The sequence below is a fragment of the Rhizobacter sp. P2_D12 genome, assembly GCF_056404395.1.
This window is the reverse complement of the sequence record NZ_JBFUEB010000053.1, coordinates 1-44,207: the sequence shown is the minus strand read 5'-3', so window position 1 is coordinate 44,207 and position 44,207 is coordinate 1. Positions and strand designations below refer to the sequence as shown.

52 protein-coding genes are annotated in these 44,207 nt (G+C 70.0%); 28 read left to right on the top strand and 24 right to left on the bottom strand.

Annotation, left to right across the window (positions count from 1 at the left end):
* The 3 genes from AC1DYN_RS18310 to AC1DYN_RS18300 all read left to right on the top strand — a co-directional run.
* Positions 1 to 632, top strand: a 632-nt coding sequence (locus AC1DYN_RS18310) for an anti-sigma factor family protein (protein ID WP_477962113.1), incomplete at its 5' end; no start/stop codon positions are given.
* A 38-nt stretch (positions 633 to 670) separates the two neighbouring features.
* Positions 671 to 2,272, top strand: a complete 1,602-nt coding sequence (locus tag AC1DYN_RS18305; protein ID WP_477962111.1) for an AmpG family muropeptide MFS transporter — start codon at positions 671 to 673, stop codon at positions 2,270 to 2,272.
* 50 nt (positions 2,273 to 2,322) lie between these two features.
* Positions 2,323 to 3,210, top strand: a complete 888-nt coding sequence (locus AC1DYN_RS18300; protein ID WP_477962109.1) for a M48 family metallopeptidase — start codon at positions 2,323 to 2,325, stop codon at positions 3,208 to 3,210.
* Positions 3,211 to 3,228: 18 nt separating this feature from the next.
* On the opposite strand, the gene AC1DYN_RS18295 is transcribed toward AC1DYN_RS18300, so the two are convergent.
* The 5 genes from AC1DYN_RS18295 to AC1DYN_RS18275 all read right to left on the bottom strand — a co-directional run bounded on the left by AC1DYN_RS18295 (position 3,229) and on the right by AC1DYN_RS18275 (position 7,056).
* Positions 3,229 to 3,879, bottom strand: coding sequence for a Crp/Fnr family transcriptional regulator (locus AC1DYN_RS18295; protein WP_477962107.1), 651 nt, complete (start codon positions 3,877 to 3,879; stop codon positions 3,229 to 3,231).
* Between the two features lie 68 nt (positions 3,880 to 3,947).
* Positions 3,948 to 4,655, bottom strand: a complete 708-nt coding sequence (locus tag AC1DYN_RS18290; RefSeq protein ID WP_477962105.1) for a helix-turn-helix transcriptional regulator — start codon at positions 4,653 to 4,655, stop codon at positions 3,948 to 3,950.
* Positions 4,656 to 4,761: 106 nt separating this feature from the next.
* A complete protein-coding gene (locus AC1DYN_RS18285; RefSeq protein WP_477962103.1) occupies positions 4,762 to 5,433 on the bottom strand; it encodes an alpha/beta hydrolase in 672 nt (223 codons plus the stop codon).
* A gap of 28 nt (positions 5,434 to 5,461) precedes the next feature.
* Entirely contained in the window at positions 5,462 to 6,133 is a 672-nt protein-coding gene (locus tag AC1DYN_RS18280; protein ID WP_477962101.1) for a hypothetical protein, read from the bottom strand.
* A gap of 137 nt (positions 6,134 to 6,270) precedes the next feature.
* Positions 6,271 to 7,056: an exodeoxyribonuclease III gene (locus tag AC1DYN_RS18275; RefSeq protein ID WP_477962099.1), complete on the bottom strand. Its 786-nt coding sequence runs from the start codon at positions 7,054 to 7,056 to the stop codon at positions 6,271 to 6,273.
* 12 nt (positions 7,057 to 7,068) lie between these two features.
* On the opposite strand from AC1DYN_RS18275, the gene pyrE reads away from it, so the two are divergent.
* Positions 7,069 to 7,740 (top strand): orotate phosphoribosyltransferase, encoded by a 672-nt coding sequence (gene pyrE, locus AC1DYN_RS18270; protein ID WP_477962097.1) that lies wholly within the window; start codon positions 7,069 to 7,071, stop codon positions 7,738 to 7,740.
* 21 nt (positions 7,741 to 7,761) lie between these two features.
* Complete coding sequence (locus tag AC1DYN_RS18265) at positions 7,762 to 8,436, top strand: DUF4124 domain-containing protein (RefSeq protein WP_477962095.1); 675 nt, start codon at positions 7,762 to 7,764, stop codon at positions 8,434 to 8,436.
* Between the two features lie 163 nt (positions 8,437 to 8,599).
* Here the strand turns inward: AC1DYN_RS18265 and gatB are convergent, their stop codons facing one another.
* The 3 genes from gatB to gatC are packed head-to-tail and all read right to left on the bottom strand — an operon-like array spanning position 8,600 to position 11,834.
* Positions 8,600 to 10,048 carry an Asp-tRNA(Asn)/Glu-tRNA(Gln) amidotransferase subunit GatB gene (gene gatB / locus AC1DYN_RS18260; protein WP_477962093.1) on the bottom strand — a complete coding sequence of 483 codons (1,449 nt, stop codon included), beginning with the start codon at positions 10,046 to 10,048 and terminating at the stop codon, positions 8,600 to 8,602.
* A gap of 2 nt (positions 10,049 to 10,050) precedes the next feature.
* On the bottom strand, positions 10,051 to 11,538 hold the full coding sequence (gene gatA, locus AC1DYN_RS18255; RefSeq protein ID WP_477962091.1) for an Asp-tRNA(Asn)/Glu-tRNA(Gln) amidotransferase subunit GatA: 1,488 nt from the start codon (positions 11,536 to 11,538) through the stop codon (positions 10,051 to 10,053).
* Positions 11,535 to 11,834 carry an Asp-tRNA(Asn)/Glu-tRNA(Gln) amidotransferase subunit GatC gene (gene gatC, locus AC1DYN_RS18250; protein ID WP_477962089.1) on the bottom strand — a complete coding sequence of 100 codons (300 nt, stop codon included), beginning with the start codon at positions 11,832 to 11,834 and terminating at the stop codon, positions 11,535 to 11,537. Before gatC ends, gatA begins: the two co-directional genes overlap by 4 nt.
* 225 nt (positions 11,835 to 12,059) lie before the next feature.
* Here gatC and AC1DYN_RS18245 point away from each other — a divergent pair, with 225 nt between their 5' ends.
* From AC1DYN_RS18245 to AC1DYN_RS18215, 7 genes are all read left to right on the top strand, one after another.
* Positions 12,060 to 13,103, top strand: coding sequence for a rod shape-determining protein (locus AC1DYN_RS18245; RefSeq protein WP_169667963.1), 1,044 nt, complete (start codon positions 12,060 to 12,062; stop codon positions 13,101 to 13,103).
* Between the two features lie 63 nt (positions 13,104 to 13,166).
* Positions 13,167 to 14,090: a rod shape-determining protein MreC gene (gene mreC / locus AC1DYN_RS18240; RefSeq protein ID WP_477962087.1), complete on the top strand. Its 924-nt coding sequence runs from the start codon at positions 13,167 to 13,169 to the stop codon at positions 14,088 to 14,090.
* Positions 14,087 to 14,605, top strand: a complete 519-nt coding sequence (gene mreD, locus AC1DYN_RS18235; RefSeq protein WP_477962085.1) for a rod shape-determining protein MreD — start codon at positions 14,087 to 14,089, stop codon at positions 14,603 to 14,605. The genes mreC and mreD overlap by 4 nt, the downstream gene beginning before the upstream one ends.
* A gap of 18 nt (positions 14,606 to 14,623) precedes the next feature.
* Positions 14,624 to 16,699 carry a penicillin-binding protein 2 gene (gene mrdA / locus AC1DYN_RS18230; protein WP_477962083.1) on the top strand — a complete coding sequence of 692 codons (2,076 nt, stop codon included), beginning with the start codon at positions 14,624 to 14,626 and terminating at the stop codon, positions 16,697 to 16,699.
* Positions 16,696 to 17,850: a rod shape-determining protein RodA gene (rodA, locus tag AC1DYN_RS18225; protein ID WP_477962081.1), complete on the top strand. Its 1,155-nt coding sequence runs from the start codon at positions 16,696 to 16,698 to the stop codon at positions 17,848 to 17,850. The genes mrdA and rodA overlap by 4 nt, the downstream gene beginning before the upstream one ends.
* A gap of 59 nt (positions 17,851 to 17,909) precedes the next feature.
* Complete coding sequence (locus AC1DYN_RS18220) at positions 17,910 to 18,842, top strand: NAD(P)-dependent oxidoreductase (protein WP_477962079.1); 933 nt, start codon at positions 17,910 to 17,912, stop codon at positions 18,840 to 18,842.
* Positions 18,839 to 19,708 carry an AraC family transcriptional regulator gene (locus AC1DYN_RS18215; RefSeq protein ID WP_477962077.1) on the top strand — a complete coding sequence of 290 codons (870 nt, stop codon included), beginning with the start codon at positions 18,839 to 18,841 and terminating at the stop codon, positions 19,706 to 19,708. Before AC1DYN_RS18220 ends, AC1DYN_RS18215 begins: the two co-directional genes overlap by 4 nt.
* A gap of 18 nt (positions 19,709 to 19,726) precedes the next feature.
* Here AC1DYN_RS18215 and AC1DYN_RS18210 read toward each other — a convergent pair whose 3' ends face one another.
* From AC1DYN_RS18210 to AC1DYN_RS18195, 4 genes are all read right to left on the bottom strand, one after another.
* On the bottom strand, positions 19,727 to 21,121 hold the full coding sequence (locus AC1DYN_RS18210; RefSeq protein ID WP_477962075.1) for an MATE family efflux transporter: 1,395 nt from the start codon (positions 21,119 to 21,121) through the stop codon (positions 19,727 to 19,729).
* Positions 21,122 to 21,209: 88 nt separating this feature from the next.
* On the bottom strand, positions 21,210 to 22,286 hold the full coding sequence (locus AC1DYN_RS18205; protein WP_477962073.1) for a patatin-like phospholipase family protein: 1,077 nt from the start codon (positions 22,284 to 22,286) through the stop codon (positions 21,210 to 21,212).
* 31 nt (positions 22,287 to 22,317) lie between these two features.
* A complete protein-coding gene (locus AC1DYN_RS18200) occupies positions 22,318 to 23,853 on the bottom strand; it encodes a sensor histidine kinase (RefSeq protein ID WP_477962070.1) in 1,536 nt (511 codons plus the stop codon).
* 178 nt (positions 23,854 to 24,031) lie between these two features.
* Positions 24,032 to 24,703, bottom strand: a complete 672-nt coding sequence (locus tag AC1DYN_RS18195) for a response regulator (RefSeq protein WP_477962068.1) — start codon at positions 24,701 to 24,703, stop codon at positions 24,032 to 24,034.
* Between the two features lie 164 nt (positions 24,704 to 24,867).
* Here AC1DYN_RS18195 and recA point away from each other — a divergent pair, with 164 nt between their 5' ends.
* On the top strand, positions 24,868 to 25,977 hold the full coding sequence (gene recA, locus AC1DYN_RS18190; protein WP_477962065.1) for a recombinase RecA: 1,110 nt from the start codon (positions 24,868 to 24,870) through the stop codon (positions 25,975 to 25,977).
* Positions 25,978 to 25,998: 21 nt separating this feature from the next.
* On the top strand, positions 25,999 to 26,472 hold the full coding sequence (gene recX, locus AC1DYN_RS18185; protein WP_477962064.1) for a recombination regulator RecX: 474 nt from the start codon (positions 25,999 to 26,001) through the stop codon (positions 26,470 to 26,472).
* 12 nt (positions 26,473 to 26,484) lie between these two features.
* On the opposite strand, the gene AC1DYN_RS18180 is transcribed toward recX, so the two are convergent.
* On the bottom strand, positions 26,485 to 26,622 hold the full coding sequence (locus AC1DYN_RS18180) for a hypothetical protein (protein WP_477962062.1): 138 nt from the start codon (positions 26,620 to 26,622) through the stop codon (positions 26,485 to 26,487).
* A gap of 138 nt (positions 26,623 to 26,760) precedes the next feature.
* Between AC1DYN_RS18180 and AC1DYN_RS18175 the strand changes: the two genes are divergently transcribed.
* The 4 genes from AC1DYN_RS18175 to sugE are packed head-to-tail and all read left to right on the top strand — an operon-like array spanning position 26,761 to position 28,048.
* Positions 26,761 to 27,000: a hypothetical protein gene (locus tag AC1DYN_RS18175; protein ID WP_477962060.1), complete on the top strand. Its 240-nt coding sequence runs from the start codon at positions 26,761 to 26,763 to the stop codon at positions 26,998 to 27,000.
* Between the two features lie 4 nt (positions 27,001 to 27,004).
* Positions 27,005 to 27,277 carry a hypothetical protein gene (locus tag AC1DYN_RS18170; RefSeq protein ID WP_477962058.1) on the top strand — a complete coding sequence of 91 codons (273 nt, stop codon included), beginning with the start codon at positions 27,005 to 27,007 and terminating at the stop codon, positions 27,275 to 27,277.
* Between the two features lie 7 nt (positions 27,278 to 27,284).
* A complete protein-coding gene (locus tag AC1DYN_RS18165) occupies positions 27,285 to 27,731 on the top strand; it encodes a hypothetical protein (protein WP_477962056.1) in 447 nt (148 codons plus the stop codon).
* Positions 27,728 to 28,048 (top strand): quaternary ammonium compound efflux SMR transporter SugE, encoded by a 321-nt coding sequence (sugE, locus tag AC1DYN_RS18160; protein ID WP_477962054.1) that lies wholly within the window; start codon positions 27,728 to 27,730, stop codon positions 28,046 to 28,048. Before AC1DYN_RS18165 ends, sugE begins: the two co-directional genes overlap by 4 nt.
* 9 nt (positions 28,049 to 28,057) lie before the next feature.
* Here the strand turns inward: sugE and AC1DYN_RS18155 are convergent, their stop codons facing one another.
* Positions 28,058 to 28,738 (bottom strand): helix-turn-helix transcriptional regulator, encoded by a 681-nt coding sequence (locus AC1DYN_RS18155; protein WP_477962052.1) that lies wholly within the window; start codon positions 28,736 to 28,738, stop codon positions 28,058 to 28,060.
* 141 nt (positions 28,739 to 28,879) lie between these two features.
* Between AC1DYN_RS18155 and AC1DYN_RS18150 the strand changes: the two genes are divergently transcribed.
* Positions 28,880 to 29,566 (top strand): response regulator, encoded by a 687-nt coding sequence (locus tag AC1DYN_RS18150; protein WP_477962050.1) that lies wholly within the window; start codon positions 28,880 to 28,882, stop codon positions 29,564 to 29,566.
* Here the strand turns inward: AC1DYN_RS18150 and AC1DYN_RS18145 are convergent.
* Positions 29,523 to 31,850 carry a hybrid sensor histidine kinase/response regulator gene (locus tag AC1DYN_RS18145; RefSeq protein ID WP_477962048.1) on the bottom strand — a complete coding sequence of 776 codons (2,328 nt, stop codon included), beginning with the start codon at positions 31,848 to 31,850 and terminating at the stop codon, positions 29,523 to 29,525. The genes AC1DYN_RS18150 and AC1DYN_RS18145 overlap by 44 nt on opposite strands.
* Positions 31,851 to 32,831, bottom strand: coding sequence for an ABC transporter substrate binding protein (locus AC1DYN_RS18140; RefSeq protein WP_477962046.1), 981 nt, complete (start codon positions 32,829 to 32,831; stop codon positions 31,851 to 31,853).
* 66 nt (positions 32,832 to 32,897) lie between these two features.
* Between AC1DYN_RS18140 and AC1DYN_RS18135 the strand changes: the two genes are divergently transcribed.
* Both AC1DYN_RS18135 and AC1DYN_RS18130 read left to right on the top strand, forming a co-directional pair.
* Positions 32,898 to 33,377 (top strand): hypothetical protein, encoded by a 480-nt coding sequence (locus AC1DYN_RS18135; RefSeq protein WP_477962044.1) that lies wholly within the window; start codon positions 32,898 to 32,900, stop codon positions 33,375 to 33,377.
* A 19-nt stretch (positions 33,378 to 33,396) separates the two neighbouring features.
* Positions 33,397 to 34,101 (top strand): phosphatase PAP2 family protein, encoded by a 705-nt coding sequence (locus AC1DYN_RS18130; protein ID WP_477962042.1) that lies wholly within the window; start codon positions 33,397 to 33,399, stop codon positions 34,099 to 34,101.
* Positions 34,102 to 34,114: 13 nt separating this feature from the next.
* Here AC1DYN_RS18130 and serA read toward each other — a convergent pair whose 3' ends face one another.
* On the bottom strand, positions 34,115 to 35,344 hold the full coding sequence (gene serA, locus AC1DYN_RS18125) for a phosphoglycerate dehydrogenase (protein WP_477962040.1): 1,230 nt from the start codon (positions 35,342 to 35,344) through the stop codon (positions 34,115 to 34,117).
* Between the two features lie 33 nt (positions 35,345 to 35,377).
* Positions 35,378 to 35,941 carry a DNA-3-methyladenine glycosylase gene (locus AC1DYN_RS18120; protein WP_477962038.1) on the bottom strand — a complete coding sequence of 188 codons (564 nt, stop codon included), beginning with the start codon at positions 35,939 to 35,941 and terminating at the stop codon, positions 35,378 to 35,380.
* Positions 35,942 to 36,083: 142 nt separating this feature from the next.
* Between AC1DYN_RS18120 and AC1DYN_RS18115 the strand changes: the two genes are divergently transcribed.
* On the top strand, positions 36,084 to 36,416 hold the full coding sequence (locus tag AC1DYN_RS18115) for a hypothetical protein (protein ID WP_477962036.1): 333 nt from the start codon (positions 36,084 to 36,086) through the stop codon (positions 36,414 to 36,416).
* Between the two features lie 16 nt (positions 36,417 to 36,432).
* Complete coding sequence (locus tag AC1DYN_RS18110; protein ID WP_477962034.1) at positions 36,433 to 37,068, top strand: LysE family translocator; 636 nt, start codon at positions 36,433 to 36,435, stop codon at positions 37,066 to 37,068.
* 11 nt (positions 37,069 to 37,079) lie between these two features.
* Here the strand turns inward: AC1DYN_RS18110 and AC1DYN_RS18105 are convergent, their stop codons facing one another.
* The gene (locus tag AC1DYN_RS18105; RefSeq protein ID WP_477962032.1) at positions 37,080 to 37,619 is read right to left on the bottom strand and encodes an RBBP9/YdeN family alpha/beta hydrolase; all 540 of its coding nucleotides are present in this window, start codon (positions 37,617 to 37,619) and stop codon (positions 37,080 to 37,082) included.
* Positions 37,620 to 37,721: 102 nt separating this feature from the next.
* On the opposite strand from AC1DYN_RS18105, the gene AC1DYN_RS18100 reads away from it, so the two are divergent.
* The gene (locus tag AC1DYN_RS18100; protein ID WP_477962029.1) at positions 37,722 to 38,183 is read left to right on the top strand and encodes an Lrp/AsnC family transcriptional regulator; all 462 of its coding nucleotides are present in this window, start codon (positions 37,722 to 37,724) and stop codon (positions 38,181 to 38,183) included.
* Between the two features lie 9 nt (positions 38,184 to 38,192).
* Here AC1DYN_RS18100 and AC1DYN_RS18095 read toward each other — a convergent pair whose 3' ends face one another.
* Positions 38,193 to 38,798: a TetR/AcrR family transcriptional regulator gene (locus tag AC1DYN_RS18095; protein WP_477962027.1), complete on the bottom strand. Its 606-nt coding sequence runs from the start codon at positions 38,796 to 38,798 to the stop codon at positions 38,193 to 38,195.
* A gap of 54 nt (positions 38,799 to 38,852) precedes the next feature.
* Between AC1DYN_RS18095 and AC1DYN_RS18090 the strand changes: the two genes are divergently transcribed.
* Entirely contained in the window at positions 38,853 to 39,248 is a 396-nt protein-coding gene (locus tag AC1DYN_RS18090) for a hypothetical protein (protein ID WP_477962025.1), read from the top strand.
* 3 nt (positions 39,249 to 39,251) lie between these two features.
* Here the strand turns inward: AC1DYN_RS18090 and AC1DYN_RS18085 are convergent, their stop codons facing one another.
* The 3 genes from AC1DYN_RS18085 to AC1DYN_RS18075 form a co-directional block, all read right to left on the bottom strand.
* The gene (locus tag AC1DYN_RS18085) at positions 39,252 to 40,664 is read right to left on the bottom strand and encodes a DHA2 family efflux MFS transporter permease subunit (RefSeq protein WP_477962023.1); all 1,413 of its coding nucleotides are present in this window, start codon (positions 40,662 to 40,664) and stop codon (positions 39,252 to 39,254) included.
* Positions 40,665 to 40,707: 43 nt separating this feature from the next.
* On the bottom strand, positions 40,708 to 41,412 hold the full coding sequence (locus AC1DYN_RS18080; protein WP_477962021.1) for an SDR family oxidoreductase: 705 nt from the start codon (positions 41,410 to 41,412) through the stop codon (positions 40,708 to 40,710).
* A gap of 91 nt (positions 41,413 to 41,503) precedes the next feature.
* On the bottom strand, positions 41,504 to 42,100 hold the full coding sequence (locus tag AC1DYN_RS18075; RefSeq protein WP_477962019.1) for a TetR/AcrR family transcriptional regulator: 597 nt from the start codon (positions 42,098 to 42,100) through the stop codon (positions 41,504 to 41,506).
* A gap of 168 nt (positions 42,101 to 42,268) precedes the next feature.
* On the opposite strand from AC1DYN_RS18075, the gene AC1DYN_RS18070 reads away from it, so the two are divergent.
* Positions 42,269 to 42,631: a hypothetical protein gene (locus AC1DYN_RS18070; RefSeq protein WP_477962017.1), complete on the top strand. Its 363-nt coding sequence runs from the start codon at positions 42,269 to 42,271 to the stop codon at positions 42,629 to 42,631.
* Between the two features lie 12 nt (positions 42,632 to 42,643).
* On the top strand, positions 42,644 to 43,201 hold the full coding sequence (locus AC1DYN_RS18065) for a metalloprotease (protein WP_477962015.1): 558 nt from the start codon (positions 42,644 to 42,646) through the stop codon (positions 43,199 to 43,201).
* Here the strand turns inward: AC1DYN_RS18065 and AC1DYN_RS18060 are convergent.
* Entirely contained in the window at positions 43,182 to 43,820 is a 639-nt protein-coding gene (locus AC1DYN_RS18060) for a dihydrofolate reductase family protein (protein ID WP_477962013.1), read from the bottom strand. The genes AC1DYN_RS18065 and AC1DYN_RS18060 overlap by 20 nt on opposite strands.
* 94 nt (positions 43,821 to 43,914) lie before the next feature.
* On the opposite strand from AC1DYN_RS18060, the gene AC1DYN_RS18055 reads away from it, so the two are divergent.
* A partial coding sequence (locus tag AC1DYN_RS18055) for a GntR family transcriptional regulator (RefSeq protein ID WP_477962011.1) occupies positions 43,915 to 44,207 on the top strand: 293 nt, incomplete at its 3' end.

The window sequence follows — 44,207 nt, the reverse complement described above, 5'->3', positions numbered from 1 at the left end:
CGCCCGAGGCCGCGCCGCCATGGTGGCAGGGGCGCGGGCAGTGGGCGGCGGCGCTGGCGGTGTTCGTGCTGGGCGGGCTGGCCGGCGCCGGCGCGACCTGGCGGCTGCAGCCGGCACGCCCGGTGCTGGCGCAGGCCGGCGGCAGTGGCAACAGCAGCTGGGTGCAGCGCGCCGCGCTGGCACACAGCGTCTACGTGCCCGAGCAGCGCCACCCGGTCGAGGTGGCGGTGGCCGGCAAGACTGCCGAGGAAAGCCGCGCCCAGGAAGAGCACCTGTCGCGCTGGCTGACGCGGCGCCTGAACGTGCCGGTCAAGCTGTTCGACCTGCGCGAGCAGGGCTACGAGCTGGTCGGCGGCCGGCTGCTGCCCGATGGCGCCGGGGCCGGCCCCGGGGCGCAGCTGATGTACCAGGCGAGYGGCGGCAGCACCCGCGTGACGGTCTACCTGCGCAAGCCCGACGAGGCCGCGCCCACCGCCTTCCGCTACGAGCGCGACGGCGACGTCGGGTTGTTCTACTGGGTCGAGGCCGGCACCGGCTACGCGCTGGCCGGCAGCCTGCCGCGCGAGCAGCTGCTGGCGCTGGCCGAGGCAATCTACCGGCAACAGCCGGCGGCGGCATCGGCCCCGAAGTAGCCGCGGGGCCGGTGGCCCGCCGTCTCTAGAATCGGCCCATGCCCGATTCCGCTCCCGTGCAGCCGCTGCCCGCGCTGTCGTCTTCCCGCGCTGCTGTCGGATACCGGCTGCTGGTGGTGACCGTGCTCGGCTTCGCGTCCGGGCTGCCGCTGGCACTCACCGGGCAGGCGATGCAGGCCTGGCTCAGCGTCGAGGGCATCGACATGGCGACCATCGGCTTCCTGAGCCTGGTCGGCCTGCCCTACACCTTCAAGTTCCTGTGGGCGCCGCTGATGGACCGCTTCGAGCTGCCCTGGCTCGGGCGGCGCCGCGGCTGGCTGGTGCTGACGCAGCTGGCGCTGGCCGGTGCGCTGCTGCTGATGGCAGCCACCTCGCCGGGCAGCGCGACGCGCAGCTTCGCGCTGCTGGCGGTGCTGGTGGCCTTCGTGTCGGCGTCGCAGGACGTGGTGGTCGACGCCTACCGCACCGACCTGCTGCCGCCGCGCGAGCGCGGCCTGGGCTCGTCGCTGTACGTGCTGGGCTACCGGCTCGCGATGATCCTGTCGGGCGGCGTGGCGCTGATCTGGGTCGACCCGCTGCAAGGCGGCGGCTGGTCCTGGCCCGAGGTCTACCGCGTGATGGCCGGGTTGATGGTGGGCACGGCCGTGCTGTCGGCGCTCGCGCTGCCGCGCCTGCCGGTGGCCGAGCGGCCATCCAGCGTCGCGCGCCAGGACGTGCTGGGCTTCGCCGCGGTGCTGTGCGCGGTCGCCATCGGTTTCGTGCTGAGCGACCGCTACGGGTTGCCGCTCGCGACCGCACTGCTGTCGCCGCTGTGGTCGGGCAGCAGCCTGTCGCTGCCGCTGCAGCAGAAGTGGACCGAGCTGCTCGCGCTGCTGCTGGGCATCGCGTTCACGCTGCCGCTGGCTGCCTGGGCCGCGAAGGCGGCGCGCTTCGAGACGCTGCTGGGCGGCCTGCGCAGCTACTTCGGCCAGCCGGGCGCGGGCGCCTTCCTGGCCTTCATCGTGCTGTACAAGCTCGGCGACGCCTTCGCCGGCTCGCTGATGACGCCGTTCCTGCTGAAGGCGATGCAGTTCGGCTCGGCCGAGGTCGGCGTCGCCAACAAGCTGATCGGGCTGTGGCTGACGATCGGCGGCGCGCTGGTGGGCGGCGCGCTGATGCTGCGGCTCGGGCTGTGGCGCTCGCTGCTGCTGTTCGGCGTCTTGCAGATGCTGAGCAACCTGGGCTTCTGGTGGCTGGCGGTGAACGGCCGCGGCGTGATGCCGGGCCTGACGATCCCGGCCTTCGACTGGGGCATCGTCAAGCTGATGCAGGCCACGCCGGTGGATGGCGGGTTGCTGATGGTGATCGCGTTCGAGAACATTTCCGGCGGCATGGGCACGGCCGCCTTCGTCGCCTTCCTGATGAGCCTGTGCAACCAGCGCTTCACCGCCACGCAGTACGCGCTTCTGAGCGCCTTCGCGTCGGTGGGGCGGGTCTGGGTGGGGCCGCTGGCCGGCGTGACGGCCGAGACCATCGGCTGGCCCAGCTTCTTCGTGATGTCGACGCTGCTGGCCGTGCCGGCCCTGCTGATGCTGGTGTGGCTGAAGGCGCCGGTGCTGGCGCTGGAGGTCGATCCGGCGCTGCCGCCGGGCGACGACTGACGGGCCTTGAGCCCTGGAACCTGCGACCCCACCTTCGGTCTGATACCGCCATGAACCACGACGCCGACCTGCCCCCGATCACCTGCAGCTGTGCGCTGCATTCGCGCCGCCGCTTCGCGGGCACGCTGCTTGCCGCCGGTGCGGCGATGGCGGTGCCGGCGTGGGCGCGCGAGGGCGTGGACGTCGGCAACGAATCGCAGTTCGCGAAGCTGGTGCCGGCCGACCAGGTCGAGGCCGCGGCGACACAGCAGTATGCGCAGCTGAAGCAGCAGGCGGCGCAGAAGCGTGCGCTCGGCCCCGACAGCCATCCACAGGTGATCCGGCTGCGCGCGATCGCCGCCCGCATCATCCCGTTCAGCGCGCAATGGAACGACCGCGCCAACCGCTGGAAATGGGAGATCAACCTGATCGGCTCGTCGCAGATCAATGCGTTCTGCATGCCGGGCGGCAAGATCGCGTTCTACACCGGCATCCTCGAGCAGCTGCAACTGACCGACGACGAAGTCGCGATGGTGATGGGCCACGAGGTGGCGCATGCGTTGCGCGAGCACGCGCGCGAGCGCATGGGCAAGAACCTGGCGACGCAGGGCGTGATCGGGCTCGGCGCCGCGGTGCTGGGCCTGGGCAACCTGGGCCGCAGCGTGGCCGACATGGGCGGGCAGCTGCTGACGCTGAAGTTCGGGCGCGAGGACGAGTCCGAGGCCGACCTGGTCGGCATGGAGCTCGCGGCGCGCGCCGGCTACGACCCGCGCGCCGGCGTCAGCCTGTGGAACAAGATGGCGCAGGCCAGCAAGGGCGCGCCGCCGCAGTTCCTGTCGACCCACCCGTCGGGGCCGACGCGGATCCGCGACATCGAGGCGAACCTGCCGCGGGTGGAAGGCCTGTATGCGCGGGCGGCCAAGCCAAGCCAGCGCTTCGAGCCGCCCGCGAAGAAGTAGCCCGGAGGGGCATCCGGGCTACCAACGCGCCGGCAACGGGCGCTTGAGCACGATCTGCGTCCTGCTGACCGCAATGTGCCCACCGGCATCCAGGTCCTTCAGCAGCCGGCTCACCATCTCGCGCGAGCAGCCGACGCGGCTGGCGATCTCCTGGTGCGTCAGCCGCCCGGTGATGGCCCGCGTGCCGTCGGGCAGCGTGACCGCGAGGCTGTTCAGCAGGTGCGAGACGCGGCCGTAGACATCGAGCAGCGCGAGGCTGCGCGCGCTCTGCGTCGCGAGCCGCGCGCGATGGATCACGCGCGAGATCAGCTCGAACGCGAACTCGGGCCGCTCGGCGATGTGCTGGCGCAGCGTGTGCCGCGTGACCACGGAGCAGACGGTCGGCTCCAGCGTGATCACCGACGCCGAGCGCGGCCCGCCGTCCAGCGACATCTCGCCCAGGTATTCGCCGGGGCCGTAGACGCCATAGACGATCTCGCGGTCGCGCTCGTCGATCGAGAACGCCTTGACCCGGCCCGAGATCAGGATGAACAAGGTGTCGCCGTGGTCGCCTTCCTGGATCAGCAGCACGCCCTTGCGGTAGCGGCGCTGCTCGCCCCGGGCCGACAACAGGCCCAGCGATTCGGAGAGAGCGGATGCGTGAGAAAGGCCAGCGGCGGCGGAATCCATGGAAACGCTTCCCGGCGAATGGCCGGGAAGCGATCCAAAAACTCTAGCACGCCGCTGTCAGTGGGGCGTCAATGAGACAAGCCGGTCTTCATCGCGGGCGTGATCGGCGGCAGCACGGCCACGCGGTTCAGCAGGTCGCCGATGCTCGCCGTCTGCGTCTTGGTGCGGATGCTGCTGATCTGCGAGCGCACCGTCGACACCGCGACACCGGCCTCGCGCGCCACTTCCTTCGGCCGCAGGCCTTCGCACAGGCCGCACAGCACCTTGGTCTCGGCCGCCGTCAGGCTGTGCGTGCGGGCGAAGAAGTCGAGCGTCAGCGCCTCGCAGCGGTGGCGCTTGCCGAGCACCAGCATCGCCAGGCGCTCGTCTTCCGGCACCGGCATCGGCACGAAGGCGACCGGCATCACGCCGTTCTCGCGACTCAGGTTCAGCATGCGGCGCCGGCCGGTGCAGGCGCCCACCAGGGCAGCCAGGTAGGCGGGCAGTTCCTCGGCATGGCGCGGGTGCACCTGGCCCTGGGTGGCGCGCAGGCAATCGCCGTCCTGCAGCGCCTGCCAACCCAGCTGGTTGGCATGGCGCAGGCCACCGGCGGCATCGACCAGCAGCAGCCCGTGATCCATCTCGTCGAGCATCAGCGTCAGCCAGTGCGCCATCGCCGAGGTGGCATGGCGGCGCTCGGGCCCGACGTAGGCGATGGGCTGCCGGTTGCTGCGTGCGCTGGGGGCGTGGCCGGGCTGGCGGGTTTCGGCCGGGGGGGAGAGCAGTTCATCCAACATGGCGCTGTCCTTCGAAAAAGGCGACACAGCGGAGCTGTTCACCTTGTTACAGCGTAGTGATGTCAGATGCCGGCAGGGGGTGAATACCGCCGTGCCGGTTTGTGATTTATTTACCGGGGCCGAGCAGCGCCAGCAGCCAGCGCGTCAGGTCGGCGATCTCGGGGCCGCAGACCGAATGGGGCATCGGGTACTCGTGCCATTCCACCGGATGGCCGAGCGCGAGCAGCGCGTCGCGCGAGGCGATGGCGCGCGCGATCGGGATCACCGGGTCCTGCCGGCCATGCGCCTGGAAGACCGGCACGCCGTGGTTGGCGCCGTGCCGTTCGGCGGCGGTCTGGGCCGCCAGCGGCAGGTAGCCCGACAGGCCGATCAGCCCGGCCAGGCGCTCGGCGTGGCGCAGGCCGGTCAGCAGCGTCATCGCGCAGCCCTGCGAGAAGCCGCCCAGCACGATGCGCGAGGCCGGGATGCCGCGGGCGCGCTCGCGGGCGATCAGCGCATCGACCAGCGCCTGCGACTCGCGCAGGCCGGTCTCGTCCTCGCGCCGCACCAGGTCGGCGCCGAGGATGTCGTACCAGGCGCGCATCACGTGGCCGCCGTTGATGGTGACGGGACGCGTCGGTGCGTGCGGGAAGATGAAGCGCACCGGGCCGGCGGCGGACAGGTCGAGTTCGTGCGCGAACGGCGCGAAGCCGTGCCCGCTGTCGCCCAGGCCGTGCAGGAAGATGATGCTGGCCGTCGGGTTCGGGCCGGTTTCGGATTCGAGGGTGTCGAGCTGCATGCCGCGATGCTAGCTCGACCTGCGGGCCTCAGAAGCGGTAGTTCACGCCCAGGCTCAGTTGCGGGATCGCGCGGATCCTGCCGACGCCGTCGCGCAGCTCCTGGGTTTCCTTGTTGACGTCGGCGTTCAGCTGGTCGCGCTGCGCGCCGGTCATGCTGTCGAAGGTCGGGCCGCTGACGGCCGAGCTGACGGTGGCGCGGCCGATGCTCGCGCCCAGGTCGAAGTGGAAGCCCCAGCCGCCCTCGGTCGTCGCCTGGTGGCCGTAGCCGAAGCCGACGAAGGGCGTCGTCGACGGGAACTTGACCTGCGCATCGAAGCGGTCGCCGGCCTGCGTCGTGTAGGTGGTGTCGCCGATCGTGATCTGGTTGTTGTTGGCACGGCCGACCAGGTCGAGCTTCATCGCGTTGAAGGTCACGCCGCCGGTGAGGCGCCAGCCGCCGCTGAAGAACCAGTCGGCGAACAGGCCGGCGCGGCTGAACTTCAGCTCGGCGTCGTAGTTGATGTTGTTCTCGGTCTCGGTGGTGCCGTGCTTGCCGAGCGAGGCGACGTCGGCGCGCAGCGTGACCGACGGAGCCACCGGCTGCGCAAAGCCCAGCATCGCGCCGTGCGTGCCGAGGCCGGTGTAGACCTCGCCGGCATGGGCGGTGGCGGCCAGCAGGCCCAGGCCGGACAGGGCCAGCGTCGTCAGCGTCTTGATCATCGGGAATCCTCGCGTCGTCTCGTCATGGAATGAAGGGGGCCCGCGCCGGTGGGCGGCCCTCATTCTTCAGCGACGCGCGCTTCGCGCATGCGGCGAACAGGCCGTGGCCTGCGGCGCTTTTCAGCGCTTCGTGCCGCTCACAGCGTGAAGTCGTAGTCGATGACCAGCGGCGCATGGTCCGAGAAGCGCTGCTCGATGTAGATGTGCTCGCGCAGCGCCTTCGCGGCCAGCGCAGGCGTCGCCAGGTGGTAGTCGAGCCGCCACCCGACGTTCTTCGCCCAGGCTTGGCCGCGGTTGCTCCACCAGGTGTATTGCTCGGCCTTCTGGTTCAGCGTGCGGAACACGTCGACCAGCCCCAGTTCGTCCAGCGTGTGCGTCATCCAGGCCCGTTCCTCGGGCAGGAAGCCGCTGTTCTTCTGGTTGCTGCGCCAGTTCTTGAGGTCGATCTCCTTGTGGGCGATGTTGATGTCGCCGACCAGGATGAACTCGCGCTCGGCCTTCAGCCGCTGCAGGTACGGCGTCATCAGCGCCAGGAAGCGGAACTTGGCCAGCTGCCGCTCCTCGCCGCTGGAGCCGCTCGGGAAATAGCAGCTGATGATGCTGAGCTTGCGCTTCGGGGTGTCGAAGCGCGCCTCGATGTAGCGGCCTTCGGCATCGAACTCCGGCGATCCGAAGCCCACCACCACGTCGCTCGGCGCCTTGCGGGTGTACAGCCCGACGCCCGAGTAGCCCTTCTTCTCGGCGAAGTGGAAATGGCCGTCCATGTCGTGCACGCGCTCGAAGCGGCCGGCGATGTCGGCGGCCTGGGCCTTGACCTCCTGCACCCCCATACAATCGGCGCCAATGCTTTCGGCCCAGGGCACCAGACCCTTGGTGGCCGCGGACCGAATGCCGTTCAGATTCAAAGACACCAGACGGAACACGAAAGACCTCCGATGAGCCCCACCGCTGACACCCTGGCCAAAGATTTCGTCAGCTTCTCGGTGGAAGCCGGCGTGTTGCGGTTCGGGGAATTCAAGACCAAGGCCGGGCGGCTGTCGCCCTATTTCTTCAATTCCGGCCTGTTCGACGACGGCGCCAAGCTGGGCCGCCTCGCGGAATTCTATGCGCGGCGCCTGCTCGCCTCGGGCGTCGGGTTCGACATGCTGTTCGGCCCGGCCTACAAGGGCATCACCCTCGCATCGGCCACCGCGGTGGCCCTGGCGCGCCTGGGCCGCAACGTGCCGTTCTGCCACAACCGCAAGGAAGCCAAGGACCATGGCGAAGGCGGCCTGATGGTCGGCGCGCCGCTGAAGGGCCGCGTCGTCATCATCGACGACGTCATCACCGACGGTGCCTCCAAGCGCGAATCGGTCGACATGATCCGCGCCGCCGGGGCGCAACCGGTTTCGGTCCTGATCGCGATGGACCGCATGGAACGCAAGGGCAGCGATGACAACCTGAGCGAGCGGTCGTCCGTTGAGGAATTCGAAGCAGCGTACGGCATGCCGGTACTCGCCATTGCGACGCTGGCGGACTTGCTGCAGTATCTGCAACACAACGACGACCCGGCCCTGCACAGCCACCTGGCACGCGTGGCCGCCTACAGAGACCGTTACGGGGTGTAAATGGCGAGGCTGTCCAATGCGATGGGAAGGGCAAACCCGGGGAGGCAGGCGCTGCTGATCGTGGCCCTGGTGGCCGCCAGCGGCAGTGCCGGCGCCGCGATCTACAGCTGCGTCGACGCGAGCGGGCGCCGCCTGACGTCTGACCGGCCGATCGCCGAATGCTCGGCGCGCGAGCAGCGCATGCTGAATGCCGACGGCTCGGTGCGCCAGGTGGTGCCGCCGACGATGACGGCGGACGAGCGCGCCGAGGCCGAAGCCCGGGAGCGCCAGGCCGCGGCCGACCGCGTCGCGCAGCAGGACGCCATCCGGCGCGACCGCAACCTGGTGACGCGTTTTCCCAACGAGGCCACCCACATGAAGGCGCGCGAAGCGGCGCTCGACGACGTGCGCAAGGGGGTCGCGTTCTCGCAGGGACGGCTGGCCGAGCTCGAGCAGGCGCGCAAGCCGCTGGCCGACGAACTCGAGTTCTACAAGGGCAAGAAACCGCCGTCCAAGCTGCGCCAGCAACTCGACGCCAACGATGCCGCGGTGGCCGCGCAGCGCTCGCTGGTGCAGAACCAGCAGGACGAGATCGTGCGCATCAACAACCTCTACGACGTCGAGCTGGAACGCCTGAAGAAGCTGTGGGGCGGGGCGTCGCCGGGGTCGATGGGGGCCTTGCCGGCGGCGTCGGCCCCACCGCCGCGAAAGAGATAACGCCGGCTGCCGTGCGGTCCCGGATTGTCATCCGGGTGACATGACGACCCCTCGCCCGGCGGGTACGCCGGTCGATCCCCCGAGGGGATGCGGGCCGGCTTGGGGCGGCCCGGCGCTCGGCCCGCTCGGACTCGTAGCCCGGATGCCAATCCGGGGGCCGCCGTCAACCGAGTTTCTTCTTGAGCAGCTCGTTCACCTGCGACGGGTTGGCCTTTCCTTTGGTCGCCTTCATCGCCTGGCCGACCAGCGCATTGAACGCCTTGTCCTTGCCGGCGCGGAACTCCTCCACCGACTTGGCATTGGCCGCCAGCACCTCGTCGAGGATGCGCTCCAGCTCGCCGGTGTCGCTCATCTGCTTCAGGCCCTTGGCCTCGATGATGGCATCGACCTCGCCGCCCTCGGACCACAGCTGCTCGAACACCTGGCGCGCGCCGCTGTTCGAGATCGTGCCGTCGGCGATGCGGCCGATCAGCGCCGCCAGCGTCGCCGCATCGACCGGGCTGCGCGCAATGTCCTTCTCCTCGGCATTGAGCCGGCGCGACACCTCGCCCATCAGCCAGTTGGCCACCAGTTTCGGCTGGCCGCAGGCCTTGGCCGCGGCCTCGAACCAGGCGCCGAAGGCCTTGCTCTGCGTCATCATCGACGCGTCGTAGGCCGGCAGCCCGTACTCTTTCTGGAAGCGCTCGGCCATCACGCGCGGCAGCTCGGGCATCTGCGAACGCTCGCGCTCGATCCATTCGGGAGCGATCACCAGCGGCGGCAGGTCGGGGTCGGGGAAGTAGCGGTAGTCGTGCGCATCTTCCTTCGTGCGCATCATCTCGGTCTTGCCGCTGTCGGGGTTGAACAGCACCGTGGCCTGCTGGACCTTCCCGCCATCCTCGAGCAGGTCGATCTGCCACTGGATCTCGGCGTCGATCGCCTGCTGCAAGAACTTGAAGCTGTTCAGGTTCTTGATCTCGCGCCGCGTGCCGAGCTCGGCACCGGGCTTGCGCACCGACACGTTGGCATCGCAGCGGAAGCTGCCTTCCTGCATGTTGCCGTCGCAGATCTCGAGCCACACCACCAGCGAATGCAGGGCCTTCGCGTACTCCACCGCCTCGGTGCTGGCGCGCATGTCCGGCTCGGTGACGATCTCCAGCAGCGGCGTGCCGGCGCGRTTCAGGTCGATSCCGSTCTGGCCGGCATAGTCCTCGTGCAGCGACTTGCCGGCGTCTTCTTCCAGGTGGGCGCGCGTCAGCTGCACCTTGTGGCGCTGGTCGCCGACGAAGAACTCGACCGAGCCGCCCTGCACCACCGGCGTCTCGTACTGGCTGATCTGGTAGCCCTTSGGCAGGTCGGGRTARAAGTAGTTCTTGCGCGCGAAGATCGACAGCGGCGCCACCGTCGCGCCAACCGCCAGCCCGAAGCGGATCGCGCGCTCGACCGCGCCCCGGTTCATCACCGGCAGCGTGCCCGGCAGCGCCAGGTCGACGGCCGACGCCTGCGTGTTGGGCGCGGCACCGAACTGCGTGCTGGAGCCGCTGAAGATCTTGCTGCGCGTGGACAGCTGGGCGTGCGTCTCGAGGCCGATGACGACCTCGTAGCCGCGGATCAGGGGAGGGGTGCTTGCCATGGTCAGGTCGAAGGTGCGCGGGCGTGCCAGTCGGTCGCCTGCTGGAAGGCGTGGGCCGCGTGCAGCAGCGTGCCCTCCTGGAAATAGTTGCCGATCAGCTGCAGGCCCACCGGCATGCCGCCTTCGCCGAAGCCGGCGGGCAGGCTCATGCCCGGCAGGCCGGCCAGGCTGGCCGGCAGCGTGAAGATGTCGGCCAGGTAGTTGGCCACCGGATCGTCGCTCTTGTCGCCCAGCTTCCAGGCCACCGTCGGCGCCACCGGCCCGGCGATCATGTCGCACTGCGCGAAACAGCGCTGGAAATCGTCGGCGATCATGCGGCGCAGCTTCTGCGCCTGCAGGTAGTAGGCGTCGTAGTAGCCCTCGCTGAGCACGTAGGTGCCGATCATGATGCGGCGCTTGACCTCGGCGCCGAAAGCCTCGGCCCGGCTCTTCTTGTACATGTCGAGCAGGTCGCCGTACGCCGCGGCCCGGTGGCCGAAGCGCACGCCGTCGAAGCGGCTCAGGTTCGAGCTGGCCTCGGCCGGCGCGATGATGTAGTAGACCGGGATCGACAGCTCGGTGCGCGGCAGGCTCACGTCGACCAGCGTCGCGCCCAGCTTTTCCAGTTCGGCCAGCGCGGCGCGCAGCGCCCCGTTGACATCGGCGGCCAGCGCGGCCGGGAAGAACTCTTTCGGCAGCCCGATGCGCAGCCCCTTCAGCGGCTGCGCGGCCGTGGCACCCTGGCGCGGCTGTACGAGCGCCGCCGTGTAGTCCTGCGGCGGGCGCTGCGCGCTGGTGGCATCGCGCTCGTCGAAGCCGCTCATCGCCGACAGCAGCAGCGCGCAATCCTCGGCGCTGCGGCCGAACGGCCCGGCCTGGTCGAGGCTGGACGCGAACGCGATCATCCCGTAGCGCGAGCACACGCCGTAGGTCGGCTTGATGCCGGTGATGCCGGTGAAGCTGGCCGGCTGGCGGATCGAGCCGCCGGTGTCGGTGCCGGTGGCCACCGGCACCAGGCGCGCCGCGACCGCGGCGGCCGAGCCGCCGGACGATCCGCCCGGCACGCGCGAGCGGTCCCAGGGGTTGCGGACCGGCCCGAAGGCCGAGTTCTCGTTGCCCGAGCCCATCGCGAACTCGTCGCAGTTCAGCTTGCCCAGCGTCACCGTGCCGGCCGCGGCCAGCCGGGTCACGACGGTGGCGTCGAACGGGCTGCGGTAGCCCTCGAGCATCTTCGAGCCGGCGGTGGTGGGCAGCGCCTCGGTGACGAAGATGTCCTTGTGCGCGAGCGGCACGCCCAGCAGCGCGCCGGTCTCGCCGGCGGCGCGGCGCGCATCGGCGCGGGCCGCCTGCTGCAGCGCGCCCTCGGCGTCCACGCACAGGAAGGCGCCGAGTTGTTGGTGCGCGGCAACCCGTGCGAGCAGATGTTTCGTCGCCTCGACGCTGGAGACCTGGCCCGCGTCCAGCGCCCGGCCGAGCTCGGCGGCGCCCAGTTGGTGGAGGTCGTGCTTCATTCGATGACCTTGGGCACGAGGAACAGGCCGTCCTCGACGGCCGGCGCGCTGCGCTGGTTGGCCTCGCGGCGGTCGGTCTCGGTGACGACGTCGTCGCGCAGGCGCAGCGCCACCTCCTGCACCGCCGACAGCGGCGTGTACAGCGGCTCGACACCGCTGGTGTCGACCGCGCCCATGCGCTCGACGATCGAGAAGAATCCGTTCAATTGCTGCAGCATCGCCGCCTCTTCGGCGGGCTTGAGTTCGAGACGGGCGAGGTTCGCGATGCGGCTGACGTCTTTGGAGTCCAGGGCCATGGGGAATTTGAGCGTTGGAGAGGGTGCCGACGGGGCTGAATTCCAGGGGTGTTGGGGTATTATCCCCGGTTATCCACAAGCCTCTTTCGGCGTGCAAATTCAAGGGTTTGCAGGACTTTCGAGCGGCTCGCGGACCCCGGTTGGACTCCCCAGGTTGGACTCCCAAATTTCGCGCTCGCGGCGAGTGGCCCCCCGGCCGGTCGACGCCAACAAGAACACCCGCACATGTTTGCATCCCTGCGCCGCTACTTCTCCACCGATCTGGCCATCGACCTCGGCACCGCCAACACGCTGATCTACGTGCGCGGCAAGGGCATCGTGCTGGACGAGCCCTCGGTCGTCGCGATCCGACACGAAGGCGGCCCGAACGGCAAGAAGACCATCCAGGCCGTCGGCGCCGAGGCCAAGGCCATGCTCGGCAAGGTGCCGGGCAACATCGAGGCCATCCGCCCGATGAAAGACGGCGTGATCGCGGACTTCACGGTGACCGAGCAGATGCTCAAGCAGTTCATCAAGATGGTCCACGACTCGAAGATGCTGAAGCCGAGCCCGCGCATCATCATCTGCGTGCCCTGCGGCTCGACCCAGGTCGAGCGCCGCGCGATCCGCGAATCGGCGCTCGGCGCCGGCGCGAGCGAGGTCTATCTGATCGAGGAACCCATGGCCGCGGCGATCGGCGCCGGCCTGCCGGTCAGCGAAGCCAGCGGCTCGATGGTGGTCGACATCGGCGGCGGCACCACCGAGGTCGGCGTGATCTCGCTCGGCGGCATGGTCTACAAGGGCAGCGTGCGCGTCGGCGGCGACAAGTTCGACGAAGCCATCATCAACTACATCCGCCGCAACTACGGCATGCTGATCGGCGAGCCCACCGCCGAGGCGATCAAGAAGAACATCGGCTCGGCCTTCCCCGGCTCCGAGGTCAAGGAGATGGAAGTCAAGGGCCGCAACCTCAGCGAGGGCGTGCCACGCAGCTTCACGATCAGCAGCAACGAGATCCTCGAGGCGCTGACCGACCCGCTCAACCAGATCGTCTCCAGCGTCAAGAACGCGCTCGAGCAGACCCCGCCCGAACTGGGCGCCGACATCGCCGAGCGCGGCATGATGCTGACCGGCGGCGGCGCCCTGCTGCGCGACCTCGACCGCCTGCTGGCCGAGGAAACCGGCCTGCCGGTGCTGGTGGCCGAAGACCCGCTGACCTGCGTCGTGCGCGGGTGCGGCATGGCGCTCGAGCGGATGGAGCGGCTGGGATCCATCTTCACATCCGAGTGAACGTGACCTTTATCACACGGCCGGCGCGTCGCTGACGCGGCCGGCTTTTTCGCTTCAAAAGACATGCCGTTGGGCTCTTTCGACCGAACCCCACCGCCCTTCTTCCGACAGGGCCCGTCGGCTCTCACGCGGCTGATGTTCTTCTCCGCGCTGGCCCTGTTCCTGATGGTCGCCGACACCCGCTTCAAGCTGACGCAGCCGCTGCGCGCGGTGCTGGCCACCGTGCTGAACCCGGTCGAGCGGGCGCTGCGGGCGCCGGTCGACGCGGTCAGCGCGGCCAGCGACTACGTGATGGGCCTGCAGCAGGCGCTGTCGGCCGAGGCCCGGGCGCGGCGCGAACTGGCCGAGCAGGCCGCCCGCTCGGCGCGCGTCGAGCAGCTGCTGCAGGAGAACCTGCGGCTGCGCGCGCTGCTCGACCTGCGCCCGGGGCTGACGGTGCGCTCGCAGACCGCCGAGGTGCTGTACGACGCACCCGATCCGTACTCGCGCAAGGTCATCATCGACCGCGGCACCCAGCAGGGCGTGACGGTGGCCGCACCGGTGATCAACGAGGCCGGCGTGCTGGGCCAGGTGACGCGGGTCTTCCCGTACAGCGCCGAGGTGACGCTGCTGACCGACAAGGACGCCGCGATCCCGGTGCTGAACATGCGCACCCAGGTGCGCAGCGCCGCCTTCGGCAACTCGACTGGTGCCGGGCTGGAGCTGCGCTTCATGGCCGGCAACGCCGACGTGCAGGTGGGCGACGTGCTCGCCACCTCCGGCGTCGACGGCGTCTATCCGTCGGGCATCCCGGTCGCCAAGGTGGTCAGCGTCGACCGCCGCGTCGACACCGGCTTCGCGCGCATCGCGCTCGCGCCGATCGCGCAGCCCGATGCGGTGCGCCACGTGCTGGTGCTGGAGCCGCTGGGCCTGCAGATGCAGCCCAAGCCCGAACCCGCCGTCGACCCCAACGCGAAGCCGGCCGGCCGCAAGGGAGGCCGCAAATGATGCCGCGCGGCTCCGACCAGCTGCTGCTGCCGGCCAACCCGTTCTTCATCTGGGGCTCGCTGCTGCTGGCCTTCCTGTTCAACCTGGTGCCGTTCGGCCGCATCCCGGCGCTGCCCGACCTGCTGGCGCTGGCGCTGGTGTTCTGGAACGTGCACCAGCCGCGGCGCGTCGGCGTCGGCGCGGCCTTCGTGTTCGGGCTGATGATGGACGTGCACGACAGCGCGGTGCTGGGCCAGCACGCGCTCGCCTACACGCTGCTCAGCTTTTTCGCGATCACCATCCACCGCCGGCTGCTGTGGTTCGGGCTGCCGTCGCAGGCGCTGCAGATCCTGCCGCTGTTCGTCGCGGCGCACGCGGTGTCGCTGGTGGTGCGGATGCTGGTGGGCGGCATGCTGCCGGGCTGGGAACTGATGCTCGCGCCGGTGTTCGAAAGCCTGCTGTGGCCGGTGGCATCGTGGGTGCTGCTGGCACCGCAGCGCCGGCCGCCGGATCCGGACCAGAACCGGCCCTTGTGATCTCCACGCGGTCGTGACATGACAGAACTCAAGAACGTCGAGCAGGAGCTGGGGCGGTTCCGCACCCGGCTGCTCGCGGCCGCCTTGTTCGTGCTGTTCGCCTTCGGGCTGCTGACCTTCCGCCTGGTCGTGCTGCAGGTGATGCGCCACGATGAGCTGCAGACGCAGGCCGAGAACAACCGCATCGCCGTGGTGCCGATCGTGCCCAACCGCGGGCTGATCGTCGACCGCAACGGCGTCGTGCTGGCCAACAACTACTCGGCCTACACGCTGGAGATCACGCCGTCGAAGGTGGACGACCTGGACGGCGTGATCGACCAGCTGTCGCAGGTGGTCGAGGTGCAGCCGCGCGACCGCAAGCGCTTCAAGCGGCTGATGGAAGAGACCAAGAGCAGCTTCGACTCGCTGCCGATCCGCACCAAGCTCAGCGACGAGGAGGTGGCGCGCTTCACCGCGCAGCGCTTCCGCTTCCCGGGCGTCGACATCAAGGCGCGGCTGTTCCGCAACTACCCGCTGGGCGAGGTCGGCAGCCACCTGATCGGCTACATCGGCCGCATCAACCCGGCCGAGAAGGAGAAGATCGACGAGTCGGAGGACGAGGCCAACTACCGCGGCACCGAGTACATGGGCAAGCTCGGCATCGAGCAGGCCTACGAATCGCAGCTGCACGGCGCGACCGGCTTCGAAGAGGTCGAGACCAGCGCCGGCGGGCGCGCGGTGCGCCAGCTCAAGAGCAACCCGGCGACGCCCGGCAACACGCTGGTGCTGTCGATCGACATCCGGCTGCAGGCGCTGGTCGAGGAGCTGTTCGGCGACCGCCGCGGCGCGCTGGTGGCCATCGACCCGCGCAACGGCGAGGTGCTGGCCTTCGTCAGCAAGCCCAACTTCGACCCCAACCTGTTCGTCGACGGCATCGACGCCGAGAACTGGAAGGCGCTCAACGAATCCGACGACAAGCCGCTGCTGAACCGCGCGCTGCGCGGCGCCTACCCGCCCGGCTCGACCTACAAGCCGCTGATGGCGCTGGCCGCGCTGACGCTGGGCAAGCGCACGCCGCAGCAGGCGATCAGCGACCCCGGCTACTTCTGGTTCGGCAACCACAAGTTCCGCGACGACAAGGAGGGCGGGCACGGCATGGTCGACATGTACCGCTCGATCGTGCAGTCGTGCGACACCTACTACTACATCCTCGCCAACGACCTGGGCGTCGACGCGATCCACGACTTCATGGCGCCGCTCGGCCTCGGCCAGCTGACCGGCATCGACATGCAGGGCGAGCTGCGCGGCACGCTGCCGTCCACCGAATGGAAGCGCACCGCCTACAAGCGCAAGGAATTGCAGAAGTGGTACCCCGGCGAGACCATCTCGCTGGGCATCGGCCAGGGCTACAACACCTTCACGATGCTGCAGCTGGCGCAGGCCGAGGCGGCGGTGGCCGCCGGCGGCAAGCGCTTCAAGCCGCACCTGGTGCGCGCGATCGAGAACGTCGAGACGCGCACGCAGCAGAAGCTGTCCGGCGACGCGCTGCCGCCGCTCGACTGGAAAGCCGAGCACGTGGAGATCATCCACCAGGCGCTGTACGGCGTGACGCAGGAAGGCACGGCGGCGCGCGCGTTCCAGGGCACGCCCTACCGCTCGGGCGGCAAGACCGGCACCGCGCAGGTGATCCAGATCAAGGCGAACGAGAAATACGACGCCAGCAAGGTCGACGAGCGCCACCGCGACCATGCGCTGTACACCGCGTTCGCGCCGCTGGACGAGCCGCACATCGCCGTCGCGCTGGTGGTCGAGAACGCCGGCTTCGGGGCCGGCGCCGCCGCGCCGATCGCGCGCCGCGTGTTCGACTTCGTGCTCGAAGGCCAGTACCCGAGCGAGGAGGACATCCTCGCGACACGCGGCGGCCAGACCTACGCGCCGATCGGCAAGCCGCGGCCCGCCGCGTCGGTGCCGCTGCCGGGGGTGTCGATCAACGGCGTCGCGGCGGCCGGCCCGAGCGTGCCGCCCGAGCTGGTGGTGCCGGTGGCGGCTTCCGCGCCTGCGGCTGCCGCTTCTCCCGCCGCCGCGGCCTTCACGTCCAAGGGCCACCGGCGATGAGCATCGTCTTCGAGAAGCCCTCGTACTGGCAGCGGCTGAAGCCGGTCTTCACCGGCTTCGACGCGCCGTTGGTGATCGCGGTGCTGCTGCTGGGCGCCGCCGGGCTCGTGACGATGTACTCGGCCGGCTTCGACCACGGCACGCGCTTCGTCGACCACGGGCGCAACATGCTGCTGTCGGTGGTGATCCTGTTCGTCGTCGCGCAGATCCCGCCGCAGCGGCTGATGCGGCTGGCGGTGCCGCTGTACACGGTGGGCGTCGCGCTGCTGATCGCCACCGCGGTGATCGGCGTCACGAAGAAGGGCGCGACGCGCTGGCTCAACGTGGGCGTCGTGATCCAGCCGAGCGAGATCATGAAGATCGCGATGCCGCTGATGCTGGCCTGGTGGTTCCAGCGCCGCGAGGGCCAGCTGCGGGTGCTCGACTTCGTGGTCGCGCTCGGGCTGCTGGCGATCCCGGTCGGCATGATCGTCAAGCAGCCCGACCTGGGCACGGCGATCCTGGTGCTGTCGGCCGGGCTGTACGTGATCTTCTTCGCCGGGCTGTCGTGGAAGCTGATCGTCCCGGTGCTGGTGATCGGCGGCGCGGCGATCACCGCGGTCGTGGTGTCGGAAGACCGCATCTGCCAGCCCGACGTGGTGTGGCCGCTGCTGCGCGACTACCAGAAGAACCGCGTCTGCACGCTGCTCGACCCGACCACCGACCCGCTCGGCAAGGGCTTCCACATCATCCAGGGGATGATCGCGATCGGCTCCGGCGGCGTCGAGGGCAAGGGCTTCATGAAGGGCACGCAGACCCACCTCGAGTTCATTCCCGAGCGCACCACCGACTTCATCTTCGCGGCCTTCTCCGAGGAGTTCGGCCTGGTCGGCTGCGTCTCGCTGATCCTCGGGTTCACGTTCCTGATCTTCCGCGGGTTGCTGATCGCGGCCGATGCGCCGACGGTGTTCACGCGGCTGCTGGCCGGCTCGGTGACGCTGAGCTGGTTCACCTATGCCTTCGTCAACATGGGCATGGTCAGCGGCATCCTGCCGGTGGTGGGCGTGCCGCTGCCATTCATCAGCTACGGCGGCACCGCGATGGTCACGCTCGGGCTGGGGCTGGGCATCCTGATGTCGATCGCAAAGAGCCGGCGGCTGATGCAGAGCTGACGGGCAGGGCCCACGACGCGCTAAGCTGTGCGCCTCGCCGCCACCCCCGGACGAACCGCATGAGCCTGCACCACCCCGCAGACGCAGTCGCACCCCTCCACACGAACACCCCGCCCGCCACCCGCGTGGGCATCGTCGGCGTCGGCAACATGGGCGGCGCGATCGCCGCCCGGCTGCTGTCGCTGGGCTGGCCCGTCGCCGTGCACGACATCGACGACCGCTGCGAGGCGCTGGCCGTCAGCTTCGGTGCGATGGCCTGCGCGACGCCATCCGGCGTGGCCGCCTCGAGCGAGGTGCTGATCGTCGCCGTCGTCGACGCGGCGCAGACCGAGGCGGTGCTGTTCGGCACGCACGGTGCGGCGCGCGGCCTGGCGCGCGGCTCGACGGTGCTGCTGTGCCCGACCATCGCGCCGGCCGATGTCGAGCGCTTCGCGACCGGGCTGCACCGGCACGGCATCGCCTGCATCGACGCGCCGATGTCGGGCGGCCCCGACCGCGCACGCGACGGCAGCATGAGCCTGATGCTGGCCGGGCCCGGCGACGCGATCGAGCGCCACCGCGCGCTGGTCGATTCGATGTCGTCGCGCGTGTTTCGCATCAGCGAGCAGCCGGGCGACGCGGCGCGCACCAAGCTCGTCAACAACCTGCTGGCCGGCATCAACCTGGCCGGCGCGGCCGAGGCGCTGGCGCTGGCCGAGCGCATGGGGCTGGACGTGGGCCGCACGCTGGACGTGATCGAGCAGTCCAGCGGCCAGAGCTGGATCGGCTCCGACCGGCTGCGGCGCGCGCTGCGCGGCGACTACCTGCCGCGCGCCCACACCCGGCTGCTGAACAAGGACACGCACCTGGCGCTGGGCGTCGCGCGCAAGGCCGGCGCGGCGACGGCCATCGGCGAAGCGGCTGCCGCGGTGTTTGCGCGGGCCTGCGAGCGCGGCTTCGCGGGGATGGACGATGCGAGCGTGTTCGAACTGCTGCGACAAGAGGACCGTTGAGCCATCCCCCCGAGGCGCACCTGCGGCGCATGAACCGCGTGCTCGACCACATCGACGCGCACCTGGCCGAAGACCTGCGGCTGGAGACGCTGGCCGACGTCGCGGCCTTTTCACCGTTCCACTTCCACCGCGTGTTCCGCGCGTGGACCGGCGAGACGCTGCTCGATTTCGTGCGCCGGCGCCGGCTCGAAGCGGCCGGCGGGCGGCTGCGCCACGCGCCGCACGACAGCATCACGACGATCGCGTTCGCGGTCGGCTTCGAATCGGGCGAGGCCTTCTCGCGCGCCTTCAAGCGGCACTTCGGCATGACGCCGACCGCGTGGCGGCGCGGCGGGCAGCTGCTGTGGGAGCGGCGCCAGCACATGGTGCGCACGCAGCCGCTGCCATTCGGGCCGCCCTACCCCGTGGTGCTCAAGCAGTTGCCCGAACGCGAGGTGCTGTACTGGCGGGTGCAGGGGCGCTACGAGACGATGGTGTCGCAGGCCTGGGCCGCCTTCATGCCGCGCATCGAGGCACTGGGGCTGGGCGGCCAGCTGCGGCTGGGGATGGGGCTGGACGATCCGGACATCGCACCGGTCTCGCGCTGCCGCTTCGACGCCTGCGTGGTGCTGCCGCCGAACTGGCACGAGCCGGTCAGCGGGCGCGTGTCGCGCAAGCGGGTGGCCGGCGGGCTGCACGCCTGCCTGGTCTACGACGGGCCGGGGCCGCAGATGCAGCACGCCTGGCGGCAGCTGCTCAACGACTGGCTGCCGACCTCGGGGCTGATGGTGGGGGATGCGCCGTTCTTCGAGACGTATCCGGTGGAGCAGGTGCTGCCGGACGAGGGGCGCGTGGTCTGCGAGCTGTGCATGCCCGTGCAACGCTGACCCGGAACGGCCTCCGGGCTACGCCGCGGCCAGGCCGTGCCGTTGGCGCACCACGCGCCGGTGCGTCGCCCGCGCCGACGGCACCCAGCCCTGCCGGTACCAGCGCGCCGCCATCGTCAGCCCGCGCAGCCACTCGTCGGCCGCGTACGCGATCCACACGCCGACCAGCCCGAGCCCGAAGTACACGCCCAGCAGCCAGGCGCCGCCCGCCATCACGAACACCATCGACGCCGCGCCCGCCATCACCGGGAACTTCGCGTCGCCGGTGGCGCGCAGCGCGTTGATCACCACCAGGTTGAAGGTGCGCCCCGGCTCCAGCAGCACCGTGATCCACAGCAGCGTCGTCGCGGCCTCGATGATGCGCGGGTCGTGCGTGAAGAGCTGCATCGTCCACCGCGCCGTCAGCGCACCCACCAGCGCCAGGCTGGTCGACACCAGCAGCCCCCAGCGCAGGCTCTTGCGCACCAGCCGGTGCGCTGCATGCAGTTGCCCCGCGCCGATCAGGTGGCCGACCAGGATCTCGCTCGCGAAGCCGATCGCCAGCCCGAACACCAGGATGAAGTACATGATCTGCATCGTGTAGCTGTGCGTCGCCAGCTCGGCCGCGCCCATGCGCGCCACCAGCGCGATCGTCACCAGCAGCGCCAGCCGGTAGGCCACGTTCTCGGCCGCACCGGGCAGCCCGATGTGCAGCACCGGACCGAGCCGGCGCCAGCGCATCACCCACCAGTCGCGCCCCGTCGGCACCAGGTCCAGCCGGCGCTGCCACAGCCACAGGTGGAAGGCGACGCCGAACGCGCGGCTCAGCGCCATCGCCAGCGCGAAGCCCGGCAGGCCCAGGCCCGGTACCGGGCCGAAGCCGGTCATCAACGGCGTGCAGATCAGCAGGTGCAGGCTGTGCATCGCCAGCATGTTCATCAGCGTGTCGCGCGCATGCAGGTGCGCGCGCATCACCGACGACATGCTGGCGTTGAACGCATCCAGCGCCAGCGCCACCGCCAGCACGCGCAGGTAGGGCCCGGCGATGGGCAGCACGTCGGCCGGCGCGTTCAGCACGCTCAGCAGCGGGTTGGCGCAGGCCGCCACCACCAGCCCGGCCCCCAGGCCGAGCCAGGTGCTCGCGCCCAGTGCCGCCCGCGCCGTCTCGTCGGCGCCGGCCCGGTTGCCGGCCCCCAGGTTCTGCGTGATCACCACGCTGACGCCCATGCTGATGATGCGGAACAGCAGGAAGAACGAGGCCTGCACGTTGTTGGCCAGAGCGAATGCGCCGGACGCGGTGTCGGACTGGCGCGACGCCAGCCACAGCCCGGTCAGCCCGACCAGCAGGCCCAGCACCAGTTCGGCCAACAGCGGCCAGGTGAGGGTGATCAGCCCGGGGCGGGGCTGGGGGGCGGACGGCGTGGGGGCGGACATGGAAAGCAAGCGGCGGCGCGAAACCGCGATGATCGCCGCAATCGGTTGCGCGCGTCTGTTGGATCTTGCTCACGGATGCCGCGCGGGACTACGGGGCCTTGTGCTTCTTCGGGCCGCGCAGGAACTCGCGGTCGACATCCAGCGTCGACTTCACGCCGATGTCGGCGCGGTGCTTCTTCAGCCAGGCCATGGCCGCACTTCGGCCCAGCGCGAACAGGTCGTCGAGGAAGGCGCGGTCGGTGTTGAACTTGCTGTTCGCGCCGTACGGACCCAGCCCGTCGTCGTCGGCCACCATGTGCAGCCGCAGGTCCTTGTAGCGGCCCGGGTCGAGCTTGCCTTCGCGCACCAGCCGCGACACGAACGAGATCGCGCGCATCTCCGACATCAGGCTCGCGTTGAAGGTGATCTCGCTCAGGCGGTCCATGATCTCCTCGCTGCGCGTCGGCGTGCCTTCGCGGATCAGCGGGTTGATGCGCACCAGCACGATGTCGAGCGCGGCGGTCTGGTAGATCAGCGGGTAGATCGCCGGGTTGCCGGTGTAGCCGCCGTCCCAGTACGGCTCGCCGTCGATCTGCACCGCCTGGAACAGGAACGGCAGGCAGGCCGACGCGAGCAGCGCATCGACCGTGATCTCGCGCCCGGTGAACACGCGCGCCTGGCCGGTGGTGACGCTGGTGGCGGTGACGAACAGGCGCAACCCGCTCGCATGCACCGCCTCCTCGTCGACGTGGCGGCGCAGCACGTCGCGCAGCGGGTTCAGGTTGAGCGGGTTGAACTCGTACGGGCTGAACGAGCGGAAGAACGAGCTCATCCACTGGTAGCCGGGCAGCTTGTCGAGCTTGAAGTTGTCGGTCAGCGCGTGCGTCTGGCTGGCCGAGAACGGCGAGAAGATCGATCCGGAACGGCTGACGTCGCGCCAGAACTCGGTGAGTGCCTCGCGCGCACCCTCGCGGCGCCCTTTCTTGTAGCCGGTGGCCATCACCGCGGCGTTCAGCGCGCCGGCGCTGGTGCCGGAGACGCCGCTGAAGCTGATCTGCTCGTCTTCCAGCAGGCGGTCGAGCACGCCCCAGGTGAACGCGCCGTGCGAGCCGCCGCCCTGCAGCGCGAGGTCGAGGCTGAGCCGGTTCGGGGCCTCGCCGTGGTGGGGTGCTTCATGGACTGCCATCGGGAAACTCCGCGGGTTAACCCGGAGCAGTCTATGTCGGATGCGACTGCGGCGCTTCGGCAGGGGGTGTCAGGCCCGACACGACGGCCGGGAAGCGCACCGTGAAGCGCGCCCCTGGCCCGAACACGGCGCCGGCCTGGTCGCTGAGGCCGGGGCGGTGGCGCAGGTTGGCGTCTTCCAGCGTGATCTCCGCGCCGTGCTGCTGCGCGATCTCGCGCACGATGGCCAGGCCCAGGCCGGAACCGTCGACATTGGTGCCGAGCGAGCGGTAGAACGGCTGGAACACCTTGTCGCGCTCGCCGGCCGGGATGCCGGGGCCGGAGTCTTCCACCTGCACCACCACCACCTGGCCGAACGGATCGTCGACCGCGCGCACCGTCACCGTGCCGCCTTCGGGCGTGTACTGCAGCGCGTTGTCGACCAGGTTGCGGATCAACTCGCGCAGCAGCACCGGCTGGCCGGGTACCGTGAGGCCCGGGCCGCGCTCCGGGCCCTCGTAGCCGAGGTCGATGCGCTTCTCGAGCGCGCGCGGCACGAAATCGCGCACCGCCTCGGCGGCCAGCCGCGCCAGGTTGACCGGCTGGTGCTGCAGCGCCTGCGAGGCGTCCTCGGCGCGCGCCATCGCCAGCAGCTGGTTCACCATGCGCGCGGCGCGCTGGCTGGAGCGGGCGATCTGCTGCAGCGATTTCTTCAGCGCCTGCGGGTCGCGCTCGCCGGCATCGATCTCGCGCTGCGCCAGCTCGGCCTGCGTGCGCAGCCCGGCCAGCGGCGTCTTCAGCTGGTGCGCGGCGTCGGCCAGGAAGTGCTTCTGCGTGCCGATGCTGCGGTCGAGCCGGGTCAGCAGGTCGTTGATGGCGCGCACCAGCGGCGAGACCTCCTCGGGCGCATCGCGCTCGTCGATCGGGCTCAGGTCGTGGCTTTCGCGGCGGCGGATGCGCTGCTGCAGCTCGTTCAGTGGCGCGATGCCGCGCGCCAGCGCCAGCCACACCAGCAGCACCGCGAGCGGCAGGATCACGAACTGCGGCAGCATCACGCCCTTGATGATCTCGGTGGCCAGGCGCGAGCGCTTGCCCAGCGTCTCGGCCACCTGCACCAGCGGCGTGTCGGTGCCGACCGGCAGGCCTTCGGGCACGCCGACGCGCACATAGGCGATGCGCACCGGCTCGTTGCTGATCTCGTCGTCGCGGTAGCGCACGACACCGGGGGCGGCGCGGTCCTCGTCGTTGGGCAGCGGCAGCGCGCGCTCGCCGCTCAGGTACTGGCCGCCCAGGCCGAGCACCTGGTAATACAGCGTGTCGGTCTCGTCGGTGCGCAGCAGCTCGGCGGCACTGGCCGGCAGCGCGAAGCTGGCCGACAGGCTGGCCGGGCCGGCAGCGCCGCCCGCATCCTGCACGCTGACCTGCTGCGACAGCACGCGTGCCATCTCGCCGAGCTGGCGGTCGAACGGCTTGTTGGCGATGCCCTGCGCGACCAGCCAGGTCAGCACCACGCTCATCGGCCACAGCAGCAGCAGCGGGGCGAGCATCCAGTCGAGGATCTCGCCAAAAAGAGACCGCTGTTCCTTCATGACCGTAGCCCGGATGAAATCCGGGATCCCGGATTGGCATCCGGGCCACGAACAGCACATCGCGCATGCAGAGCAAGCGAAGCGCGCGACCGATCAAGCCACGACCCAGGATCCGGCTTTGCCGGGCCGAGGGTCGGCGCCCCTCGGGGGCAGGAGCGCAGCGACTGGGGGGCCCTGTTCAAGCTGCGATCTTTTCCAGGCAGTAGCCCAGGCCGCGCACCGTCGCAATGCGCACCGGCCCTTGCTCGATCTTCTTGCGCAACCGGTGGATGTAGACCTCGATCGCGTTGTTGCTGACCTCTTCGCCCCATTCGCACAGCCGCTCGACCAACTGGTCCTTGCTGACCAGCCGCCCGGCACGCTGCAGCAGCACCTCGAGCAGGCTCAGCTCGCGCGCCGACAGCTCGACCATCTGGTCGTTGAGGTAGGCGACCCGGCCTGTCGCATCGAAGGTCAGCGGCCCATGCTTGATCACGCTCGATGCAGTGCCCAGGCCGCGCCGCGTCAGCGCCCGCACGCGGGCTTCGAGCTCCTGCAGCGAGAACGGCTTGGCCATGTAGTCGTCGGCGCCGAGGTCCAGCCCCTGCACGCGCTGCTCGACGCTGTCGGCGGCGGTGAGGATCAGCACCGGCACCGCCGAGCCGCGGGCACGCAGCTTGCGCAGCACCTCCAGCCCGTGCAGCCGGGGCAGCCCAAGGTCGAGGATCAGCAGGTCGAATTCATGCGCCGACAGCGCGGCATCGGCCTCGGTGCCGCTGGCCACGTGGTCGACCGCGTAGCCGCCGTTGCGCAGCGAACGCAGCAGCCCGTCGGCCAACACCTGGTCGTCTTCGGCGATCAATACGCGCATGGCTGCCTCCTGTGCGGCCCGCTGTCCCACCCATCGCGACCGCTGCGGTCATTGTAGGGAGAGACCCCGCGCGAACCTTGATCGATATCGGGTGCCGAACCAGAAAAGACTGTACAAACATCCAGCCTTTGCGATAATCCGCGCAACTCTAGGAGATCGCCCCCATGGATGCCCCCGTCAAAGCCGCCACCCTCAACACCGAAAAAGCCAAGGCCCTGCAGGCTGCCCTCGCGCAGATCGAAAAGCAGTTCGGCAAGGGCTCGATCATGCGGCTCGGCGAGGGCGAGGTGATCGAAGACATCGAGGTGGTTTCCACCGGCTCGCTGGGCCTGGACATCGCGCTCGGCGTCGGCGGCCTGCCGCGCGGCCGGGTGGTCGAGATCTACGGCCCGGAATCGTCGGGCAAGACCACGCTGACGCTGCAGGTCATCTCCGAAATGCAGAAGCAAGGCGGCACCTGCGCCTTCATCGACGCCGAGCACGCGCTCGACACGGCCTACGCGCAGAAGCTGGGCGTCAACCTGCAGGAGCTGCTGATCAGCCAGCCCGACACCGGCGAGCAGGCGCTGGAAATCGTCGACGCGCTGGTGCGCTCCGGCTCGGTCGACCTGGTGGTCATCGACTCGGTCGCGGCGCTGACGCCGAAGGCCGAAATCGAAGGCGAGATGGGCGATTCGCTGCCCGGCCTGCAGGCCCGGCTGATGAGCCAGGCGCTGCGCAAGCTCACCGGCACGATCAAGAAGACCAACACGATGGTCATCTTCATCAACCAGATCCGCATGAAGATCGGCGTGATGTTCGGCAGCCCCGAAACCACCACCGGCGGCAATGCGCTGAAGTTCTACGCCTCGGTGCGGCTCGACATCCGCCGCATCGGCAGCATCAAGAAGGGTGAAGAGGTCATCGGCAACGAGACCAAGGTCAAGGTCGTCAAGAACAAGGTCTCGCCGCCGTTCAAGACCGCCGAGTTCGACATCCTCTACGGCCAGGGCATCAGCCGCGAAGGCGAGGTCATCGACATGGGTGTCGAGGCCAAGGTGCTCGAAAAGTCCGGTGCCTGGTACGCCTACAACGGCGAAAAGATCGGCCAGGGCAAGGACAACGCGCGCGAGTTCCTGAAAGAGAACCCCGACCTGTCGATCGAGATCGAGAACAAGGTGCGCGAGGCGATGGGCATCCCGCTGCTGCCCACCGGCGCGGGTGCCGAGGCCGAAGAGTCCAAGCCGGCCAAGGCCCCGAAGGCCCCCAAGGAACCGAAGGAAGCGCGCGAATAAGAGCGCGCTGGCCCGGGCGACATGAAGACACGGCTGTCGCTGCGCGGGCGCGGCGTGCAGCTGCTGTCACAGCGCGAGCACAGCCGGCAGGAGTTGCGGCGCAAGCTGCTGCAGCACCTGCGCACGCCCGATGCCCCGTTGCCGGACGATGCCGAGCAGCAGGTCGACGAGGTGCTCGCCTGGCTGCACGACAAGGGCTACTTCAGCGAGCAGCGCTTCGTCGAGAGCCGGGTGCATGTGCGCGCGGCACGCTATGGCAACCTGCGCATCCGCCAGGAGCTGGCGCAGCATGGTGTCGCGCTCGATGCCGACACCGCGCAGAGGCTGAAAGACAGCGAACTGGCGCGGGCCCACGAGGTGTGGGCGCGCAAGTTCGGCGTGGCCGCGGCCGACGCGGCGGTGCGCGCGAAGCAGATGCGCTTTCTCGCGAGCCGCGGCTTCTCGGCCGAGGTGATCCGCCGGGTCGTCAAGGGCGACCTGGACGAAGCCGCTTGAGGCGGCACCCGATCAGGCGGCCTTCTTGCTCACCGGCTTGGCGGTGGCGGCCTGGGCGGCTGCTTCGCGGGCGAGGCGGGTTTCCTTCTTCAGGTCCTTCGCACGCTTTTGCTTCTGTCTGCGGATACCGCGGTCCTTGTCGGCGCTCATGCCTATCTCCGTTGGGTTGAAAGAGCCGAGGTTTTACCACTGTCGCGGCACAGGCCCGGCACTGACCCGGTTGGTTGAGTGTGAAGCGATGCAGACAATGGCCCGGCGGCATCGCTGGCCGCGCCCCGGATGACGCCCATGACACCCAACCAACGCCGGAGATTCGTGCGCGCGGCCGGCATTGCGCTACAGCTCGTCGCCCTGCTCGGACTCGTCGCCTGGTTCCAGGCCACCGACCCCGACTGCGCCTACACCACCGACGTGTTCCTCCAGCTTCGCATGTGCGACGCCACCTGGATCGAGGCACCAGCGGCTCCGTCCTACGGCTGGCTCGCGGCCGCCATCGCGATGCTGCTGGCCGGTGTGCGACTGAGATAACCCGATGCCCGCATTGAACATCTCGATCGCGTTCTGCCTGCTGGTCGTCATGGCCGGCTCATGGGCCTTGCACTCCGTCGCCTGGATCTCGGTCACCGGCTTCGTCGCGGCCACCCTGTGCGTGTGGGCCACGCTGCGTCACCCGGCCATCGGCCGTCGGATCCCGCAGTCGCCGATGGCACACCGGCTGTTCATCGTCGCCTACGCCTGCATGCCGGTGCTGCTGATCGCGGGTTTCGCGCTGCTGCCGCGAGCGTCCCTGGCATCTGGGCTATAAACCGCCGATGTCCAACCCCTACGCCCCGCCGAACGCCCGCGTCGAGGATCCGCAGCCGCCCAAGCGCGGCAGCTGGCTGCGCACGATCGGCCTGATCGCCGGCTTCGCGCTGCTGTCGCTGCTGCTGGGCTGGGTCGTCGCGCCGTCGCTGGCCCAGGTGCTGACCGACGGCGATTTCGCCCAGCCGACCACGCCGCTGCTGGTCTTCGACCTCGCGCTGTCCTGCGCCGCGTCGTACGTATGCTGCCTGATGGCCGCGCGGCTCTCGCAGGGCCGCGCCGTCATCGCCGCGTTCGGCGTCGGTGCGATCGGCTGCGCGTTCTACCTGATCCAGGTGGGCGGCTTCGACGGCATGCTGCCCGGCGACTTCCCGCTCTGGTACGAGTACTTCCCTGCGAACCTGGTGTCCGCCTGGCTCGCGTCCGTCGTCGCAACCCGGGCCGACTCGCCATGAACTGGATCATCCTCGTCACCGCCGGCCTGTTCGAGATCGGCTGGGCCATCGGCCTCAAGTACACCGAGGGCTTCACGCGCCTGTGGCCATCGGTCGGCACGGTGGCCGCGATGGTCATCAGCGTGGTGCTGCTGGGCGTCGCGATGAAGTCGCTGCCGGTCGGCACCGCCTACGCAGTGTGGGTGGGCGTCGGCGCGGTGGGCACGGCCCTGCTCGGCATGGTGCTGTTCGCCGAGCCGGCGACGGCCGCCCGCCTCGCAAGCCTCGCGCTGATCATCGCCGGCATCGTCGGGCTCAAGCTCGCAAGCCCGTCGTAGGTCACGCGCTCAGTTCAGCACCGGCACGATCGGCGGCAGCGTCATCACCATCCGCACCAGGTCGCCGATGTTTCTTGCGCCGGTCTTCAGCCGCAGGTTGCTGATGTGGGTGCGCACGGTGCACACGGCGACCCCGAACTCGAGCGCCTGTTCCCTCGCAGACCGCCCCTGGCACAGCGCCAGCAACACCGTCTTCTCGGTCGCCGTCACCTTGTGCACGCGCGCGAAGAAGTCGATGCTGAGCGGCTGGCAGGCCTGGCACCGGCCCAGCATCAACAGCACCCGTGCATCGTCGCTGCGGCCGGCCGCGTTGGCCAGCGGCAGCACCGCCACCGACCACGGCGCGGCATCGCCGCGCGCCGGCATCGGCACCAGGCAGCGCCGGCCCTCGCAGGCCCCGGCGATCGCCTCGCGAAGGCGGCGCTGGGTCGCGTCATCGGGACCGGCCACGCGCCCGGCGACGGTGCGCAGCCGGCCCGCCGCGCCGCATTCGTGGCGCGCGATGCGGTTGGCCCAGACCACGCTGCCGTTGCCGCTCAGCAGCAACAAGCCGTAGTCGACGGCATCCAGCACGCCGAGCAGCGTCTGCTCGACCGGGCCGGACTCCGGCTCGTCGTCGCCGTCCTCGAACGCGTCGCACACGAAGGCCGCGTGCGCGCCGTGCTGCAGCAGTGAAGTCGTCAGGTCCATGCGAGCTCCCCGGGTTGAGGGCCCGATTGCAGCACCGCCCGTGCGGCGCGCCCATCGGCCATGTGGCTGAGCCCGAAGGCTGAGCACCGCATGGTGCCCACGACGGCAGGCGTCGTTAAGATGGCCCGAGGAGGCGACGGGATGAACGTCCTGCTGATCGATGACCACGCCCTGTTCCGCGAGGGCATCGCGCTGTTGTTGCGTCCACTGGCGCAGCCGCTGACGGTGTGGGAGGCGGGCAGCTGCGAAGAGGGCCTGGCGCAGCTTGCGCGCCAGCCGGCGATCGATCTGGTGCTGATCGATCTTGCACTGCCGGGCATGTCCGGGCTCGACGGCATCGCGTTGATCCGCGAGCGCCACCCGGGCACGCCGGTCGTCGCACTGTCGTCGGCCGACGACAAGGACACCGTGCTGCGTGCACTCGACGCCGGCGCCATGGGTTTCATCCCGAAGAGTTCCACCTCGGCCGTCTTCGGCGGTGCGCTGCAGTTGATCCTGGCGCGCGGCATCTACCTGCCGCCGTCGGTCTTCCTCGCCGGACGCCATGCAGGCGCCGAGCGCCACGCGGCGCTGCCCCCCGGCGAGCCCGTGCCCGCCCCGGCCCGCGGACGGCACCCCGAGGAACTCGGTCTCACGCCGCGCCAGGCCGAGGTGCTCTACCTGATCCTGCAGGGCAAGCCGGCGAAGCTGATCTGTCGCGAGCTCGACCTGGCGCCGGGCACCGTGAAGTCGCACACCTCGGCGGTGCTGCGGGCCCTCAACGTCACCACCCGCACACAGGCGGTCATTGCGGCGGGCAAGCTGGGGCTGCGCTTCGATCGACCGTAGCGGCGGCGTCTTCGCGCGGGCGCAGTGCCGCGCTGACGGCGCGCAGCAGCCGGTCGGCGCCGACCGGCTTGTGCAGCAGCACGGCACCGGCCTCGGCAACGCGCTGCTGCAGGCCCGACGCGACGTCGGCCGTCACCACGATCGCCGGGATCGCCTCCTGCACCAGCGCGCGGATGCGCTCGATCCCATCGACCCCGTCATGGCCCTGCGCGATCCGGAAATCGGTGATCAGCAGGTCGGGCGCCCGCAGGTGCTGCGCCAGCTGCCGCACCCCCTCCTCGACCGAGGCCACCGCCAGCACGCTGCACCCCCAGTGCACGCACAACGCGTCGAGTGCGTCGCGGTTGCGCTCGTCGTCGTCGATCACCATCACGAAAGCGCCGGCCAGCGCGCTGCGGTCCACGTCGTCCAGCGGCGGCATCGCCTGTTGCGACGGCAGGTCGTCGACGCGCGGCACCTCGATCTCGAAGATCGAGCCCCGGCCCGGCACCGAGCGCACCCGCAGCGGGTGGCCCAGGATCTCGGCGCTGCGCCTGACGATCGACAGGCCGAGCCCCAGCCCCTTCTCCTCGTCGAGCGACAGCCCGTCGAGGCGGAAGAACTCGTCGAAGATGTCGTCCAGGTGGGCGGCCGGGATGCCGATGCCGGTGTCGACCACCTGGATGCACAGCGCCGCGCCGCGCCGCCGGCAGCCCACCAGCACGCCGCCGTGCCGCGTGTAGCGGATCGCGTTCGCGACCAGGTTGCCGAGGATGCGCTCGAGCATCGCCGCGTCGCTGCGCACCACGCCGCGGCAGCGCGCCACCGTCAGGGACAGCCCCCGCGCCGCGGCCAGCGGCCCGTAGGCATGGGCCAGCTGCGCCAGCACGCTGTCCACCGCCACCGGCTGGATCTCGGGGTGCACCGCGCCGGCGTCGAGCTTCGAGATGTCGAGCAGGCTGGAGAACAGGTGCTCCATCACCGCCACCGAAAGCAGCACCTTGTCGGCCAGCGCCGCCTGCTGCGCGTCGGCCAGCCGGTCGCGCAGCACGCTGACGAGCAGGCTGATCGAATGCATCGGCTGGCGCAGGTCGTGGCTGGCGGCGGCCAGGAAGCGCGTCTTCGCGGCATTGGCCCGCTCGGCCTCTTCCTTGCGCACCGCCAGTTCGGCGGTGCGCTGCGTCACCTTGGCTTCCAGGCCACGGTACGACTCCAGCAGCTGGCGCGCCATGCGGTTGAAATCGTCGCCCAGCTGCTCGATCTCGTCGCCGGTGTCGAGCTCGATGCGGTGCGCCAGGTCGCCGGCCGCGATGCGGCGCGTCGCCTGGCGCAGCCGGATGATCGGTGCCGCCATGCGGCGCGAGAACAGCATGCTGGCGACCAGCGCCAGCACGCCGCCGACGGCGATCAGCAGCAGCGTGCGGGTCAGCGTGGCGAGCGCCGGCTCCAGCGCCTCGGAGCGCGGCTGCTCGACGAACACCAACCAGTCGGGTGACTGCAGCTGGCGCGCCGTCACGATGACCGGGCGGCCTTCCAGGTCGTCGTGGTCCTCGGCGGCCAGCAGCGGCGCCGGGCCGGCACGCGAGCGGGCCACCTGCACCGGCGCGAATTGCGTCAGGTCGAGCTGGCGCAGCACGTGGGTGGCGCGCGGGTGGGCGATCAGCCGGTTCGACGCGTCGACCACGAAGATGCGCCCGTTCTCGCCCACCTTCAACCCGGACACGACCTCGCCGAGGAAGCGCAGGTTCAGCGTCGCGACCGTCCAGCTGGGCGTGCGCGCGACCTGGGCGGCGGCCAGCCGGACGTACGGTTCGGCGCCTTCGCGGTAGAACGTGCTGCCGTAACGCGGTGCGTCGCCGGCCACGCCCAGCAGCGCGCGCTCGGCCAGCGGCGCGCCCGAATCGATGCGGTCCGCTTCGCTCTTCGACACGTACAGCGATTCGCGGCCGTCGGCGTCGACCTCCTGCAGCTCGACGATGGCCGGGAACAGCACCATCAGCCGGTAGAACTCCTCGCGCTTCTGCTGCCAGCCGAAGGCGCGGTCGCCCCAGGGCAGCTTGGCGGTGTCGCGCAGGCCGTCCTCGATGTTGCGCAGGTACTGCGTGATCTCACGCGCGGCGGCCTCGGCCTGCACGGCCTGCACGCCGGCGATCTGCTGGCGCGCCTCGCGGTAGCCGAACAGCATCTCCAGCCCGCTCGAGGCGAGCAGCAGCGAGACGCTGATCACGCCGACGTGCACCGCATAACGCCGCGCGATCGAGCGGCGCGGTGCCCGCGGGCTGTCGGTGCGGCGGCGCCCGGTCATTCAGAAGACCAGGTCGGCGCGCCGGACGATCGTGCTCGTCAGCGGCGTCGCCTCGGTGCCCGGCCCGGTGCGCACCGCGAGCACGAAGCGCTTGGGCCGCTCGACCGGGATCGAGCCCGGGTCTTCGCCGTCGAGCACGCGCGTGACCAGGTCGGCGAGCGTGTCCCAGACGAAGGCGGTGTCCTGCGCATAGCCGATCAGGCCGCCGGCGCGCACTTCATTCGTCGTCGCGAACAGGCCGTAGCGGCCGAGGCGGCGGATGTGGTCGATGATGCGCTGCTCGGCCACATAGGACACGTAGGTCGGCATCACGTACCAGGCGTCGAAGCGGGCGGCGTCGGCACGGCCCATCAGCGCGTCGACCTCGGCCTGGTCGCGGGCGTAGAGGATCGTCGCCGTCATGCCGAGGCGGGCGGCATCGGCCTGCACGCGCGCCTCGCCGCCGTAGTAGCTGGACCAGGAGGGATCGGTCAGCACCGCCACGGTGCGCACCTGCGGCGCGGCATCGCGCAGGATCTCCAGCCGCTTGCCGTCCAGCGTGTCGGCCAGCGAGATGCCTGTCATGTTGGCGCCGGGCCGGCTCATCGATTGCACGATGCCGGAGCGCAGCGGATCGACGTAGCACGAGAACACGACCGGTAGCGCCAGCCGCGCCCGGTGGGCGGCGCGCGCCGAATCGCCGGTGGGCGCGACCATCACGGCGGGCCGGCGCAGCGCGGCCGCCGCCACGGCGCGTTGCAGCACCTCGGCGTCTAGCGAGCCTTCGATGTACTCGAACACCGCGCCGGCCGCGACGGCCGGGTGGCGCGTGCGCATCGTGTCGACGAAGCGCCGGAACGCGCGATCGGTGTCGGCCGTCCAGTGGCCGATGTATGCGATCACCGGGCGTCGGGGGATCGTGGCGCTGTCTGCCGCGACCACGCATGCGATCGCGATCGAGGCCATCAACCGCAGGGCGTAGGTCAAATGGTTGATGCTCATCGCCCCCCCGATCACTAAGCTGCGTTGGCGCATCGGTGATGCGCATCCAAATTCTAGGAGTGAACCATGGCGATCGGCAGCAAGCAGAACTTCTTGTGGATCAAGGTGGTGAAGGTGCCGCAAGGCAGCCTCACGGCAGTGACCGAAACGGGCTCGAGCACCCGATGGCCACCGAGCGATCCGGATGCGCAGCCGGCCCACGGGCTGTTGGACGCCCGGATGCAAGCGCCTCTGGCCAAGCTCGAGAAGACCTTCAGCGCGGTCGAGCTGGCCAATGCGGCACCGCGCCCGGCGGGCGCGCTGGAGATGCTGTCTGGAACCCGTCCGCCCGGCGTGTACGCCGGCGCGGTGTCGAACGCGAGCTGGTGGAACTTCGACCGCGAGTACTGCGGAGATCCGAAATCCCAGACGCGCATCGTCGCGCATCCGTACATCGGTACGCGCGACGAGGCCGTGGCTTGGTTCACCGGGACGACAGACGGCAAGGACTGGCAAAAGGATGCGCTGAACTGCGCACTGCTGAGCTTCGACCAATGGATGTACTGAGCAACGGCAAGGAGACCCCATGGACAGCGCCAAGACTTCCGACGTGACGTGCACGTTTCCCGACGACGGCTGGACCGGGCGCTGGCGCCAGTGCAGCCACCAGCCGTCGCCGAACCTGCCAGCGGACTGGAAAAAACTCGTCAAGCTCGACCCGCCACCGCCGCACGCCGGCGCGGAGTGCGCCACGCTCCTTCTGCTGCGGGAACGGGAGCGACCCGCCCATCGCGAAGAGATCCAGGCCCAGGCCGAGAGCGAGCGCACCGCGATCTGGCCGGTGCAGCAGGTGCTCGGCTCGGCCGACCGCCCGCCCAAGCCGGCGACAAAGGCCCTGCACAGCCTGCTGCTCGACAACATCCTCGGGCCGATCTTCCAGTTCAAGGAGCAGTTCAACCGCGGGCGCCCGTACCACTGCTGTGCGGAGAACCTGGACCCGATGTTCGCGGACAAGGCCGACCCGCTGCACCCCGGCCACCCGGCCTACCCGAGCGGGCACTCGACGCAGGCGCATGCGCTGGCCTACCTGCTGGCGTCATGGTTCCCGCAGCGGGAGGCCGAGTTCCTGCAGGCGGCGGGCAAGGTGGCGAAGAACCGCGAGATCGCCGGCGTGCACTACCCGAGCGACTCGCTGGCGGGGAAGGCGCTGGCCCGCCAGCTGGTCGAGTTGCTGCTGCAGGATCCCGGGTTCAAGGCCGCGGCCGATCTCGCCCGCCGCGAATGGCCATGACCTACCGGCCGCGTCAATACAGGATCCGACAGCGGATCGTGTCCGGCAGCGAGGCCAGGTCGGCCAGCGCCGCCTCGGGCGCCTCGGTGTCGACGTCGATCACCACGTAGCCGACCTCGTCGCGCGTGCTCAGGTACTGCGCCGCGACGTTGATGCCGGCCTTCGACAGCCGCTCGTTCACCCGCGCGATCACGCCGGGCACGTTGCGGTGGATGTGCAGCAGCCGGCTGCGGCCGGTGTGCTCGGGCAGCGCCACCTCGGGGAAGTTGACGGCCGACGTGGTGGAGCCGTTGTTGCTGTAGCGCACCAGCTTGGCCGCCACCTCCTTGCCGATGTTGGCCTGCGCCTCCAGCGTCGAGCCGCCGATGTGCGGCGTCAGGATCACGTTGTCCATGCCGACCAGCGGCGATTCGAAGCGCGCGTCGTTGCCCTGCGGCTCTTCGGGGAAGACGTCGATCGCGGCGCCGAGCAGGTGGCCGCTCTTCAGCGCGTCGGCCAGCGCGTCGATGTCGACCACCGTGCCGCGCGACGCATTGATCAGGTGCGCACCCGGCTTCATGGCCTGGATCTGCGCGCGGCCGATCAAGCCCTTGGTCGACGGCAGCTCGGGCAGGTGCAGCGTGACCACGTCGGACGTGGCCAGCAGTTCGTCCAGGCCGTCGACCGCGCGGGCATTGCCCAGCGGCAGCTTGGCCTCGATGTCGTGGAAGACGACGGCCATGCCCAGCTGTTCGGCGAGCACGCCGATCTGCGTGCCGATGTGGCCGTAGCCGACGATGCCCAGCACCTTGCCGCGCACCTCGAACGAGTTCTCGGCGCTCTTGGTCCAGCCGTTGCGGTGCAGGATGGCGTTCTTGGCCGGGATGCCGCGCATCAGCATGATGATCTCGGCCAGCACCAGCTCGGCCACGCTGCGGGTGTTGGAGAACGGCGCGTTGAACACCGGCACGCCCAGGTCCATCGCGGTGCGCAGGTCGACCTGGTTGGTGCCGATGCAGAAGCAGCCGACGGCGACGAGCCGGGGCGCGGCCTTCAGCACCTCGGCCGTCAGCTGGGTGCGCGAGCGGATGCCGAGAAAATGCGCATCGGCGATCGCGTCGTGCAACGCGGCGCCGGCCAGCGCCTTGGGCAGCGTGACGACCTGCGAGTAGCCGTCGCGCCGCAGCGTGTCGACCGCCGAGGCGTGAATGCCTTCGAGCAGCACGAACTTGAGCTTGTCCTTGGGAACCGAGAGTCTGTTCATGGGCCGATTGTTGTGCAGCCGGCTTCGGCCCATTCAGCGAAAGGGCTTGCTGAGGAAACGCGAGCCGGCCAGGCCGAAGCGCCAGGGCAGGTCGACGGCCTTGCTGATGCCGATGCGCGGGCCGCGGAGCACGGGCACCGCGAGCGGGGCGGCCTGCAGGCGGAACGGCCGGCGGTCCAGGCGCATGCCGTTGAAATCGGCATCGACGCCGAGCGCCTGGCCCAGGCGCCCGGGGCCGCTGCACAGCAGGCGCGAATCGTCGACGCCGCGCCGTTCGCGCATCGTGTCCAGGCCCTTCAGCGGCTCGATGGCGCGGATCAACACCCCGGCGGCATGGCCGGCCTCGCGGCACACGAAGTTCAGGCACCAGTGGATGCCGTACGAGCGGTAGACGTAGACGCGGCCGGGCGGGCCGAACAGCGCGGCGTTGCGCGGCGTCTGGCCGTTGTACGCATGCGAGGCCGCGTCTTCGCGGTCGTAGGCCTCGGTCTCGACGATGCGGCCGCCGACACCGTCGAGGTAGACGCAGGCGCCGATCAGCGCCTGGGCGACCTTGTCGGCGGGGAGGAGGAAGTCGATGCGGTGGCTGAGGGGCATGGGCAGGGCGGCGCTGCGGACCTCCAAGGCTAAACTGCCGCGGCCCGCGCCGCCTTGCCATTGAATCACCATGTCCGAGATCACGTCCCGCGTGCAGTGGCATGCACACTACGGGGACGGAAGGTGAGGCGAAAGGGACGAGATGGGTGACGCCGGAATGATCGCTGAAACAGCCTTGTGGGACATGATCCTCGCCGCAGAACGGCGCATGGGCCCCCGCATGGCCAAGCTGTGGGAGACGCTGCGCGTATCGCCCAGGCTCTGGCGCGAACCGCGCTACCGCGATCAGGCCGGAGGATTCTGGGTTGTCGGCGTGATCGGCACGACGGCCATCTGGTACGACGACATCGAGGAAGGCTTCACCCAGTCCCCCTTCGAGGAGTTCGGCGTGATCGGTCGCTACAGCAGCGGGGACCGTGATCTCGAAGGCGTGCTGCAACAGGTTGCCAACCGGCTCGGCTTCGAGCTGACGTGATGGGAGCGCTCGCACGATGCTCGACAACCCCAACCTCGCCGTCGCGTGCACCGCCTATTTCATCGGTGCAGCCAGCCCCGGTCCGAGCATCGTCGCGATCATGGGAACGGCGATGACCGGCGGGCGAGGCCAGGCGCTGGCACTGGCTGCCGGCATCACGTTGTCGTCGTGGACGCTGGGGCTGATGGCGGCGCTGGGCCTGGCGTCCTTGCTCGCGACATGGTCGGGCGCGTTGACCGTGGTCAAGATCCTCGGCGGCCTGTACCTGCTGTGGCTGGCCTTCAAGGCGGGCCGGTCCGCGCTGTCGCGGGACGACGCTGCATCGCTGGCCGCCGCGGCCGTCGACGGCGGCAGCCGGCGCAAGCTGCTGCTGAAGGGTGTGGCGATGCACATCACCAACCCGAAGGCCATCTTCGTCTGGTTGTCGACGATCTCGATGGGGTTGCCGTCGCAAGCGACGCCCGTGGATTCGCTGGTGGTGTTCGGCGCCTGCGCGCTGCTCGGCGTGCTGATCTTCGCGAGCTACGCGATGCTGTTCTCGACCGCCGTCGCGCGGCGCGTCTACCGGTCGATCCGCCGCGTGTTCGAAGGAACGCTCGCGCTGTTCTTCGGCTTCGCGGGCCTGCGGATGCTGCTGGCGAAGCACCTGTAGCCGGCACTTGCTCAGCTGCGGCTCGTCAGTTCTCGCAGGATCGTGCGGCCTTCGTCCCAGGTACCGAGTCCGCTCGCAGCATTGACGTGTCCACGCGCACCGATGCAGACGAAGCGACTGCCCCAGGTCTCGGCCCAGCCGCGCATGCAGGCCTCGGACCCATAGGGGTCATCGCTGCTGCACACGACGGTGCTCGCGAACGGCAGGCGCAGCATCGGGATGCGGCCGAAGTGCTTCGCGTCTTTCGGGAATGCGGGACCATCCGGGTCGGGCACGGACACCAGCAGCGCGCCGTCGATCGCGTGCCGCGTGCTCGCTGCCCAGTGCGCGACGAGCAGGCACGCCAGGCTGTGCGCCACCAGCGTGACGCGCGGACCGAGCCGGTCGACCTCGGCCTCCAGCTCCTGCACCCAGCGCAGGCGATCCGGCCGGTCCCATTCGTCGTGTTCGAGCTTGGCGATGGCCGGATCGGCCTGTTGCCACAGCGTCTGCCAATGTCCCGGTCCGGAGTCGTTGATGCCGGCCAGCAGCAGGAGGGTGGTGGTTTTCATGTCGCTACGATACGCAGCCCGGCATGCCGATCCAAGGGCCGGTCATCGGAGTTCGAGCCTCGAAACCGATGCGTCATCGGCGGAGTACCAGAGGGAGCCCAGGTGGAACTCGACAAGAAGGATCGGCTGATCCTGGAGGCACTGCAGCGCGATGCGCGGCAAAGCCTCTCGGCGCTCGGCAAGCGCATCGGCCTGTCGCAGCCGGCGATGAGCGAACGCGTGCGCAAGCTCGAGGAGGCCGGCGTAATCGAAGGCTACGGCGCGCGCATCAACCTGCAGGCGGTGGGCGTCGGCCTGCAGGCCTTCATCCGCATCCAGACCACGCACGCGTCGATCCGCAAGTACCAGGACTTGTTCGAAGCCATGCCGGAAGTGTTGGAGGCACACCGCCTCACCGGCGACGACTGCTTCATCGTGCGCTGCGCGATCGCGGAGCCGCGCGACCTGGAGCGCGTGGTCGATGCCCTGGCCGCGCACGGCTCGGTCACCACCTCGCTGGTGCTGTCGAGCCCGGTGCGCAAGATCGTCGAGACCAGCCGGGGCGCGTCGAAACCCGGGCGGTAGCGCGCCGCCTCAGCCTTCGGCGCCGAGCGCCTTCTCGCACAGCGGCAGCAGCAGCGCACACACCTGCGCGCCGCTGCGCCCCGGTTCCAGCGAGCGGTACATCGCATGGCTGGTGAGCGCGAACAACAGGTCGACCGCGTCGTCGCCGCGCCGGCGATGCTGTGCCGGCGCGAGACAGCGCTTGACCAGCGCGCGCAGCAGCGTGCGCCGCAGCTCGTTGCGCTCGGTCAGCGCAAGGCGGAACTCCGGGTCTGCCGATGCCGCATCGTGCAGGCTGCCCACCGCCGGGTCGTGCGCCCAGAACTCGCAGAAGATCGTCACGATGCGGGCGAGCGCCGCGCGCGGGTCGGGCATCTTCATCGCCTCGGGGATGCGCGCCAACCCGCCTTCCTGGGCGCGCTGGTCGAACACCGCCTCCAGCAGGCCGCGCCGCGAGCCGAACTTGTTGTAGACGGTCAGCCGCGTCACGCCCGCCGCCTTGGCCACCGCATCGAGCGAGAAGCCCGCCGCCGCACCCGGCTCGCGCAGCAGGCGCGCCGCCGCCTCGACCACCTTGGCCTGCGTGGCGGCAGCCGCGGCGTCGCGCGCCGGGCTCAGGTAAGACCGTGTCGCCATGTCGCGAACAAATGAATATACTGTTTGTATAGTGAATTTACCGCAGGAGATCGCATGCAGACCGTTCTCGTCGTCGTGTTGGCACTTCACGTGCTGTCGTCCGTATTCTGGGCCGGATCGAGCTTCACGCTGGCGCGCACCGGCGGGCGCGGTGCCGCCGCGTTGTTCCGCCCGCAGATGGGGGCGGCCACGGTCGCCGTGCTGACGGGCCTGTACCTGTGGCAGGCCGTTCATTCGGGCCCCGCCGGCACGCCGGAGCGGGTGCTGGGAGTGGGCATCGCCGCCGCGATCGTCGCGGCGGGGGTGCAGGGCTGGTGGGTCGGCCGTGGCCTGAAGGCCGGCCTGGGGGCGGACGGCGCCCCCGATGCGGGCATTGCGCGCGCCTACCGCATCGCCTCGGTGCTGTTGATGCTCACCGTGGTGTGCATGGCGATCGCGCGCTACGTCTGAGGCTCAGGCCGGACGCGGCGCCGGTCGCGTGTTGACGAACAGGCACAGCACGGCTGTCAGCAGCGCCAGCGAGATGTGCAGCCCGTAGACCGCGTTGAAGTCGCCGCGCTGCACCACGCCGTGGCCGAGCAGCACCACCGTGATCGCGACGCCGATCACCGCGCCGATCTGCCGCGTGGCCTGGTTGACGGCGCTGCCGACCGCGTAGTGCTGCGCCGGCAGCTTGCTCACCGCCGCGCCGGACAGCGACGGCAGCACCAGCCCGACGCTCAGGCCGCTGAGGAAGAGGCCCGGCAGCCAGTGCTTCAGGTACGACGGCTCGTTGCCCGGCACCAGCAGGAACCACGCGCCGGCCAGCGCATAGAGCAGCGCGCCGCCCACCAGGAACGGCCGGTGCCCGTAGCGGCCGGCCAGGCGGCCGGTGACGATGGCTACCGGGATCACCGTCAGCGGCCCGGGCGCGATCGCAAGGCCCGCCTGCGCCTGGGTGTAGTGCCACACGTTCCCCATGTAGAAGAAGAACGTGAAGAACATCATCGCGAAGGCGATGCCGAACGACAGCGTCGCGGCGTTCACCGCGCTGTAGGTGCGGTGGCGGAACAGGCCCAGGTCGACCAGCGGCTCGCGCACGCTGCTCGCCCAGACGATGAACGCGACGAAGGCGATCATGCCGGTGCCGGCGACGACGGACAGCTGGCCCGCCGTCCACGCCGGCGATTCGGATTCGACGATGGCCAGCGCGATGGCGCCGACGGCGACGATGAGCAGCGCCATGCCGACCACGTCGACCTTGCGGCGCGTGGTGGCCCGCGCCGACTCGCTCAGCAGCGCGGCACCGCGCCACAGCGAGAGCGCGCCGATCGGCAGGTTGATGAAGAAGGCCCAGGGCCAGCCGACCGTCTCGACGACGAACGAGCCGAGGCTCGGGCCGACGGCCGCCGCGAAGCCGGCCACCGCGCCCCACAGGCTCACGGTCAGTGCGCGCTTGTCCTGCGGAAACGCGCCGAGCACGATCGACAGCGATGCCGGCGTCAGCAACGCCGCGCCCACCGCCTGCAGCACCCGCGCGGCGATCAGCCAGCCCACGCTGCCGGCCAGCCCGCAGGCCGCCGAGGCGGCGATGAACACCGTGACGCCGAACAGGAAGACGCGCTTGCGACCGTGCGCATCGGCCAGGCCGCCGGCCGGGATCAGCATCGCGGCATACACCACCGTGTAGGCGTTGAGCACCCACGACATGTCGGCCGCGGTGGCGGTGGGGAAGCCGGCGCGCAGGGCGCCGAACGCGGCGTACAGCATCGTGCTGTCGAGCGAGACCAGGAAGGCCGCGACGCTCGCGACCCAGAACACGGGCCAGGGCGAGACGTGGGGGACGTGCTTCGCGACGGCCGCGGCGGGCAGGGTGGCAGGGGTCACGGGAGTTCCTTCGGTGGGAGGCCGGGCAGCGGACGGCGGGCGCTCAGGCGAGCGGCGGCAGGTAGACCGGCCGCGCGGCCGACAGGTTTTGCTTCACGTAGCGCGTGCGCTCGTCGGCCAGCACTTCGTCCTGGCCCGCTTCGAGGCCGTCGAGCGCGAGCTTGACGATCTCTTCGGGCGTGGCCTTCGGGCTGTCGATGCCGCGCGTGAGATCGGTGTCGACGAAGCCCATGTGCAATGCCAGCACCTGGGTGTGCTGCGGCGCCAGTTCGTGGCGCAGCGCGTTCGTCAGCGACCAGGCGGCCGACTTGCTGGCCGCATAGGCGGCCAGCTGCCCGGCATTGACCCACGAGACGATCGACAGCACGTTCAGCAGCGCGCCGCCGCCATGGTTCTTGAGCACCGGCGCGAAGGCCTTGCTGACGCGCAGCATGCCGAAGTAGTTGACCTCGAGCTGCCGGCGCGCGACCTCTTCGCTGTCGGCCGCGAGGAAACCGCCCTGGTGCGCCACGCCCGCGTTGTTGATCACGAGCGTCACGTCGCCCGCACGCGCCACCGCGGCGGCGACGTCTTCCTGCTTCGTGACGTCGAGGCGGATCGCCTCGACGCCCGGCTGCGTGATCGATGCCGGATCGCGCGCACCGGCGTACACCTTGCGGGCACCCCGCGCGAGCAGCTCGCGCGTGAAGGCGAGGCCGATGCCGCGGTTGGCACCGGTGACGAGGACGACGGCATTGCTGATCTTCATGGAAGGCTCCTTGCGTGGATGAACTGTCTGCATGATGCTCGTCATATTCTTGGGCGAGCGAACGGGAAAGAGGGTCTTGCGGGATGGAGCGTCAGTGGGCGGCCGGGGCCACAACGTCGTATTGCGCGAGCAGCGACTTGCGCGAGGCCGCGAGCACCGCGCGGCCCTCGGCGTTGTCGCCCAGGGCGCGTGCCAGCTGCAGCGTGCCGACCAGCGTGGCGGCGACGACGCTCGCCGCGCCGCTCGACGCCGGCGGAAGCTTGTCGTGCAGCGACGCGATGAGCCGGCGCACGCGCACGATCGACGCTTCGCGCACCGCGTCGGATTGGCGCGGCATCTCGGAGCCGAGCGCGGCCACCGCGCAGCCGCTCTCGAGCGACGACAGGTGCCTGTCCGCCAGGTAGCCCTCGACCAGCGAGCGGAACGCGCTGACGCCCTTGGCGGCGCGCTGCTCGGCCACACGCGCCACGCTCTCGTGCGCATCGCGGCCGGCCCGCTCGAGCGCCTCGACGATCAGCGCATCGCGCGATTCGAAGTGGGCGTAGAAGCCGCCGTGCGTGAGGCCGGCCTCCTTCATCACGTCGGCCACGCCGACGCCCGCGATGCCGTGCCGGCGGATGGCACGCGCCGCGACATCGACGATGCGCTCGTGCGTCTCTTCCTTGCGGCTGTTGGGAGTACGGCTCATGGCAGTGTCGACTTAATATGACGTGAATCATATTATGCCGAGCCGTGGGCGTCAAGCCGGGGTCGTCCAAAGATCGTATCGCCGTGTGTCCGCCGGTCCAGGCAGCCCATGCGCCGAGGTATAAAGCCGCTGCATCGTCACCCGCACCGACAGCCCCGCTCCGACTCCATGGCCTTGCAACTGCACATCACCTCTGTTCCGGCCGGCGAGGCGCCGCTCTGGGTCCGCGAGAAATGGGTCGGCCTGACCCTGCCGCTGCTGCCTCAGAAAGAAGCACCCTCACGCTTCATGACCTCGGGGGTCCTGACCGGCCCGACCGGTTTCATCGGGCGCACGTACGCGTGGCTCACCGGCCGGCTGAAGCCGCAGACCGGCTACGCGGTCGACGCGCAGATCGCGATCGGCATCCTCGCCAGCCGCAGCCCGGAAGCGGCCGCCTGGTGGCGCGACCATGCGCCGCACCTGATCCGGTTCAAGCGCTATTTCGTCTTCCAGCAGAGCGACGGGCACCTCGAACAGGGCCCGGGCTGATCGAGAACCTGCATGCACGGCCACTACACGCTGAAGAAGATCCGCATCCTCGGCGCCAGGCTCCACGTCCACTGGTCGGTGGTGGCCGCCGCGATCGTCCTGCTGCTGGCCTTGCAGCTGCGGCCTCTGCAGGCGGCGCTGGCCATCGGCTGCTACTTCGGCATCATCCTGCTGCACGAGGCCGGGCACGCCTTCGTCGCGAAGCGGCTCGGCTACCCGGCCACCGCGATCCGCCTGTCGTTCCTCCATGGCAGCTGCGAATACGAGCAGCCGTGGACGCTGAAGGAAGACGCGCTCATCGCATGGGGCGGCGTGCTGGCGCAGCTGGCCGTCGCGCTGCCGCTGATCCTGCTCGGCCGGCTGACGCCGCTGGCGACGGTGCCCTACGCCAGCACCGCGCTGGCCTTCCTCGGCCACTACAACCTGCTGATCGCGCTCTTCAACCTGCTGCCCATCCCGGGCCTCGACGGCGCGCTCGCGTGGCGGCTGGTGCCGATCCTCTTTCGCGAGGTCCGCGACCGCGCGGCCGCCCGCAAGATGGCCAAGGCGGTCATCCGGCGCGTGAAGTGACGTAGCGGTTGACGACGATCCCGCAGTCGTAGGCGGTCGACTGCTGCAAGCGCAGCCGCACGCCACCGGGCAGCAGGCCGAAGATCGAACGGCCGGAGCCCACCGCGGCCGGGTTGACGAAGAACTGGTACTCGTCGACCACGCCGGCCGCCACCAGCGCCGAGGCCAGGCCGACACCGCCGAACGCGATGACGTCGCCGCCGCCGCGGCGCTTCAGCGCCTGCACGGCTTCGACCAGGCTGCCGCGTGCGAGCACCGTGCGCTTGTCGGGCGCCATCCGCAGCTGGTGGCTCAGCACCACCTTGTCCACCGTGCCGATCTTGCGCGCGAAGGCGTAGCGCGGGTCGCCGGGGTGGGCGCGCGCAATGCGATCCCAATGTCCCAGGTAGCCTTCCTCGACCATCGGACGGCTCAGCAGGATGCAGCCGACGCCGTCGAGGACCGCGTTGAAGTCGGCCTGCAGGCGCGCGTCCCAGGTCCACGGGTCGTTCCAGTTCCAGACCTGCCAGCCGACGTCCGCATCGGCCGACACGCACCCGTCCACCGACATCTGCATCTGCAGGATGAGCCTGCAGGCCTTCACCCCGTCGGGCCGGTTGTCCTGGATCGTGTCTGTCACTCGCTGCTCCTCGGGTCGGTGGGCGCCGCAGGATGACACGGCGTCTGGTACCGTTGAAAGATCCACAACTGCCGATCTCAACCGGTCCAATCCGATGGAATTCCGCATCGACGTGCCGGCGCCCGGCTCGCGCGACCGCACCGGCGCACTGCACCGCCAGATCCGCGCGGCCATCATCGACGGCCGCCTCGCCGCCGGCGTGCGGCTGCCGACCACGCGCGAACTCGCGCTGACGCTGGGCGTGTCGCGCAACACCGTCGTTGCCGCCTACGAACACCTGGCGAGCGAAGGCTACCTGCTGTCGCGCCAGCGCGCGGGCACCTTCGTCGCCGGCACGACACCGCTGCGCCGCCAGGCGCCGGCGGCGTCCGCGGCACCGTCGCGCGC

Bases quoted from the DNA above. Each gene is read 5' to 3' on its own strand.
- AC1DYN_RS18165 (WP_477962056.1), top strand. From the start codon at position 27,285: ATGTCCAACCCCTACGCCCCGCCGAACGCCCGCGTCGAGGATCCGCAG.
- AC1DYN_RS18075 (WP_477962019.1), bottom strand. From the start codon at position 42,100: ATGAGCCGTACTCCCAACAGCCGCAAGGAAGAGACGCACGAGCGCATC.
- AC1DYN_RS18175 (WP_477962060.1), top strand. From the start codon at position 26,761: ATGACACCCAACCAACGCCGGAGATTCGTGCGCGCGGCCGGCATTGCG.
- AC1DYN_RS18090 (WP_477962025.1), top strand. From the start codon at position 38,853: ATGCAGACCGTTCTCGTCGTCGTGTTGGCACTTCACGTGCTGTCGTCC.
- AC1DYN_RS18115 (WP_477962036.1), top strand. From the start codon at position 36,084: ATGGGTGACGCCGGAATGATCGCTGAAACAGCCTTGTGGGACATGATC.
- AC1DYN_RS18150 (WP_477962050.1), top strand. From the start codon at position 28,880: ATGAACGTCCTGCTGATCGATGACCACGCCCTGTTCCGCGAGGGCATC.
- recA (WP_477962065.1), top strand. From the start codon at position 24,868: ATGGATGCCCCCGTCAAAGCCGCCACCCTCAACACCGAAAAAGCCAAG.
- mreD (WP_477962085.1), top strand. From the start codon at position 14,087: ATGATGCCGCGCGGCTCCGACCAGCTGCTGCTGCCGGCCAACCCGTTC.
- gatC (WP_477962089.1), bottom strand. From the start codon at position 11,834: ATGGCCCTGGACTCCAAAGACGTCAGCCGCATCGCGAACCTCGCCCGT.
- AC1DYN_RS18205 (WP_477962073.1), bottom strand. From the start codon at position 22,286: ATGGCAGTCCATGAAGCACCCCACCACGGCGAGGCCCCGAACCGGCTC.
- AC1DYN_RS18155 (WP_477962052.1), bottom strand. From the start codon at position 28,738: ATGGACCTGACGACTTCACTGCTGCAGCACGGCGCGCACGCGGCCTTC.
- AC1DYN_RS18280 (WP_477962101.1), bottom strand. From the start codon at position 6,133: ATGATCAAGACGCTGACGACGCTGGCCCTGTCCGGCCTGGGCCTGCTG.
- AC1DYN_RS18210 (WP_477962075.1), bottom strand. From the start codon at position 21,121: ATGTCCGCCCCCACGCCGTCCGCCCCCCAGCCCCGCCCCGGGCTGATC.
- rodA (WP_477962081.1), top strand. From the start codon at position 16,696: ATGAGCATCGTCTTCGAGAAGCCCTCGTACTGGCAGCGGCTGAAGCCG.
- AC1DYN_RS18070 (WP_477962017.1), top strand. From the start codon at position 42,269: ATGGCCTTGCAACTGCACATCACCTCTGTTCCGGCCGGCGAGGCGCCG.
- AC1DYN_RS18220 (WP_477962079.1), top strand. From the start codon at position 17,910: ATGAGCCTGCACCACCCCGCAGACGCAGTCGCACCCCTCCACACGAAC.
- AC1DYN_RS18180 (WP_477962062.1), bottom strand. From the start codon at position 26,622: ATGAGCGCCGACAAGGACCGCGGTATCCGCAGACAGAAGCAAAAGCGT.
- AC1DYN_RS18300 (WP_477962109.1), top strand. From the start codon at position 2,323: ATGAACCACGACGCCGACCTGCCCCCGATCACCTGCAGCTGTGCGCTG.
- sugE (WP_477962054.1), top strand. From the start codon at position 27,728: ATGAACTGGATCATCCTCGTCACCGCCGGCCTGTTCGAGATCGGCTGG.
- AC1DYN_RS18170 (WP_477962058.1), top strand. From the start codon at position 27,005: ATGCCCGCATTGAACATCTCGATCGCGTTCTGCCTGCTGGTCGTCATG.
- AC1DYN_RS18130 (WP_477962042.1), top strand. From the start codon at position 33,397: ATGGACAGCGCCAAGACTTCCGACGTGACGTGCACGTTTCCCGACGAC.
- pyrE (WP_477962097.1), top strand. From the start codon at position 7,069: ATGAGCCCCACCGCTGACACCCTGGCCAAAGATTTCGTCAGCTTCTCG.
- AC1DYN_RS18285 (WP_477962103.1), bottom strand. From the start codon at position 5,433: ATGCAGCTCGACACCCTCGAATCCGAAACCGGCCCGAACCCGACGGCC.
- AC1DYN_RS18295 (WP_477962107.1), bottom strand. From the start codon at position 3,879: ATGGATTCCGCCGCCGCTGGCCTTTCTCACGCATCCGCTCTCTCCGAA.
- AC1DYN_RS18080 (WP_477962021.1), bottom strand. From the start codon at position 41,412: ATGAAGATCAGCAATGCCGTCGTCCTCGTCACCGGTGCCAACCGCGGC.
- AC1DYN_RS18065 (WP_477962015.1), top strand. From the start codon at position 42,644: ATGCACGGCCACTACACGCTGAAGAAGATCCGCATCCTCGGCGCCAGG.
- AC1DYN_RS18135 (WP_477962044.1), top strand. From the start codon at position 32,898: ATGGCGATCGGCAGCAAGCAGAACTTCTTGTGGATCAAGGTGGTGAAG.
- AC1DYN_RS18095 (WP_477962027.1), bottom strand. From the start codon at position 38,798: ATGGCGACACGGTCTTACCTGAGCCCGGCGCGCGACGCCGCGGCTGCC.
- AC1DYN_RS18140 (WP_477962046.1), bottom strand. From the start codon at position 32,831: ATGAGCATCAACCATTTGACCTACGCCCTGCGGTTGATGGCCTCGATC.
- gatA (WP_477962091.1), bottom strand. From the start codon at position 11,538: ATGAAGCACGACCTCCACCAACTGGGCGCCGCCGAGCTCGGCCGGGCG.
- AC1DYN_RS18120 (WP_477962038.1), bottom strand. From the start codon at position 35,941: ATGCCCCTCAGCCACCGCATCGACTTCCTCCTCCCCGCCGACAAGGTC.
- AC1DYN_RS18110 (WP_477962034.1), top strand. From the start codon at position 36,433: ATGCTCGACAACCCCAACCTCGCCGTCGCGTGCACCGCCTATTTCATC.
- AC1DYN_RS18305 (WP_477962111.1), top strand. From the start codon at position 671: ATGCCCGATTCCGCTCCCGTGCAGCCGCTGCCCGCGCTGTCGTCTTCC.
- mreC (WP_477962087.1), top strand. From the start codon at position 13,167: ATGCCGTTGGGCTCTTTCGACCGAACCCCACCGCCCTTCTTCCGACAG.
- AC1DYN_RS18265 (WP_477962095.1), top strand. From the start codon at position 7,762: ATGGGAAGGGCAAACCCGGGGAGGCAGGCGCTGCTGATCGTGGCCCTG.
- mrdA (WP_477962083.1), top strand. From the start codon at position 14,624: ATGACAGAACTCAAGAACGTCGAGCAGGAGCTGGGGCGGTTCCGCACC.
- AC1DYN_RS18195 (WP_477962068.1), bottom strand. From the start codon at position 24,703: ATGCGCGTATTGATCGCCGAAGACGACCAGGTGTTGGCCGACGGGCTG.
- recX (WP_477962064.1), top strand. From the start codon at position 25,999: ATGAAGACACGGCTGTCGCTGCGCGGGCGCGGCGTGCAGCTGCTGTCA.
- serA (WP_477962040.1), bottom strand. From the start codon at position 35,344: ATGAACAGACTCTCGGTTCCCAAGGACAAGCTCAAGTTCGTGCTGCTC.
- AC1DYN_RS18105 (WP_477962032.1), bottom strand. From the start codon at position 37,619: ATGAAAACCACCACCCTCCTGCTGCTGGCCGGCATCAACGACTCCGGA.
- AC1DYN_RS18290 (WP_477962105.1), bottom strand. From the start codon at position 4,655: ATGTTGGATGAACTGCTCTCCCCCCCGGCCGAAACCCGCCAGCCCGGC.
- AC1DYN_RS18145 (WP_477962048.1), bottom strand. From the start codon at position 31,850: ATGACCGGGCGCCGCCGCACCGACAGCCCGCGGGCACCGCGCCGCTCG.
- AC1DYN_RS18200 (WP_477962070.1), bottom strand. From the start codon at position 23,853: ATGAAGGAACAGCGGTCTCTTTTTGGCGAGATCCTCGACTGGATGCTC.
- AC1DYN_RS18245 (WP_169667963.1), top strand. From the start codon at position 12,060: ATGTTTGCATCCCTGCGCCGCTACTTCTCCACCGATCTGGCCATCGAC.